52 protein-coding genes and 1 pseudogene (1 of these 53 cut by a window edge) are annotated in these 55,933 nt (G+C 74.6%); 32 read left to right on the forward strand and 21 right to left on the reverse strand.

The features are described 5' to 3' along the window. A pseudogene (locus LEP48_RS13870) lies at positions 1-95 on the forward strand (superoxide dismutase); the annotation flags it as partial. An 87-nt stretch (positions 96-182) separates the two neighbouring features. Here the strand turns inward: LEP48_RS13870 and LEP48_RS13875 are convergent. Beyond that, a complete protein-coding gene (locus LEP48_RS13875) occupies positions 183-1,133 on the reverse strand; it encodes an oxidoreductase (RefSeq protein ID WP_225566194.1) in 951 nt (316 codons plus the stop codon). A gap of 95 nt (positions 1,134-1,228) precedes the next feature. Here LEP48_RS13875 and LEP48_RS13880 point away from each other — a divergent pair, with 95 nt between their 5' ends. The 3 genes from LEP48_RS13880 (at position 1,229) to LEP48_RS13890 (ending at position 2,971) form a co-directional block, all read left to right on the forward strand. Further along, positions 1,229-1,885 (forward strand): DNA-binding response regulator, encoded by a 657-nt coding sequence (locus LEP48_RS13880; RefSeq protein ID WP_225566195.1) that lies wholly within the window; start codon positions 1,229-1,231, stop codon positions 1,883-1,885. A gap of 46 nt (positions 1,886-1,931) precedes the next feature. After that, positions 1,932-2,507 (forward strand): GNAT family N-acetyltransferase, encoded by a 576-nt coding sequence (locus LEP48_RS13885; protein ID WP_225566196.1) that lies wholly within the window; start codon positions 1,932-1,934, stop codon positions 2,505-2,507. Between the two features lie 77 nt (positions 2,508-2,584). Then, entirely contained in the window at positions 2,585-2,971 is a 387-nt protein-coding gene (locus LEP48_RS13890; RefSeq protein ID WP_225566197.1) for a RidA family protein, read from the forward strand. Positions 2,972-3,016: 45 nt separating this feature from the next. Here the strand turns inward: LEP48_RS13890 and LEP48_RS13895 are convergent, their stop codons facing one another. Further along, positions 3,017-3,388, reverse strand: a complete 372-nt coding sequence (locus tag LEP48_RS13895; RefSeq protein ID WP_225566198.1) for a nuclear transport factor 2 family protein — start codon at positions 3,386-3,388, stop codon at positions 3,017-3,019. Positions 3,389-3,476: 88 nt separating this feature from the next. Here LEP48_RS13895 and LEP48_RS13900 point away from each other — a divergent pair, with 88 nt between their 5' ends. After that, positions 3,477-4,271, forward strand: coding sequence for an SDR family oxidoreductase (locus LEP48_RS13900; protein ID WP_225566199.1), 795 nt, complete (start codon positions 3,477-3,479; stop codon positions 4,269-4,271). Between the two features lie 45 nt (positions 4,272-4,316). Here the strand turns inward: LEP48_RS13900 and LEP48_RS13905 are convergent, their stop codons facing one another. After that, positions 4,317-4,895, reverse strand: coding sequence for a GNAT family N-acetyltransferase (locus LEP48_RS13905; protein WP_225566200.1), 579 nt, complete (start codon positions 4,893-4,895; stop codon positions 4,317-4,319). Between the two features lie 93 nt (positions 4,896-4,988). On the opposite strand from LEP48_RS13905, the gene LEP48_RS13910 reads away from it, so the two are divergent. From LEP48_RS13910 to LEP48_RS13920, 3 genes are all read left to right on the forward strand, one after another. Continuing rightward, positions 4,989-6,152, forward strand: a complete 1,164-nt coding sequence (locus LEP48_RS13910) for a GNAT family N-acetyltransferase (RefSeq protein ID WP_225566201.1) — start codon at positions 4,989-4,991, stop codon at positions 6,150-6,152. A 116-nt stretch (positions 6,153-6,268) separates the two neighbouring features. Then, complete coding sequence (locus LEP48_RS13915; RefSeq protein WP_225566202.1) at positions 6,269-6,673, forward strand: DUF3817 domain-containing protein; 405 nt, start codon at positions 6,269-6,271, stop codon at positions 6,671-6,673. 117 nt (positions 6,674-6,790) lie between these two features. Continuing rightward, entirely contained in the window at positions 6,791-9,151 is a 2,361-nt protein-coding gene (locus LEP48_RS13920; protein WP_225566203.1) for a bifunctional metallophosphatase/5'-nucleotidase, read from the forward strand. A gap of 73 nt (positions 9,152-9,224) precedes the next feature. Here the strand turns inward: LEP48_RS13920 and LEP48_RS13925 are convergent, their stop codons facing one another. The 3 genes from LEP48_RS13925 to LEP48_RS13935 form a co-directional block, all read right to left on the reverse strand. Further along, on the reverse strand, positions 9,225-11,561 hold the full coding sequence (locus LEP48_RS13925) for a beta strand repeat-containing protein (RefSeq protein WP_225566204.1): 2,337 nt from the start codon (positions 11,559-11,561) through the stop codon (positions 9,225-9,227). 176 nt (positions 11,562-11,737) lie between these two features. Continuing rightward, positions 11,738-12,694: a hypothetical protein gene (locus tag LEP48_RS13930; protein WP_225566205.1), complete on the reverse strand. Its 957-nt coding sequence runs from the start codon at positions 12,692-12,694 to the stop codon at positions 11,738-11,740. A 1-nt stretch (position 12,695) separates the two neighbouring features. Next, positions 12,696-13,157, reverse strand: a complete 462-nt coding sequence (locus LEP48_RS13935) for an Lrp/AsnC family transcriptional regulator (protein ID WP_225566206.1) — start codon at positions 13,155-13,157, stop codon at positions 12,696-12,698. Between the two features lie 136 nt (positions 13,158-13,293). On the opposite strand from LEP48_RS13935, the gene ddaH reads away from it, so the two are divergent. From ddaH to LEP48_RS13950, 3 genes are all read left to right on the forward strand, one after another. Beyond that, complete coding sequence (gene ddaH / locus LEP48_RS13940) at positions 13,294-14,196, forward strand: dimethylargininase (RefSeq protein ID WP_225566207.1); 903 nt, start codon at positions 13,294-13,296, stop codon at positions 14,194-14,196. Continuing rightward, positions 14,193-15,398, forward strand: coding sequence for an ornithine cyclodeaminase (locus LEP48_RS13945; RefSeq protein WP_225566208.1), 1,206 nt, complete (start codon positions 14,193-14,195; stop codon positions 15,396-15,398). Before ddaH ends, LEP48_RS13945 begins: the two co-directional genes overlap by 4 nt. A 241-nt stretch (positions 15,399-15,639) precedes the next feature. Next, entirely contained in the window at positions 15,640-17,139 is a 1,500-nt protein-coding gene (locus LEP48_RS13950) for a zf-HC2 domain-containing protein (RefSeq protein ID WP_225566209.1), read from the forward strand. Here LEP48_RS13950 and glmS read toward each other — a convergent pair. The 5 genes from glmS to LEP48_RS13975 all read right to left on the reverse strand — a co-directional run bounded on the left by glmS (position 17,126) and on the right by LEP48_RS13975 (position 21,751). Beyond that, complete coding sequence (gene glmS / locus LEP48_RS13955) at positions 17,126-18,976, reverse strand: glutamine--fructose-6-phosphate transaminase (isomerizing) (protein WP_225566210.1); 1,851 nt, start codon at positions 18,974-18,976, stop codon at positions 17,126-17,128. The two genes, LEP48_RS13950 and glmS, sit on opposite strands and share 14 nt — an antisense overlap. Before the next feature lie 89 nt (positions 18,977-19,065). Beyond that, positions 19,066-19,326 carry a hypothetical protein gene (locus LEP48_RS13960; RefSeq protein WP_225566211.1) on the reverse strand — a complete coding sequence of 87 codons (261 nt, stop codon included), beginning with the start codon at positions 19,324-19,326 and terminating at the stop codon, positions 19,066-19,068. 84 nt (positions 19,327-19,410) lie between these two features. Further along, positions 19,411-20,673 carry a 23S rRNA (uracil(747)-C(5))-methyltransferase RlmC gene (rlmC, locus tag LEP48_RS13965; protein ID WP_225566212.1) on the reverse strand — a complete coding sequence of 421 codons (1,263 nt, stop codon included), beginning with the start codon at positions 20,671-20,673 and terminating at the stop codon, positions 19,411-19,413. Between the two features lie 25 nt (positions 20,674-20,698). Next, on the reverse strand, positions 20,699-21,139 hold the full coding sequence (locus tag LEP48_RS13970; RefSeq protein WP_225566213.1) for a VOC family protein: 441 nt from the start codon (positions 21,137-21,139) through the stop codon (positions 20,699-20,701). 9 nt (positions 21,140-21,148) lie between these two features. Beyond that, entirely contained in the window at positions 21,149-21,751 is a 603-nt protein-coding gene (locus LEP48_RS13975) for a DinB family protein (protein WP_225566214.1), read from the reverse strand. A 135-nt stretch (positions 21,752-21,886) separates the two neighbouring features. Here LEP48_RS13975 and LEP48_RS13980 point away from each other — a divergent pair, with 135 nt between their 5' ends. Then, positions 21,887-22,723, forward strand: a complete 837-nt coding sequence (locus LEP48_RS13980) for a CPBP family glutamic-type intramembrane protease (protein ID WP_225566312.1) — start codon at positions 21,887-21,889, stop codon at positions 22,721-22,723. A gap of 78 nt (positions 22,724-22,801) precedes the next feature. Here LEP48_RS13980 and LEP48_RS13985 read toward each other — a convergent pair whose 3' ends face one another. After that, positions 22,802-23,539, reverse strand: a complete 738-nt coding sequence (locus LEP48_RS13985) for a DUF305 domain-containing protein (protein WP_225566215.1) — start codon at positions 23,537-23,539, stop codon at positions 22,802-22,804. 120 nt (positions 23,540-23,659) lie between these two features. Here LEP48_RS13985 and LEP48_RS13990 point away from each other — a divergent pair, with 120 nt between their 5' ends. Next, complete coding sequence (locus LEP48_RS13990) at positions 23,660-25,171, forward strand: LVIVD repeat-containing protein (RefSeq protein ID WP_225566216.1); 1,512 nt, start codon at positions 23,660-23,662, stop codon at positions 25,169-25,171. A gap of 89 nt (positions 25,172-25,260) precedes the next feature. On the opposite strand, the gene LEP48_RS13995 is transcribed toward LEP48_RS13990, so the two are convergent. Together LEP48_RS13995 and LEP48_RS14000 are read right to left on the reverse strand one after the other, a co-directional pair. Continuing rightward, positions 25,261-26,262: a DMT family transporter gene (locus LEP48_RS13995; protein ID WP_225566217.1), complete on the reverse strand. Its 1,002-nt coding sequence runs from the start codon at positions 26,260-26,262 to the stop codon at positions 25,261-25,263. 96 nt (positions 26,263-26,358) lie between these two features. Next, positions 26,359-27,213, reverse strand: coding sequence for an MBL fold metallo-hydrolase (locus tag LEP48_RS14000; RefSeq protein ID WP_225566218.1), 855 nt, complete (start codon positions 27,211-27,213; stop codon positions 26,359-26,361). Between the two features lie 161 nt (positions 27,214-27,374). Here LEP48_RS14000 and LEP48_RS14005 point away from each other — a divergent pair, with 161 nt between their 5' ends. The 10 genes from LEP48_RS14005 to LEP48_RS14050 all read left to right on the forward strand — a co-directional run bounded on the left by LEP48_RS14005 (position 27,375) and on the right by LEP48_RS14050 (position 39,498). Beyond that, positions 27,375-28,796, forward strand: coding sequence for a sensor histidine kinase (locus tag LEP48_RS14005; RefSeq protein WP_225566219.1), 1,422 nt, complete (start codon positions 27,375-27,377; stop codon positions 28,794-28,796). 83 nt (positions 28,797-28,879) lie between these two features. Next, a complete protein-coding gene (locus LEP48_RS14010; protein ID WP_422723844.1) occupies positions 28,880-29,527 on the forward strand; it encodes a response regulator in 648 nt (215 codons plus the stop codon). A 100-nt stretch (positions 29,528-29,627) separates the two neighbouring features. After that, entirely contained in the window at positions 29,628-30,608 is a 981-nt protein-coding gene (locus LEP48_RS14015) for a hypothetical protein (protein ID WP_225566221.1), read from the forward strand. Between the two features lie 141 nt (positions 30,609-30,749). Continuing rightward, a complete protein-coding gene (locus LEP48_RS14020) occupies positions 30,750-31,646 on the forward strand; it encodes an ABC transporter ATP-binding protein (RefSeq protein ID WP_225566222.1) in 897 nt (298 codons plus the stop codon). Next, positions 31,643-32,911 carry an ABC transporter permease gene (locus LEP48_RS14025; RefSeq protein WP_225566223.1) on the forward strand — a complete coding sequence of 423 codons (1,269 nt, stop codon included), beginning with the start codon at positions 31,643-31,645 and terminating at the stop codon, positions 32,909-32,911. The genes LEP48_RS14020 and LEP48_RS14025 overlap by 4 nt, the downstream gene beginning before the upstream one ends. Before the next feature lie 120 nt (positions 32,912-33,031). Beyond that, positions 33,032-34,408, forward strand: a complete 1,377-nt coding sequence (locus LEP48_RS14030) for a cytochrome ubiquinol oxidase subunit I (RefSeq protein WP_225566224.1) — start codon at positions 33,032-33,034, stop codon at positions 34,406-34,408. Further along, positions 34,405-35,415: a cytochrome d ubiquinol oxidase subunit II gene (locus LEP48_RS14035; RefSeq protein WP_225566225.1), complete on the forward strand. Its 1,011-nt coding sequence runs from the start codon at positions 34,405-34,407 to the stop codon at positions 35,413-35,415. The genes LEP48_RS14030 and LEP48_RS14035 overlap by 4 nt, the downstream gene beginning before the upstream one ends. A gap of 178 nt (positions 35,416-35,593) precedes the next feature. Then, a complete protein-coding gene (locus LEP48_RS14040; RefSeq protein WP_225566226.1) occupies positions 35,594-35,809 on the forward strand; it encodes a hypothetical protein in 216 nt (71 codons plus the stop codon). A 173-nt stretch (positions 35,810-35,982) separates the two neighbouring features. Further along, entirely contained in the window at positions 35,983-37,686 is a 1,704-nt protein-coding gene (locus tag LEP48_RS14045) for a hypothetical protein (protein ID WP_225566227.1), read from the forward strand. A gap of 9 nt (positions 37,687-37,695) precedes the next feature. Further along, positions 37,696-39,498, forward strand: a complete 1,803-nt coding sequence (locus LEP48_RS14050) for an outer membrane protein assembly factor BamB family protein (RefSeq protein ID WP_225566228.1) — start codon at positions 37,696-37,698, stop codon at positions 39,496-39,498. A 13-nt stretch (positions 39,499-39,511) separates the two neighbouring features. Here the strand turns inward: LEP48_RS14050 and LEP48_RS14055 are convergent, their stop codons facing one another. After that, on the reverse strand, positions 39,512-40,183 hold the full coding sequence (locus LEP48_RS14055; RefSeq protein ID WP_225566229.1) for a PadR family transcriptional regulator: 672 nt from the start codon (positions 40,181-40,183) through the stop codon (positions 39,512-39,514). A gap of 155 nt (positions 40,184-40,338) precedes the next feature. Here LEP48_RS14055 and LEP48_RS14060 point away from each other — a divergent pair, with 155 nt between their 5' ends. Together LEP48_RS14060 and LEP48_RS14065 are read left to right on the forward strand one after the other, a co-directional pair. Continuing rightward, positions 40,339-41,262, forward strand: coding sequence for a DNA/RNA non-specific endonuclease (locus LEP48_RS14060; protein WP_225566230.1), 924 nt, complete (start codon positions 40,339-40,341; stop codon positions 41,260-41,262). 69 nt (positions 41,263-41,331) lie between these two features. Next, a complete protein-coding gene (locus tag LEP48_RS14065; protein ID WP_225566231.1) occupies positions 41,332-43,212 on the forward strand; it encodes a cation:proton antiporter in 1,881 nt (626 codons plus the stop codon). Between the two features lie 51 nt (positions 43,213-43,263). On the opposite strand, the gene LEP48_RS14070 is transcribed toward LEP48_RS14065, so the two are convergent. Both LEP48_RS14070 and LEP48_RS14075 read right to left on the reverse strand, forming a co-directional pair. Further along, a complete protein-coding gene (locus LEP48_RS14070; protein ID WP_225566232.1) occupies positions 43,264-44,052 on the reverse strand; it encodes an ABC transporter permease in 789 nt (262 codons plus the stop codon). After that, positions 44,049-44,975 carry an ABC transporter ATP-binding protein gene (locus LEP48_RS14075; RefSeq protein WP_225566233.1) on the reverse strand — a complete coding sequence of 309 codons (927 nt, stop codon included), beginning with the start codon at positions 44,973-44,975 and terminating at the stop codon, positions 44,049-44,051. The genes LEP48_RS14070 and LEP48_RS14075 overlap by 4 nt, the downstream gene beginning before the upstream one ends. Before the next feature lie 162 nt (positions 44,976-45,137). On the opposite strand from LEP48_RS14075, the gene LEP48_RS14080 reads away from it, so the two are divergent. Both LEP48_RS14080 and LEP48_RS14085 read left to right on the forward strand, forming a co-directional pair. Beyond that, positions 45,138-46,511 carry a sensor histidine kinase gene (locus LEP48_RS14080; protein ID WP_225566234.1) on the forward strand — a complete coding sequence of 458 codons (1,374 nt, stop codon included), beginning with the start codon at positions 45,138-45,140 and terminating at the stop codon, positions 46,509-46,511. Further along, positions 46,508-47,203 (forward strand): response regulator, encoded by a 696-nt coding sequence (locus tag LEP48_RS14085; protein ID WP_225566235.1) that lies wholly within the window; start codon positions 46,508-46,510, stop codon positions 47,201-47,203. The genes LEP48_RS14080 and LEP48_RS14085 overlap by 4 nt, the downstream gene beginning before the upstream one ends. 335 nt (positions 47,204-47,538) lie before the next feature. On the opposite strand, the gene LEP48_RS18540 is transcribed toward LEP48_RS14085, so the two are convergent. Together LEP48_RS18540 and LEP48_RS14090 are read right to left on the reverse strand one after the other, a co-directional pair. Continuing rightward, positions 47,539-47,667 carry a hypothetical protein gene (locus LEP48_RS18540; protein WP_255641448.1) on the reverse strand — a complete coding sequence of 43 codons (129 nt, stop codon included), beginning with the start codon at positions 47,665-47,667 and terminating at the stop codon, positions 47,539-47,541. Positions 47,668-47,674: 7 nt separating this feature from the next. Further along, the gene (locus LEP48_RS14090) at positions 47,675-48,463 is read right to left on the reverse strand and encodes a deoxyribonuclease IV (RefSeq protein ID WP_225566236.1); all 789 of its coding nucleotides are present in this window, start codon (positions 48,461-48,463) and stop codon (positions 47,675-47,677) included. A 68-nt stretch (positions 48,464-48,531) separates the two neighbouring features. Here LEP48_RS14090 and LEP48_RS14095 point away from each other — a divergent pair, with 68 nt between their 5' ends. Next, complete coding sequence (locus tag LEP48_RS14095; RefSeq protein WP_225566237.1) at positions 48,532-49,359, forward strand: hydroxymethylpyrimidine/phosphomethylpyrimidine kinase; 828 nt, start codon at positions 48,532-48,534, stop codon at positions 49,357-49,359. 19 nt (positions 49,360-49,378) lie between these two features. Here the strand turns inward: LEP48_RS14095 and LEP48_RS14100 are convergent, their stop codons facing one another. After that, positions 49,379-49,900, reverse strand: a complete 522-nt coding sequence (locus LEP48_RS14100; RefSeq protein WP_225566238.1) for a COG4315 family predicted lipoprotein — start codon at positions 49,898-49,900, stop codon at positions 49,379-49,381. A gap of 174 nt (positions 49,901-50,074) precedes the next feature. Between LEP48_RS14100 and LEP48_RS14105 the strand changes: the two genes are divergently transcribed. The 4 genes from LEP48_RS14105 to LEP48_RS14120 all read left to right on the forward strand — a co-directional run bounded on the left by LEP48_RS14105 (position 50,075) and on the right by LEP48_RS14120 (position 54,920). Then, a complete protein-coding gene (locus tag LEP48_RS14105; RefSeq protein WP_308010039.1) occupies positions 50,075-50,776 on the forward strand; it encodes a YceI family protein in 702 nt (233 codons plus the stop codon). Between the two features lie 43 nt (positions 50,777-50,819). Continuing rightward, on the forward strand, positions 50,820-51,323 hold the full coding sequence (locus LEP48_RS14110) for a sigma-70 family RNA polymerase sigma factor (RefSeq protein ID WP_225566239.1): 504 nt from the start codon (positions 50,820-50,822) through the stop codon (positions 51,321-51,323). Further along, complete coding sequence (locus LEP48_RS14115) at positions 51,320-52,102, forward strand: anti-sigma factor family protein (protein ID WP_225566240.1); 783 nt, start codon at positions 51,320-51,322, stop codon at positions 52,100-52,102. Before LEP48_RS14110 ends, LEP48_RS14115 begins: the two co-directional genes overlap by 4 nt. A gap of 148 nt (positions 52,103-52,250) precedes the next feature. Continuing rightward, positions 52,251-54,920 (forward strand): phosphoenolpyruvate carboxylase, encoded by a 2,670-nt coding sequence (locus LEP48_RS14120; protein WP_225566314.1) that lies wholly within the window; start codon positions 52,251-52,253, stop codon positions 54,918-54,920. A 170-nt stretch (positions 54,921-55,090) separates the two neighbouring features. Here the strand turns inward: LEP48_RS14120 and LEP48_RS14125 are convergent, their stop codons facing one another. Then, positions 55,091-55,933, reverse strand: partial view of a 5'-3' exonuclease gene (locus tag LEP48_RS14125; RefSeq protein WP_225566241.1) — the 3' portion only. 144 nt of this gene lie beyond the right edge of the window; the window shows 843 of its 987 coding nt (coding positions 145-987); its start codon lies off the right edge, out of view — the gene reads right to left on this strand; its stop codon occupies positions 55,091-55,093.

The following is a 55,933-nucleotide window of genomic DNA, read 5'->3' on the forward strand; positions in this document are numbered from 1 at the left end:
TCAAGGCGTTCTGGAACATCGCGAACTGGCAGGACGTCGCCGCCCGCCTCGAGCGCGCCCGCACCGCCACCGCCGGGCTCATCGTCCCCGCCTGACCCCGACACCCCGTACGACAGCCCGGCCCCGGCACGGCAGGAATGCCTGCCGTGCCGGGGCCGAGCTGCCTCGCCGGGGACGGCTGCTCAGATCCGGTCGAGGACGGCGATCTCGTCGTCGCTCAGCCGCAGCGCCCCCGCGGCGACGTTCTGCTCCAGGTGAGCGACGCTTCCGGTGCCGGGGATGGCGAGCACGTGCGGCCCGCGGTGCAGGGTCCACGCCAGCCGCACCTGGGACGGCGTCGCGCCGTGAGCCGCGGCGACGGCCGCGATCTCGTCCCGGCCCGCCACGTGCGGCTGCCCGCCGGGGACGGCACCGGCGAGCGCCGCGCCCATGGAGAAGAACGGGACGAACGCGATGCCGAGCTCGCCGCAGCGTTCCAGCAGCCCGTCGTCGCCCCGCTCCGTCAGTCCGTAGCGGTTCTGCACGCAGACGACGGGCGCGACCTCCAGCGCCTCGTCGAGCTGTTCGGGCAGCACGTTGGAGACTCCGAGGTGGCGGACCAGGCCCGCGTCGCGCAGCTCCGCGAGGGCGCCGACGTGCTCGGCGACCGACCCGGGCTCGGTCGACAGGCCGGTGCCCCAGCGCAGGTTGACGACGTCGAGGTGGTCGCGGCCGAGCTGCCGGAGGTTCTCCTCGACCTGGGCCCGCAGCTGGTCCGGGCGGGCATAGGGCTCGAACACGCCGTCGCGCGACTGCGAGGGGCCCACCTTGGTGGTGATCACCAGGTCGTCGGCGTAGGGCTGCAGGGCCGTGCTGATCAGCTCGTTCGCCGAGCGTGTGGGGAAGAAGTAGAAGGCGGCGGTGTCGATGTGGTTCACGCCCAGCTCGACGGCTCGGCGCAGGACGGCGATCGAGTCGGCGCGGTCGCGGGGCACGGGACTGCCCAGCGTGCCGATCACGCGCATCGCCCCGAAGCCGAGGCGGCGGACTGTCACGTCGCCGAGCTGCCAGGTGCCGGCGGCGCCGGCCGTCGCAGGGCCGTCGGCGGGTGCGGTGGTGGAGGTGAGGGACGGGCTCGTGGTGTCGGTGCTCATGCCGTCAGCCTCGCCCGGCGGAGGCGCGGGGTCGCGGTGCTGGCAGCTTGTTGCCGACGTTGGCAGGACCCTGCCACGCGGGGGAGGATCGAGGCATGCAGACCGGTGAGGCAGTGACGATCGTCCACGGCGACGAGGAGCTGCTCGCGCGCACCCGGCACCTGTTCGCGACGGCCACGGAGATCGCGTGCGCCGCGAACAGCCTTGGCATGTGGGCGGTGACGCACGTCGCCGACGACCTCGACGCCCTGGCGCGGGAGCGCCGGGGGCAGGTCCGGGTCCGCAAGGTGTTCCGCCCCGGCGTGCTGCTCGACCCGGTGGCGGCGCGGGGGGTGGCGCGCACGCGCGAGCACCACGGCGCGCAGATCCGCATCACCACCGACGAGCTCAACGAGACGATCCTGTTCGACCGGCGGGTAGCGATCCTCGCCGGGGACGTCCGGGCGGGACGCCGCAGCTACAGCGTCGTCACGCAGCCCGAGACCGTGCAGGGCGTCACGTCGCTGTTCGAGGCCGTGTGGCGCGCCGCCACCGACGTCGACGTGTACGACGCCCGGATCGCCGAGATCCGGCTGCTCGCGCCCCGGGTGCTGGACCTGCTCGGCCAGGGGGTGAAGGACGAGGCCGCCGCCCGGACCCTGGGGCTCGGCGTGCGCACCTACCGCCGTCGGGTGGCCGAGCTCATGGACGCCCTGGGGGCCGAGTCCCGCTTCCAGGCGGGGGTGCGGGCCCGCGAGCTCGGCCTGGTCTGACCGGCGCGCGACCCGGCCGGGCAGGCGCCCGTGCCAGGATCGCACCGTGCCCTCGCTGCAGCCCCTGACGATCACGCCCTTTGCCGCCGACGGGCAGCCGGTGCTCACGGCTCCCGCGGTCGGTGCTCTGCTGCGCCCGTGGCGGGCGGACGACGCGCCCGCCGTCCGCGCCGTCTACGACGACGAGCCCGTCCGGCGCTGGCACGTGCGCTCGCTCGGGTCGGACGACGAGGCGCGGGCGACGCTCGAGGGCTGGCGCGAGGGGTGGGGGCTCGGCAGCGGTGCGAGCTGGGCGGTCGTGGACGCGGTGTCGGACGTGCTGCTGGCGAGGGTGGCGGTCAAGGTCTTCGACCCGCAGGGGGTGGGCGAGATCGCGTACTGGACCGCACCCGCGGCACGCGGGCGGGGAGTTGCCCCGACGGCGCTCGACGTCGCGTCGGCGTGGGCGTTCGGGGCGGGGTTCCACCGGCTCGAGCTCCAGCACTCCACCGACAACGCGCCGTCGTGCCGGGTGGCCCTCAAGGCGGGCTACGCCGCGGAGGGTGTGCGGCGCGAGGCCGTGCTGCACGCCGACGGCTGGCACGACATGCACGTGCACGCCCGCCTCGCGTCCGCTCGCTGAGGCGCGGCGGCGCCGTGGCGACTGTCGGTGGGGCGCGCCATGCTCGTCCGTGACGACCCCGAGGAAGGGACACCGACATGACCGCTCCGATCCCCGTCGACCCGCCGCAGATCCCCACCAGCCCCGCCTTCGCCCAGGGGATGATTCTGCCCGCCGGGCGCACGCTCTACGTGGGCGGTCAGAACGGGGTCGACGAGCAGGGCACGCTGCTCGACGGCCTCGGCCCGCAGACCGAGCAGGCGCTGCGCAACGTGCTCGCCGTCCTCGCGGAGGCGGGGACCGACGCCGACCACGTCGCCAAGCTCACCATCTACCTGACGGCGGGGGTCGACCCGGACGCGGCGTACTCGGCGTCGGGCAAGGTGTGGACGCACCGCACGGCCGTGACGGTCGTCAGCGTGCCCATGTCGCGCCCGGGCGTGCTCGTGGAGATCGAAGCCGTCGCCACCGTGCCGGAGGGCTGACCGGGCGAGCTGTCACGTCGTCCGGCGGTGGGGCGCCGCCGCCGGTCAGTGGGTGGCCGTCGTCTGCTGGTACAGGGCCAGCCGTGGCTCGCCGTCGACGGTGCGGTACGTGCTCGCCATGAGCGCGACGAACGGCTCCTCGCCGTCGCGCACCGCCTCGGCGCGGTAGACCAGGGCTGCCGCGCCGTCGCCCACGTCGACGCGGCGGGCCTCGGAGATCTCGTACGAGTCCCAGGCGGGGGAGCCGTCGAGCGACGCGGCCACGGTCGGGCGGTCCATGGTCATCCCGTTGACGAGCACCATCAGCGCGTCCGGCGTCATGAGGTCGCCGTAGAACGTGCCGCCACGGCTCTCGCACAGCGCCGCCCAGCCCGCGTGCTCCAGGCCCAGCAACCGGTCCAGGGTGAGGGTGGTCATGCGGTCCAGCGTAGGCAGTCACGTCTGCCGTCGCAGTCTCGTCGGGAGGAGGACGGCGCACCGGGCGCCCGCGACGAAGGAGGTCGACATGGCACGGATCCTGGTCACCGGCGGCACGGGTCACCTCGGCCGGCTCGTGGTGCCGCGCCTGGTGCGGACCGGTCAGGAGGTCACCGTCCTCAGCCGCAGCCCGCACGCGGCGGGCGACGGCGTGCGCTACCTCGTCGGCGACTGGGACACGGGCGAAGGGCTGACGGCGGCGGTGCGGGACGCGGACGTCGTCGTCCACCTGGCCGGCGACCAGCTCCACAACGAGACGGTGGCCCACGCGCTGGTCCGCGCGGTGCGCGAGGCCGGCACCGACCCGCACCTGGTGAACATCTCGGTGGTGGGCGCGGAGAAGGTGCCGCTGCGCAGCGGGTTCGACCGCCGTGTGCTCGGCTACATGGCCAGCAAGGCGGCCGCCGAACGCGTGCTGGAGGGCTCCGGGCTGCGATGGACGAACCTGCGTGCGACGCAGTTCCACGAGCTGGTGCTCATCGCGGCCAGGGCGCTCGCGAAGCTGCCCGTGGTGCCCGTCCCGTCCGGCTGGCGGTCGCAGCCGGTCGCGGGCGACGAGGTCGCGGCGCGGCTCGTAGAGCTGGCGGTGGGCGACCCGCAGGGCCGGGTCCCGGACCTGGCCGGGCCCGAGGTGCACAGCTTCCGGTCGATGATCAGGGACTACCTCGACGCGGTCGGGTCGCGCCGCCCGACGATGCCGGTCCGCATCCCCGGCGGAGCGTCCCGCGCGTACGCGGCGGGCGCGAACCTCGCCCCGGACCGCGCCGTCGGGAAGCAGACGTGGGCGGAGTTCCTCGCGGCCCGGGAGCCCTCGCGGTCCTGACCGGCCCGGGGTCTCGACGGTTCCGGGCCTCCGCAGCCCGGGAGCTCAGCCCCCGGCGCGCGAGCCGGGCCGCCGCTCGGAGGCGAGCACGCCGTAGACGAGGGTGTCGGTCCACTCGCCCTTGGACCACCAGTCCTGGCGCAGATGGCCCTCGCGCGTCATGCCGACGCGCTCGCACAGCCGCGCGGAGGCCTCGTTGCGGGCGTCGAGCTGGGCCACGACCCGGTGCATGTCGTAGTAGTCGAAGGCGAGGCCGAGGACGGCGCGCACGGCCTCCGTGGCGAAGCCCTGCCCCGTGTGCTCGGGGTGGAACACCCAGCCGATCTCGCCGCGGGACACGGTGTCCCCCGTCGTCCACAGGACGACGTCGCCCACGACCTTGCCGTCGTGCTGCACGACGAGGGACAGCGCGGAGCCGGGCTCGTCGATCCCGTTGCGCAGGAGCCGCTTCGCCACCTGGGCCTGCGCGTCCTCGGGCGTCCACGGTTCCTCGAGCAGGTACCGGGCCACCTCGGCGTCGGCGTAGTAGGCGAGCAGCGCGTCGACGTCGTCCGGCCGGTAGGCGCGGAGCACGAGCCGGTCGGTCGTCACCGGCAGGGGCGTCTCGGTCGTTGCGGGTGTCACGGTCAGGCACCCTAGCCTCCCGCACCGCCCCGCACCCGGTGGACCGGTCAAATTCCCTCGCGCCGAGCCCCCTCGGTCGGCCATCCTGACGTGATGGTCACCACTCCCGCCGCGCCGGCGTGGCACCTCGTCGAGGCTCCCACGCCGGACTCGTCCGACCATCCGGACGCGTGGGTCGCCACGGCGATCTCCGACCTCGTGCGGCACGCGTCGCTCGCGGACGTGGGGCACGACGACTTCGCCCCTCGTGCCGTCGACGTCCTGGTCGGGATCGCGCACCAGGAGCACGCGCACCGACGGCACGTGCTCGCGGTCTCCGGCGACGAGCCGACGGCGGGGCACGCGATGCGCGTCGTGGGGCACGGCGTCCTCGTGCTCCCGCGGAGCGACAACCGGCACCTGGCGATCGCGCAGGTCACCGTGGCGCCGTCGCACCGCGGCCGCGGCATCGGCACCGCGCTGGCCGAGCGGCTGCGGGAGCTCGCGGTCGAGGACGGGCGGACGACGGTGCTGGGCGAGGTCGAGTTCGCGGCCGAGGCGGAGCCGGGCACACCGGGCGCGGTCGGGCCCGCCGAGGGCCCGGGGCTCGTGCCCGGCGACCTGCCGGGGCTGCGGTTCGCCCAGCGGGCGGGCCTGCGGCTCGAGCTCGTGGAACGGCGCTCCGTCCTCGAGCTGCCGTTGCCGGACGGCGTGATCGACCGGTTCGTGGCCGAGGCTGCCACCCACGCGGGCGACGACTACCGGCTGCACACGTGGCAGGGCACGGTCCCCGAGGAGTGGGTCGAGCAGCTCGCCGCGCTGGAGCAGAGCCTGAGCGAGGACGAGCCGAACGGCGGCCTCGCGCTGGAGGCCGAGCGGTGGGACGGCGCCCGGCTCCGGGTCGAGGAGGCGAAGCGGCGCGAGCGCGGGCAGGACGTCCTGGTCACCGCCGTCGAGCACGTGCCCACGGGCACGCTCGCGGGCATGACGTACCTGCAGTTCACGGACGACCGCCCGGAGCTCACGGAGCAGGAGAGCACCGTCGTCCTGGCCGGGCACCGCGGCCACCGCCTGGGCATGCTCATGAAGGCCGTGAACCTGCGCGAGCACGCGCGGGTGCGCCCGCAGGCCCGCCGGGTCTCGACGTGGAACAACGAGACCAACGGCCCGATGCTGGCGATCAACGTCGCCCTCGGGTTCCGCCCGGCGGGCGGGTCGGCGGAGCTGCAGGCGTCGCTCACGGAGCCAGCTCGGCCCGATCAGCGCGGCAGTTCGTGATCAGAGCGGCAGTTCGAACTGCCGCGCTGATCACGAACTGCCGCGCTGATCGCTTGCGGGTGCCGCGGCCGGCGTCGGGCACACTGGGGTACCGCCCGCACCACGAGAGGTCTGCCATGCCCGCGCCCGTCGCCCGTCCCCCGCTCTCCGGCCTCGGCCGCACGTTCGCCGTCGTCGCCGTGGTCGAGGCGTTCACGTGGGCGGGACTGCTCGCGGGGATGTTCCTCAAGTACGTCACCGAGACGACGGAAGCCGGCGTGTGGCTGTTCGGCCGCCTGCACGGCGCCGCGTTCGTCGCGTACGTCGTGGTGGCGCTGGTCGTGGCGGTGCGGCTGCGCTGGGGCTGGTTCCGCACGCTGGTGGCGCTCGCGGCCGCCGTCCCGCCGCTGACGACGCTGCTCGCCGAGCGGTGGCTGCGACGCACCGGGCACCTGAGCGCGCCGACGGCGGCCGCCTCGGCCGAGCACGACGGCGAGCACGACGGCACCGCCCGCGAGGACGTGCCCGAGCGCGTGGGCTGATACGCCGCTGGGGCGCCATCGAGGTTTCCCGGATCGTTACCCCCGCGGACACGCCAAGGTCGGTGGGCCCCGCTAGCGTGGCGGCGGTCGAACCATCGCATCCACAGGAGCGTGCACATGTCCATAGCTCGTCCCACCCTCAGGCGACGGACCGCGGGGGCGCTGAGCCTCAGCCTCGCGGTCGCCGGGGTCACCGCCGCCGGCGTCGCGCCGGCCCAGGCGGCGGACCCCGTCGACGTCCAGATCCTCGCCACGAACGACTTCCACGGCCGCATCTCGGCCAACGGCGCCGAGGCGGGCGCCGCGGTGCTCGCCGGCGCCGTCCAGCAGCTGCGCGCCGAGAACCCGAACACCGTCTTCGCGGCGGCCGGCGACCTCATCGGCGCCTCGACGTTCGACTCCTTCATCCAGCACGACAAGCCGACGATCGACGCCCTCAACGCCGCGGGTCTCGACGTGTCGGCCGTGGGCAACCACGAGCTCGACCAGGGCTACGACGACCTGATGAACCGCGTGCTGGCGCCGTACGACGCCGACACCAACCCCTACGGCGGCGCGCAGTGGCAGTACGTCGCGGCCAACCTCAAGCTCCGGGCCACCGGCGACGACGCGGTCCCGGCGTCGTGGATCAAGGACTTCGGCGACGTCCAGGTCGGTTTCGTCGGCGCCGTCACCGAGGAGCTGGGCGCGCTGGTCAGCCCGAGCGGCATCGCGGACCTCGAGGTGCGCAGCATCGTCGAGACGACGAACGCCGAGGCGGACGCCCTCAAGGCCGAGGGTGCCGACGTCGTCGTCCTGCTCGTGCACGACGGCGCCACCACCACCGAGTGCGCGACCATGCCGACGGCGGGCAACGCGTTCGCGTCGATCGTCAACGACGTGAGCCCCGAGGTGGACGCGATCGTCTCCGGCCACACGCACCTCGCCTACGACTGCGCGTTCCCCGTGGACGAGTGGGCGGGCCAGGCCGTCACGGAGCGGCCCGTGGTCTCGGCAGGGCAGTACGGCACCAACCTGAACCAGCTCGAGTACTCGGTGGACCCCGACTCGGGCGAGGTGCAGGGCGTGACGACGGGGATCCTCGCGCTCTCCGGCAACTACCCGGCCGCCCCGGAGGTCACCGAGATCGTCGCCGATGCCGTCGCCGAGGGTGACGTGCTGGGCGCCGAGCCGCTCGGGCAGATCGGCGGCGAGCTCGACCGCGCGCAGCGCTGGGGCGTCGACCCCGACACCGGCGAGGACGTGCTGGTCGAGAACCGCGGCGGCGAGTCCACGCTCGGCAACCTCGTGGCCGAGGTGCAGCGCTGGGCCACCGAGACCCCCGAGGCCGGCGGCGCCCAGATCGCGTTCATGAACCCGGGCGGGCTGCGCGCGGACCTCGTGGGCAGCGGCGACGGCGAGTTCCCGCGCACGGTCACCTACAAGCAGGCGGCCACGGTGCAGCCGTTCGCCAACACGCTGGTGAACATGCAGCTCACGGGGGCGCAGATCAAGTCCGTCCTGGAGCAGCAGTGGCAGCGCGACGCGACCGGCAAGGTGCCGAGCCGGCCGTTCCTGCGCCTCGGCGTCTCCGCGGGCTTCGAGTACACCTACGACCCGGCCCGTCCCGAGGGCGACCGGATCACGGGCATGTGGCTGGACGACGAGCCGATCGGCACGGACACCTCGTACTCGGTGACGGTCAACTCGTTCCTGTCCACCGGCGGCGACAACTTCCGCGCCTTCGCCGACGGCACGGGCGCCCGCGACACGGGCAAGATCGACCTGTCGGCCTTCGTGGACTACATGGCGACCTTCGCGGCGGACTCCGCCCTGCAGGTCGACCCCGCCCAGCACGCCGTCGGGGTGTCGTTCCCCGCCGACGCTCCGGACGCCTACGCCCCCGGGGACACCGTCACGTTCGACGTCTCGTCCTGGGCCATGACCGGCTCGGCCGACGTCACGGACGCCGAGCTGACCGTCTCCCTGGACGGTGCCGAGCTCGGCACCGCGGCGGTGGACAGCACCGTCGGCAGCGACGTCTTCGACGAGGTCGGCACGGCGTCCGTGCAGGTGACGCTTCCCGCGAGGGCCCCGGCGGGCACCACGGCGCTCACGCTCACGGGCGCCGCGACCGGCACCGAGATCACGGTGCCGATCGAGGTCACCGAGCCTGCCAAGGCGCAGCCGACGATCACCGTCGACGCACCGGCGACCGTCATCGCGTGGTTCCAGCGGCCGCGCCTCGACGTGACCGTCGAGTCCCCGGACGGCACGCCCACGGGCAAGGTCACCGCCGTGATCAAGCAGCGGCCGGTGGACTCCGACCGGCTCGACCGGCGGGGCGAGGCGAGGCTGCGCGTCGGCCCGTTCAGCCCGGGCACGGTGGAGGTCGAGGTCCGGTACTCCGGTGACGACGCCACCGAGGCGGCGACCGTCACGCAGCAGATCAAGGTCAAGTCCCTCTGGGACGTGATCTTCGGAGGCTTCCGCCACTGACACGACCCCGCTGAGATGCACGAACGGCCTGGCTCGAACCTCGAGCCAGGCCGTTCGTTTCGTGCGGGTCAGGTCAGGCGCGCCGCCGCACCAGGAGCACGACCGCCGCCACACCGGCCAGCAGGCCGAGGCTGAGCAGGATGCTGCTGGCCATCGACATCGTGCCGGCGGGGCTGTTCTCCACCTCGGTGCGCAGGGTGGTGGTGCCGTCGGCGAGCTCGACCGAGCCCTCGGAGAGGGTCGTCGCACCCTCGGACAGGTCGGAGCTGCCGGCAGCCAGGCGCGTCGCGCCCGACGACACCAGGACGGCGCCGTCCGCCAGCTCGGTGGCCCCGTCGGAGAGCTCGGTGGCCCCCTCGTCGAGCTCCACGGCGCCGTTGTCGAGCTTGCGGATGCCCTCCGCGGCGTCGTCGGCGCCGACCGCGATGCGGTCCAGGCCGTCGACCAGCTTGCCGGCGCCGGTGTTGGCGTCGCCCAGCTTCGAGCGGAGCGTGGCGCTGCCGTCCACCAGCTGGGGCAGCCCCGCGGCGAGCTCGGCGGCTCCCGCCGCAGCGTCCGAGTTGCCGGCCGCGACCGTCTCGGCCCCGACGGCGGCGGCGAAGGACCCGACGTACAGGTCCGCCGAGCCGTCCGCGAGGGTGTTCGCCCCGGTGGCGAGCGACCGGGTTCCGGCCGAGACCGTGCCGATGCCGGTGTGGAGGTCGGTGGCCCCGGCTGCGGCGTCGGTGGCTCCGACGGCGAGCTTCTTGGCCCCGGCGACGGTCTGGTCCGCCCCGGTGGCGACCTGGTGGGCACCGGCCTGGAGCTCGGTGCTCTTGGTCGCGAGGTCCGTGACGCCCGTGTTCAGGGCGGTCGACCCGGACACCAGCGCGTTCGCGCCCGCCCGGGCGGTCACGGCGCCGTCACGCAGCTTGCTGCCGCCGTCCAGGACGGCGGCGACTCCACCGCTGACCTGGGCCGTCCCGGTGCGCAAGTCGCTCGCGCCGGCCTTGAGGTCGGTCGCCCCGTCCGAGAGCCGGGCCGCTCCGGTGGCGGCGGTGGCGGTGCCGTCCTTCAACGCCGCCGCGCCCGCCTTGAGCGACGCGGAGCCGTCGACGAGGTCGTGCAGGCCAGCGTTGAGGTTGCCCGCGCCGGTGCGGCTCTGTGCCGCCCCGGAAGCGACGTCCGAGGCTCCGCTCGCGACGTCTGTCGCAGAACCGGCGAGCTGCTGCAGCTTGGCCTTCAGCTCGGGGTCCTCGGTCGCGGCCGCGAGTCCCGTGAGGGCGTCGCGAAGCTGGGCGGTCCCGCCGGCGACCTGGGCAGCGCCGCCGGCGACCTGGTCGAGCCCGCCGACAAGGGTGTCGCTGCCGTTCGCGGCATTGCTGATCCCACCGGAGAGCTCCGAGGCGCCTGCCGCGACATCGGCTGCTCCACCGGCCGCCTGCGCGGTGCCGGCACGCAGCTCGGCTGCGCCGTCGGCCAGGGTGCTCGCGCCCGCCGCGACCCGCTCGGCACCGGCAGCAGCGGCCTGCGCGCCCTGCGCGAGCTCGTTCCCCGACGAGACGAGGCTGTCGAGACCGTCGGCGAGGCTCCCGACGCCGGCGGAGAGGTCCGTGGCTCCGGTCTGGAGTGCGCCCGAGCCGGCAGCGAGCTTCTCGCCCCCGGCGACCAGGGCGTCGGTCCCGGCGGCCACGCTGGTGGCTCCGGCCGCGACCTTCACGTTCCCGTCCTCGAGCTGGGTGGCTCCGGCGGCGATCTGGAGGTTGCCGTCGACGAGCGTGCCGGCGCCATCGAGGAGCTGACGGTTGCCGTCGACGAGCTGGCCCGCGCCGTCGGCGAGGGTCTGGTTGCCGTCCGCGACGGCGAGGGCGCCGCCCGCGACCTGCGCGGTGCCGTCGGCGAGGTCCGCGGACCCGTCGGCGAGCCTGCTGGTGCCGTCGGCGAGCTGGCCCGCACCGTTGTCGGCGCGGACGATGCCGTCGGCGAGGTCGCCCGCACCGTCGTGCAGCCGTCGCGTGCCGTCCTCGAGCTCGATGATGCCGTCGAGCGCCTCGAGGGTGCCCGGCTGGAGCCTGTCGACCAGGCCGTCACGAAGCTCGGCGGAGCCCTCGACGAGGCGGGAGGTGCCCGCCACCAGGTCGCTGCCGCCGTCCGAGAGGCGAGAGGCGCCGTCGGACAGGTCGGACGCGCCGCCGGACAGCTCGGTCGCGCCGGACGCGAGCTGCGTGCTCCCGGCGGCGAGCTGGCCCGCGCCGTCGGAGACCTGGCCTGCGCCGGCGTCGAGCTGGACGGCGCCGTCGGCCACCTGGCTGTTGAGGGTCACGAGCACCACGAGCGCGACGAGCGCGGCGAGGGCCAGGGCGGTGATGGCCGCGATCGTCGAGATCGTCGGTCCGTGTGATCTACGGGGTACGGGAGATGTCGAGTTCATCGGAGCCTCACTCCAGCCCGCTTCAACGATGACCGCGGGCGTCCGGCACGGCGCAGGGCCGTGGACCGTCGTCGTCGACGGGTCAGAGGAGACACTACTGATGCACCCTCAATAAAGAAGGGTGAAGTGTGAGCCAGTTCATAACGATCTGGTGACGACCGGGGCGTCGTGGGGGGTCAGGCCCAGCCGCAGGCGTCGTGGATCGCGTCGTACGTCGCCGCGCGCTGACCGTCGTCCATCGGCACGTAGACCACCGGCTGCTCGACGCCGTCGACCGCCGCGACGACGGGCAGGAACGTGCCGCGCTTGTCCTCGCCGACGGCGTGCGGGTCGCACCGGGCGGGCAGGGCGTCGAGCGCGACACGACCGCCCGCTCCCGGCTCGACGAGCGCGCCCGTCCAGGCCGACGCGCCGCTGACGGGAGCCAGCAGGGTCGTCCCGGAGATCCGCACGATCCGCACGGTCGGGCCACCGGGGACCGGCTCGGCGTCGAGCAGGATCCGGAGCCCGGCCTCCTCGCCGTCGTCGCCCGCCACCGGCCGTGGCCTCACGTCGGACACCTGCAGCCGGACGCCGGTCGCGACCAGGCGCTCCGCGCACACCTGCGCGTGCACCGTCGCCAGCCGGTCGAACGGGTCGGTGACCGGCACCTCCACCTCGGTCCCGCCGCCGTCGCCGTCCACGCGGTCGTCGTCCACGCGGTCGTCGTCCACGCGGTCGTCGGCGGCCTCCACGGCGACCCGGACGGTGGCCGTGGCTGTCGCGGCGTCCGGTGCCGTGGCGCAGTCGACCTCGCCCAGCCGGATCCGCACGTCGCGGCTCGAGCCGGGCGCCAGAGGACGCGCCCTGGGCTCGCCGTCGGGGGCGCTCGGCCCGAACCCGGGCGCGCTGAGCGACCCGCCGAGCAGGGTCAGCGAGGCGTCCGAGCCGTTGACGACCTTCAGAGCGGCGGTGCGGTCCGCGTACTGCGTGCGGTCCTGCCGCAGCTCGACCCGCAGCCCGCCGGCGACGTCGTCGGGCAGGGCGGGTTCAGCGTCGGGCGTGCAGGAGCCGAGCGCCAGCACGCCGAGCGCGAGCGCGCCGGCCGCCGCGGCGTCCGTGCCGGCTCTCGGCCACCTCCTCCGCGGGTGCACGTCAGCCCTCCGCCCCGGGGGAGCCCGGCCGTGCCGGCCGGTCGATGACGCGGGTCATCACCAGCGAGGTGCGGGTCTTGTCCACCCGCCCGCTGGCGCGGATCGCCTCCACGGTGCGCTCGACGTCGGCCATGCCCCCCGCCATGATCTGCACCATCGCGTCCGCCTCGCCGGTCACGGTGTCCACGCGGACGATCTCGGGGATGGCGGCGAGGTCGCGCCGCAGCGTGGCGGGTGAGACGTTGCCGCGGCAGAACAGCTCGACGTACGCCTCGACGCCCCAGCCGAGCTCCTCCGGCGCGACGCGCACGGTGAACCCGGCGATCTCCCCGCGCGCGAGCATGAGGTCCACCCGGCGCTTGACCGCGGGCGCGGAGAGCCCGACCGCGGCGCCGATCTCGGCGTACGTCGCCCGCCCGTCGCGCAGCAGGTGCCCGACGATCCTGCGATTGACCCCGTCCATCCGCGCTCCCGTCCCCGTGGATCCGACGCCTCGCGTCGAATTGTTCAGCCGTCACGTTCGATCCGCCACGTCTGGCGTCGATACGCGCAACGAATCGCCCGTGGCGCGCAACGAGGCGACTCGTAGCCTCCCGAGTATGACGGCGATCACACCCCCGCGGGCCACCCCCGCCCCCGAGCTGACCACCGACCGTGCCGCGACGCTGCGGCACTACCTCATGTGCCCCCCGACGCACTTCGAGGTCGTCTACGCCATCAACCCGTGGATGGACGTCGACGTCCCCGTCGACCGCGGTCGCGCCATCGTGCAGTGGCAGGCGCTCAAGGCGGCGTACGAGGCGCACGGCCACCGGGTCGACGTCGTCACCGCCGTCCCCGACCTGCCGGACATGGTCTACGCCGCCAACGGCGGCGTCGTCGTGGGCGGTCGCGCGCTGGCCGCCCGGTTCGTCTTCCCCGAGCGCGAGGCCGAGGGGGCGGCCTACGAGGCATGGTTCCGCGAGAGCGGGGCGCGGTACGGCATCACCAGCATCGGCCAGGCCGCGGAGTACGACGAGGGCGAGGGCGACCTGCTGCTCGCCGGCGACGTCATGCTGGCCGGCACCGGCTTCCGCACCACCCGCGCCGCCCACGCCGAGGTCGCGGAGCGTCTGGGCGTGGACGTGGTGACGCTCGAGCTCGTCGACCCGCGGTTCTACCACCTCGACACCGCGCTCACCGTGCTCGACGGCGGCGGGCCCGGCGTCGCACCGACCGTCGCCTACCTGCCCGAGGCGTTCAGCGCCGAGTCGCAGCGCGTGCTGCGCGAGCGCTACCCGGACGCGATCCTCGCCACCCTGGACGACGCCCTCGTGCTCGGCCTCAACGCCGTCTCCGACGGCCGGAACGTCTTCCTCACCGACCGCGCGACCAGCTTGCACGCGCGGCTGCGCGAGCGCGGGTTCGTCCCCGTCCCCATCGACCTGTCGGAGCTGCTCAAGGGCGGCGGCTCGGTGAAGTGCTGCACGCTCGAGCTGCGCGGGACGGAGGCCGTCGCATGACCACCGTCGGGTTCCTCGACGTGGCTGCCACCGCCCGCTGGATCGCCCAGCGCGGACCGGAGGCCGTGATCGGCCGCCTGATCGACGCCCTCGCCGACGATCTCGCGCGCTGGGAGGAGCTCGACAAGCGGCCGCGGATCGCGACCCACTCGCGCGACGGCGTCATCGAGCTCATGCCGACGGCGGACGACGCCACCTACGGCTTCAAGTTCGTCAACGGGCACCCGAGCAACCCGGCGCGCGGCTTCCAGACGGTCACCGCGTTCGGCGTCCTCGCCGACGTGCACAACGGCTACCCGACGTTCCTCGCCGAGATGACCCTGCTCACCGCGCTGCGCACGGCGGCCACGTCGGCCCTGGCGGCCCGTCACCTCGCCCGGCAGGACTCCCGGACCCTGGCGCTGATCGGCTGCGGGTCGCAGTCGGAGTTCCAGGCGCTCGGCATGCGCGCGGCGCTCGGCGTCACCCACCTGCGGGCCTGGGACACCGACCCGGCGGCGCGCGCCAAGCTCGCCCGCAACGCCCGGGCGCTCGGCTTCGAGGTGCACGAGGCGACCAGCGGCGACGACGCCGTCACCGGCGCGGACATCATCACGACGTGCACCGCGGACAAGGCGAACGCCACCGTGCTCACCCTCGAGATGGTCACCGAGCTCGCCCACCCGGGCGTGCACGTCAACGCCATCGGCGGCGACTGCCCGGGCAAGACCGAGCTCGACCCGCGCATCCTGCACGCGGCCGACGTCGTCGTCGAGTACGAGCCGCAGACGCGGATCGAGGGCGAGATCCAGCAGACCCCCGACCTGGCCGTGACCGAGCTCTGGGAGATCGTCACCGGACGGCGCCCCGGGCGCCGGGAGACGGTGCGCGCGCCGCAGGGCGCGGGGGAGTCGTTCGAGCGCGGCGTGGGCGAGCGGTCCCCGCTCGACGCCACCACGGGACGCACCCAGGTCACCGTGTTCGACTCCGTCGGGTTCGCCGTCGAGGACTGGACGGTGCTGCGGCTCGTGCGCGACGACGTGCCCGCGGAGCTGCTGGCGCACCTCGACCTCATCGCGGAGCCCGCCGACCCGAAGGACCTGTTCTCCCTCGTCCGCGACGCGGGGGGCGCCGACGCCGACGCAGTCCGGCACTCGCTGGACCGGCTGATGGGGCTGGAGGGGCGGACCCGCCCGCACGCCCGCGAGAGCGCCATCGCGTAGGGCGCGACGCGGGCACCCGAGGGTGACGCGGCCATCGGGCGGAGGCGGCGGTCGCACCGGCGTCGGCGCCCGGTGGCCGCTGACCTGTGCGCGGGCACCGCGCGGGCCGGCAAACCTGTGCGCGCGGACTCGTCGTGGGAACGTGCCGTGTGGACTTGCCCACAGGGGCCCCCTCGCTGCGATCATGGCCCGGTGCACCGCGGCCCGGTAGGCATCCGGCGTGGTCAGGACGGGGGGACGCGTGACGACGACGGACAGGGCGGGTTCGGACGGCGCACCGACGGGCGCCTTCGGGACCGGGCGCGCCACCGGCGTCGACGCCGCGCTCCGGTCCATGCGGGCCATGGCGGCGGACGGCGGGGACCTCGTCCCGGGAGCGCCGGGGACCGCGGACCCCGAGGTGCTGCGCACGGCGTTGGCCACGCTGCCGTACGGGGACCAGCGGCTGCTGTGGGACAGGTACGTCCTGGACCGCGGGCTCGACACGATCGCCCTCTCGCTCGGGTCGCACTCCCGGTCGGTCGGGCGGCACCTGCGGGCCGCGGAGCAGCGGCTCGCCAGGGCGCTCGCCGCCGCGCACGCCCGGACGTGCCCGCCGGGCTGCGTCGACACCCGGACGGCCCTGCACGACTACGCGCGGCGGCGGCTCTCCCCGCACCGGCGCAGCGTGCTCGAGGAGCACCTGTTCGGGTGCGAGGGGTGCATGCGGGCGTTCATCGACGTGCGGGAGGCGACCTGGGCGGTGCGCGACGCCGGGCCGCTGGTCCTCGCCGAGGCGGTCGGCGCCGGTGCGGCGCCGATGGTCGTGGGCGCGATGCCGGCCGCGGTGACGGGCGCTGCCGGGTTCGCCGGCCTCGGGCCCGCGGGCGCCGTCGTCGCCGGGGGCTGGGAGTGGCTGGCCGGGCAGGCGCGTCGGCTCACGCAGGTAGTGCAGGCCGCGCCGGCCGCGGTCGTCGCCGGGGTGACGACCGTCGTGGCCGCCGTCGTCGTGGCGGGCGTGCTGCTCGGTGGCGGGGATCCGACCGGCGCCGTGGCGGCCCGCGGGCCGGGGAGCGCCCCCGTCGTCGCGCCGCCGTCCGGCCCGAGCGCGGAGCCCGCGGTGCCCAGCGCGTCGCCGAGCGCGTCGCCGAGCGCGTCGCCGAGCGCGTCCGCGAGCGTGCCACCACCTGCCGAGGACGAGCCCGCCGGACGTCGCAGCGCGGCGCCGTCGCCGTCGCCTGCGCCGTCGCCTGCGCCGACGGCGGCACCGCCCGCGGACGACGCCGCCCCGGTCGAGCGACCGGCACCGGCGCCGACCCGGACGGAAGCCCCGGTCGTCTCACCGTCGGCCCCCGTCACCCCGTCGCCGAAGCCTTCGCCGGTGGCGCCGAAGCCGTCGGCCACGCCGTCGCCGAAGCCCACGCCATCGACCCCCGCCCCGACGCCCGACACCGTGGAACACACGGTCACGCTGACCGTCCCGGCGTCACGGCTGCCGCGCCTCTACCGGGTGGACGTCGAGGGCCAGGGCGCGGTGATCACCCGCGTCACGACGCCCGACCGCTGGGTCTCGGTCGTGGACCGTCGCCACGGCCGGCACCGCTGGTCCGTCTGCAGCGGGGGTCACCGCCCAGGCACGGTCGACGCGACGGTGACGGCACCGTCCGGCGTCGAACCGCGGGTGCGGCTCCAGGAGCTGGGCCGCGGGTGCGACAGGCCGCACGGCGCGCCCGACCGGCGCCCCGAGGTCACTCGACCGTGACCGACTTGGCCAGGTTGCGCGGCCGGTCCACGTCCTCGCCCAGCGCGACGGCGGCGTGGTAGCCGAGCAGCTGGGTGGGGATGGTCAGCAGGATCGGGTCGAGCTCCACCTCGTTGCGCGGCACCTCGATGCGCCGGGTGGCGGCGTCGCCCAGCTCCACGCCGGGGTGCGTGATCGCGACGACGGCGCCGCCGCGGGCGCGGATCTCCTGGGCGGCGGTGACGTTGCGCTCCACCAGGTCGTCGTCGGGGATGACCGCGACGGTGGGCAGCTCGGGGCTGATGAGCGCGAGCGGGCCGTGCTTGAGCTCGCTCGTCGGGTACGCCTCGGCGTGACGGTAGGTGATCTCCTTGAACTTCTGCGCGCCCTCGCGGGCCACGGGGTAGCCGCGGACGCGGCCGATGAAGAACAGGCTCGGCGCCGGGGCCAGCTCCTTCGCGGCGAGCGCGAGCTCCTCCTCGCCCGCGAGGATCTGGGCGATCTGGCCGGGGACGGCGCGCAGCCCGGCGATGATGCGCTTGCCGTCCGCGTGGGACAGGTCGCGCACGCGGCCGAGCGCCAGGGCGAGCAGCGCGAAGCCGATCGACATGTGCGTGAGCGCCTTGGTCGAGGCCACCGCCACCTCGGGGCCGGCGTGGAGGTAGACGCCGCCGTCGACCTCGCGGGCGATGGAGGACCCGACGGCGTTGACGAGCCCGACCACGGTGCCGCCCTTGCGCTGCACCTCGCGGACGGCGAACAGCGTGTCCGCGGTCTCGCCCGACTGGCTCACCACGACGTACAGGGTGCTCGGCTCGATGATCGGGTTGCGGTAGCGGAACTCGCTCGCGGGCTCGGCGTCCGCGGGGATGCGGGCGAGGTCCTCGATCATCGACGCCCCGAGCTGGCCCACGTAGTACGCGGAGCCGCAGCCGAGGATCTTCACGCGGGTGAACCGGCGCAGCTCGCGCGGGTCCAGGTTGAGGCCGCCCAGCTTGGCGGTGCCGAAGCGGTCGTCCAGCCGCCCGGTGAGCATGCGCTCGACCGACTCGGGCTGCTCGTGGATCTCCTTGTGCATGAAGTGCGCGTGCCCGCCCAGCTCCAGCTCCTCGACGGTGAGGTCGATGGTGACGGCGGAGCGCGCGGTGTGTTCCTCGTCGGCGGTGAAGGTACGGAACCCGTCGGGGGTCACGGACGCGAAGTCGCCGTCGTCGAGCAGCACCACCTGGCTGGTGTGGCGCACGATCGCCGAGGCGTCGGACGCGACGAACATCTCGCCGTCGCCCACGCCGAGCAGCAGCGGCGAGCCGTTGCGGGCCACGACGATGCGGTCCGGGTTCGCGGTGTCGAGGACGGCGAGGGCGTACGTGCCGTCGATCTGCGCCACCGCGGCACGCACGGCGTCCTCGAAGCCGAGCCCGGCACCGTCCTGGCCGGCCAGCTCGCGGGCCACGAGGTGCGCGACCACCTCGGTGTCCGTGTCGGAGGTGAGCTCCACGCCGTCGACGGCCAGGCGGCTGCGCAGGGTGGCGAAGTTGTCGATGATCCCGTTGTGCACCACGTGCACGCGGCCGTCGAACGACGTGTGCGGGTGCGCGTTGGCCTCGCTCGGCTCGCCGTGCGTGGCCCAGCGCGTGTGGCCGATGCCGATCGTCCCGGCGAGGCGGGCCGGGAGCGCCGCCTCGAGGTCGCGGACGCGCCCCTTGGCCCGCACGACGCGCGACGGGTGCGCCGTCGACCGCGGGTTGAGCACGGCGATGCCCGCCGAGTCGTAGCCGCGGTACTCGAGGCGCGTCAGGCCCTCGACGAGGACGGGGGCGGCCTGCTGGGGGCCGACGTAGCCGACGATTCCGCACATGGTTCTGCTCCTAGCCGTCGTTGCTGCCTGGCCACGGTCGTCTGGCCGTGGGTGCTGCCCTGCTGTGGTTGCTGCCTGGCCGTGGATGCCTAGCCGTAGATGACGCGCCGGACCTGGCGCTCGGTGAGCTCGGGAGCGGCCACGAGGCGCTCGCCGAGCTCGGCGACGATCTGCGCGTAGATCTCCTCGTTGCGGCGCCCGTAGGTGCGCAACGTGGCGTGCCGGCGCCGGACGTAGTCCTCCACCGGTTCGCGGTACCAGGCGAGGACGTCCTCGGCCACGCGGGTGGCCTCCGCCGGGGAGAGCCCGGTCGTGGTGGCCACCTGGGCCACGAGGTCGGCGTCGATCACCACGTCATCATGCGCCGCCTGACGGCGAGACGCCAGAATCTGCCCGGATTCGGGCAAGCCATGGTTGTTGGCGGCCGGCGGGTCTCAGTCGCGCTCAAGGAGCACGAGCACCTCGTAGTGACCCGTCTGCGGAAACATGTCGAGGAGCCGGGCCCGCCGCGGGCGCAGCGACGGCATGCGTGCGAGATCCTCGGCGAGCGTCACCGCGTTGCAGCTCGAGTACAGGACATGCCGGGTGCCCGAGGCCTCCAGCCACCGCGACAGGTCGGCACCGATCCCGCGCCGCGGCGGGTTGACGATCACGAGGTCCGGCACGTCGGGGCGCGCGGCGGGTGCGCCGTCGCCGCCCCCGAGCGCGAACGAGGTCGCGTCGCCGTCGTCGAACCGCACGTCGCGCACCGCCCTCGCCCACCATGCCGCGTCGTGCCCGCCGACGACGGCGTCCGTGGGCAGTGCGGCGAGCTCGGCACGCGTCGTGGCCGCGCTCGCGATGGCCTCGGCCGAGATCTCGATGCCCGTGACGCGCCGTCCCGGAGCGGCGCAGTGGAGCGCGAACCCACCGACGCCGCAGTACAGGTCCCACAGGGACGTGGGCGCGACCTCGTCCACCCAGGCGCGGGCCTGCGCGTACAGCGCGGCGGCGACGTCGGTGTTCGTCTGGAAGAAGCTCTGCGGGCGCAGGTGCAGCGTGATCCCGTCGAGCCGCATCGGCAGGGTCTCGCGCCCGGTGAGCACGATCTCGAGCTCCCCCTCGAGCACGGCCGCGTGCGCCGGCTGGACGTTCACGCTCACGACCGCCACCTGCGGCAGCGCCTGCTGCAACCACGGCAGGTGCTTGCGCAGGCGCGCCACGGCCTCCTGGGAGCGCAGCACGAGACGCACCAGGAGCTCGCCGTCGGGCGAGAGGGTGACGAGCACGTGCTTGAGCTCGCCGCGCCACGCGGACTCGCGCGGGGTCTCGCGACGGCGGCCGCCGCGCGGCGGGGAGGTGACGTCATAGGGCGTCAGGCCCGCGCGCGTGACCAGCTCCGCCAGCACGGGGAACGCCGCCTCCAGCGCGGGCGGGTACAGCCCGCAGTCGGTGAGGTCGATGCCCTGACCGGCGAACGGGCCCGACGACGAGCCGAGGATGCCGAGCACCGGGGCGTCGGCCGTGCCGGACACGACCATCTTCGCCTTGTTGCGGAAGCCGGACTCGGCGCTGGTCACCGGGGGCAGCCACGCGATCCGGTCGTCCGCGAGCAGGCGGGCGACGTGCTCCTGCTTCTCGCGTACCTGGGTGGGGTACGGGGTGGCCAGCAGGGTGCACGAGTGGCAGCGGCCGGCGTCGAAGTGGGGGCACTGCACCCGACCATTCTCGCGCAGCCGCGCCTCAGGCGACGAAGATGCAGAACGGGTGGCCCGCGGGGTCGGCGAACACGCGCAGCGGCTCGTCCGGGTCGTCGGACCGGTCCAGCAGGAGCTCGGCGCCGAGCTCGAGGGCCCGCGCGTGCTGCCGGTCGAGCTCGGCGACGTCGTCCACCGTGGTGTCGAGGTGGAGCTGCTGCGGCACGTCACCGTCCGGCCAGGTCGACGGCGGCAGGCTCTCCACCTGCTGGAACGCGAGCTGGACGCCACCGGGGTTGCGCAGCACCAGCCAGTCGGAGTCCTCGGGGTCCGGGGCGTGCGGCGGCGGCTCGTCGCCGGGCCGGTACTCCAGCCCGAACAGCCTGCGGTAGAACTCCGCGAGCCCCCGCGCGTCCGTGGCGTCGAGCACCACCTGGCGCAGCATCGGGAACGGGCCGCGGTCGACGGCCGGGACGTCGTCGGTCATGGACTCTCCTCAGAAACGGTCGGCGATCGCGGTCAGCCTCGCCGTGTACGCGGGCCAGTCGAGACCTCCCGGCATGTTGTCGTTGCCGGGGAGCAGGCCGACCTTCCCGTCGATGGTCTCCCGCAGGATGTCCGCGTGCCCGGCGTGCTGCTTCAGGTCGGCGAGCACGTGCACGAGGATCGTGTGCAGCGTGACGTCCGCGCCGCCGTCGCCCCACCACGGCACCCGGCCCGGCGCATCCAGGGGCAGGGCGTCGATGGTCTCGTCGGCGAACGCCCACACCCGCCGGTAGAGGTCGAGGATCTGCTCGGCGGGCTCGTCGGCGGTGGCGAAGAAGTCGGCCTGGAGCAGGTCGGGCGGCACGTCGCCGGTGGGGGCCGCGATCCACGGCACCTCCTGCGGCGTGGGCCAGTCGCGGCCGAACGTGACACCGAAGTAGTCGATCTCGACGCCCGCGACGTGCTTGACGATGCCGAGCAGGTTGGTGCCCGTCGGCGTGCGGGGCAGCCGGAGGTCGCGCTCGGAGAGCCCGTCCAGCTTCCAGAGGAGGCCCTCGCGGGTGCCCTGGAGGTAGCGCTTCAAGGTGGCCTTCGGGTCGTGTGCCGTCGTCATGCCGGCCACCCTCCACCGGGCCACCGACACGGGGGACACCGACACGGGGGACACCGACCGGCCACGGCGGGGACGCGGGCGGGCCCGTCTGCTAATACTGCACGCGTGAGCCACACGACCCCGCAGCCGCCGCCCGTGTCCCCCGCAGCCTCGGCGCGGGTCGCGGTGCGCGTGGCCCGGCCGGTCGCCGCGGCGCTCGTCTCGGCGTCGGCGGTGCTGCTGTTCGCCGTGCACGTGCGCCCGCTGGCCTACGTGCCGCTCGTCGCCGGCGTCGCGCTCGGCCTGGCCGTGGACCGGCGGCTCGGGCGGGACCTCGGCCTGATCGCCGTCGCGCTCGGCATCATCTCCACGATCTCGCTGGAGGCCGACCTGTCGAACGCGGGCATGGCCCGGTTCGCCGTCGTGCTCTCGCTCGCGGTGCTGGTCCCGTGGGCCGCGTCGCGCTACGTGTTCCGCGACGACGACGGCGCGGGCGCCGTCCGCTTCCCCGTGCGGGCCGGGCGGTGGTCCCGGGGGCAGTGGCTGTACCTGGTGATCGTCGTGGTGGTGGGCTATCTCGTGCTGCCCTGGTACTTCCTCGGGTCGGGCGCGTACCTCAACTGGCCTCCGCTCGACGGCGCGAACGACATCGCGCGCCTGTTCGTCGGCGTCAACGCCGTGGGGATCTGGGACGAGCTGTTCTTCGTGTGCACGGTGTTCGCCCTGCTGCGCCGCCACTTCGGCGTCACGACGGCGAACCTGCTCCAGGCCGCGATCTTCGTGTCGTTCCTGTGGGAGCTGGGCTACCGCGAGTGGGGACCGCTGCTCACCGTCCCGTTCGCGCTGGTGCAGGGATGGATCTTCGCGCGCTACAAGAGCCTGCCGTACGTCGTGACGGTGCACCTGCTGTTCGACGCCGTGGTGTTCGCCGTCCTGGTGCACGGGCACCACCCGGACCTCTTCGACGTCTTCCTCACCGCCCCCTCCGGCTGAGCCCCGCCCCCGCCGAGATAGAGAGCTCACCCCGCCGAGATAGAGAGCTCACCCCGCCGAGATAGAGAGCTCACGTCGTCAGAGCGTGGCGAGGATGTCCTTCAGGCGGCCGATCTCGGCCTCCTGGCTCGCGCCGATATCGGTGGCGAGCTCGCCGACACGCTCGTTCTCGCCCTCGTCGAGGACGGTCACGGACATCTCGACGGCGCCCAGGTGGTGCTGGACCATGCCCTCGAGGTAGAGCCTGTCGAACTCCGCCCCGTCGGCGGCGGCGAGCGCCGTCATCTGGGCCTGGCTGAGCATGCCCGGCATGGTGCCCCCGGCATGGTCGTGCCCGCCGTCGGGCACGCGAGGACCGGACCCGTCGCCCTGGCCCTCAAGCTCGTCCGTGTCGACGGGCACGGGCAGGTCACGCTCCTGGAGCCACGCGACCAGCCCGTGCACCTCGGCGCCCTGCACGTCGTTGATCCGGTCGGCGATGGCGAGCACCTGGTCGTCCTGCGCGCGGTCGGGGGCGAGCACGGACATGTCCAGGGCCTGCAGGTGGTGCTCGATCATCTGGGTCATGTAGTCGACGTCCGCCTGGTTGTACCCCGACTCGGCGACGGCGTCGGGGGCGTCCTGCGGCGCGACCGTCGCCGAACCCTCGCCCGGGCGGCCGGGCTGCACCACGGTGCTCGACGGTGGGACGGCGTCGTCGGGCGGGTCGGCGGTGCACGCGGCGGAGACCGCGACGGCACCGGCGGCGAGCGCCGCCGCCCACGGGCGCGTGCGCCGTCGCCGGGGTGCGGTACCTGCGTGGGCTGTAAATTCCATGAAAATCTTCTCCGCGTCCACTGGTGAGGTACGTCACTTTTCGACAGAGTGGGTGGACCCTACCAAGGAGGTGTGACGCCTGTGCGTCGAACGACAGCACTGCAACGCCGACGAGCGCTGATGGCAGGAGCACTCGCCGGGACCCTGGCCGTCGGCACCGTCGCCGTGGCCGCCCCGGTCTTCGCGGAGCCGGACGACGGGAGCGCCGTGCTCCCCGCCCAGAGCCTCGTGACCCTGGACGACTCGGCGACACCGTCGTCGCTGACCGAGCCCGGGTCGATGGACGACCTCAACATGGAGCTGCTGGCCAACATCCCGAAGAACGGTGCGTTCGCCGACCTCGGTGCCTACAGCTCCGACCTCGCCTTCCAGGGCGACTACGCCTTCGCGGGCAACTACAACGGCTTCACCGTCTACGACATCAGCGACCCCGACGAGCCGGAGCAGGTCGTCCAGGTCGTGTGTCCGGGCTCGCAGAACGACATCTCGGTCTACAAGGACGTCCTGGTGCTCTCGACGGACTCGTCGCGCAGCGACGACTCGTGCGAGAGCAGCGCGCAGTCGGCCAGCGTCGCCGAGTCCTGGGAAGGGCTCAAGATCTTCGACATCTCGAACCCGCGGGAGCCGGAGTACGTGTCGGCCGTCGAGACCGCCTGCGGCTCGCACACGCACTCGCTCGCGCCGTCGAAGAACGGCCGGACGGTGTACGCGTACGTGTCGTCGTACAGCCCCCGGGCCACCTACCCGGACTGCCAGCCGCCGCACGACCTGATCTCGATCGTCAAGATCCCGGTCCGGTCGCCCGAGCGGGCCGAGGTCGTGGCGACGCCGGTGCTCTTCCCGGAGGGCGGCTACACCAACACCTCCGGCTGCCACGACATCACGACGTACGTGAAGCTCGACCTCGCCGCCGGCGCCTGCATGGGCGACGGCATCCTCATGGACATCTCGGACCGTGAGGCGCCCGTCGTGATCGACACGGTGCGCGACACCGAGAACTTCGCGTTCTGGCACTCGGCCACGTTCAACAACGCCGGCACCAAGGTCGTCTTCACCGACGAGCTCGGCGGCGGTGGCGCGGCCACCTGCAACGAGACCGTCGGCGCCGAGCGCGGGGCCAACGGGATCTACGACATCGAGCGTCCGGGCCGGCACCACGGCAAGGCCGACGAGGCAGCCACGGCCCAGCACGGCAAGGGCAAGCCGGGCAAGGGGCACCCGAAGGTCCAGGAGGCCGAGCTGGTCTTCCAGAGCTACTACAAGATCCCGCGCACCAACACGAACACCGAGAACTGCGTGGCCCACAACGGCTCGCTGATCCCGGTGAAGGGCCGCGACGTCATGGTCCAGGCCTGGTACCAGGGCGGGATCTCGGTGTACGACTTCACGGACTCCGCGAACCCGCGGGAGATCGCCTGGTTCGACCGGGGTCCGCTGTCCGAGTCGGAGCTGCTGCTCGGCGGCTCGTGGTCGGCGTACTTCTACAACGGGTACGTCTACTCGAACGACATCCAGCAGGGTTTCGACGTGCTGGCGATCGAGCGGGGCGCCGGCCTCGGCAAGCTGCCGAAGCACACGTACTCCGAGCTCAACCCGCAGCAGCAGGTGAGCTTCCGCGGGGGTGGCCGCTGACCACGCCCGGCCCGCTGTGAGCGCGCGATCGGCCCACCTTCCTGTGCGGAGGTGGGCCGATCGCACGCTCACAGCGATGGGCGGCGCCGTCAGCGGCGGCGCAGGGCCCCCTCGAGGAGCGGGACGGCGACGGCGACGAGCGTGAGCGCCGCGCCGACGTACGTCGCGAGGCCGGGGGGCGCCACGCCGGGGGAGACGGCGTCGAGCACGAGCGCCCCCACCACCTGGCCGGCGATCATGCCGAGGCCGAGCAGCAGCACCCCGATGTGCTGCACGACAGCCGCCTGGAGGGCGATGAAGACGATCCCCAGCAGGCCACCGGAGTAGAGCAGCAGCTCGGGGGGCAGGCTCCCCGCGGGCGGGCCGTCCACCACGACCGACACCGCGAGCACGACCAGCAGCGCCGCCGTCCCCACGAGGAAGCTGACGAACGTCGCGGCGAGCACCCCGCCGTCGCGGCCCGGCGCCTCGCCCGCCGCCGGTACCGCCGGGCGCACCGCGACCCGCACCCTCCCGTTGAGCGCCTGCTGGAACGACTGCAGCGCACCCGCCACCAGCGGGAACAGCGCCAGCCCGAGCGCTGCCGACGACGCCCCGGCGCCGGAGACCACGACCACCGCCGCCAGGGTCAGCACAGGTCCCAGCACCCGACCGAGCGTCACCAGCCGCACGCCGCCGGGGGCGAGGCCGATCCGGTCGATGAGGAGCGACGTCACCGACTGCCCGGCCACGATCGCGATCGTGAAGACGGCGACCCCGAGGCTGTCGACCGTGAGCCCTTGCGACATCACGTAGAACGCGCCGCCGAGCCCGCCGAGGCACTCCCACCAGCGGAGCCCGCCGTTCGCGGCGCCGACGCGCAGCCCGGCGCCCACCTGCCGGACGGCGGCACGCCCCGCGGGGGCGAACGGCAGGACGAGGGTGAGCAGCACCAGCCCGGAGCCGAACGAGAGGGCGGCGGCGCCGAAGGCCGTGCCCGTCTCGACGGCGAGGGTGCCGTTGACGCGGCTCTGCAGCGCGGCCGCGAAACCGGCCACCACGGCCAGGGAGACGCCGAGGGCTAGTCGGCGTCCTGGCGCGTCCGTCGTCACAAGTGGACGATCCTAGCCGCGCCGACGGGGTCTCTCGGGCGTCCGTACGTTCCTCGCCTGACGGCTCACCCGAGACTTACCCGCGGCGGTCGGTCGTCACGTGAGGTGGTCGAAGTCGCCGCGCACCCACGCGGCGTGCCGCTCCGCGGAACGCAGGACGACCTCCCGCGCATCGGCGGGGATCACGTCCTGGAAGTTGTTGTAGAGCCGCTCGAACGGCCGCCGCGCCACGTGCTCGGCCACGCGCTTGACGACCGCCCCCGACAGCGGGATGCGGTTCGGGTAGCTGCGCATGAAGCTCACCGACGTGCGGTCCGGGTTGGCGAAGATCGTGTCGCCGGAGAGCAGCACCCCGCGCCCGTCGGCGCCGTCCGCCCAGTGCACGACCGCCGAGCCGGGGAAGTGCCCGCCGGGCTGGCTGAGCACCACGCCCGGCAGCACCTCGAGCTCGCCGTCCGGGCCGGGTGCCCACGTCTCGATCACGTCGTCCGGGCGCGCGACCCAGCCGGCGTCGGCCTCGCTCACCAGCACGGGCACCGGACGCCCCGTGGCGGCGGACAGGCGACGGCTCCACTCCACCTGCACGCCGAACATGTGCGGGTGGCTCGCGGCGACCACGACCCGCCCACCCGGACCGGCGGCGGCCACGACCGCGGCGACACCGCCGTCGTCGACGAAGCCCAACGGGTCCCACAGGAGCGCCCCCTCGGCCGTGCTCACGACCTTCGACTGCTGGCCGATGCCCACGGGCGGGGCGGCCCCCAGCGCGAGCAGGCCGGGCTCGAGCTCGGAGACCTCGACGGTCAGCCCCGCGGCGGCGAGCTCGTCGAGCGTGGTCCAGGCCTGTCCCGTGGCGGGAACCCATTGGCGCTCGTCGGCGCAGATCGCGCAGACGTCCGGGCGGTCGGCGTGCTCGACGGCGCAGGTGCGGCAGATCCAGGTGGTGGTCACGAGGCCACCGTGCCAGGACCCGCCGACACCTGCGCGTCGTCCACCGTGTCCGCCGTGTCCGCCGCCGTACGGGGGAGGCAGACGGCGCAAGAGGACGGCGGCGCGCGGATCTCCGTCGCCCGGGGGAGGACCGCGCCGCGGGCGCTCACTAGGCTGGCCGGATGTCGCACGACCGGCCCGGACCCACCTCGCGCGCCCTGGAGTGGTTCGGGGTCGACGCCGACTGGGAGCGTGTGCCCGCCGACCCGCGCCGCACCTACCGCGACGACCTCTGGCTGGGCGCGGCGTTCGTCGTCCTGACGCTCGTCGGCACCGAGCTGGGCCGCAGCATCGGCTACTTCGAGGACGTCGCGACGCCCGCCTGGGCGCTGTACCTGCTCTCCGTCCTCGGCGCCGCGCCGCTCGCCCTGCGCCGCCGGTTCCCGCTCGTCGTGCTCGCCGTGGAGTACCTGCACTTCCTGCTGGTGGGCATCGCGGTGCCGATGCTGACCATGCTCGCCCCGCTGCAGGTGGCGTACTTCGTCGCGCTGTTCACCGCCGTGGCGTGGGCCCGAGACCGGCGCGCGATGCTGCTCGTCGTCGGCGCGGTGCTGCTCGTGATGTTCGGCTGGATCGTGTGGCAGTTCGCCGTCGGCGCGGGCGTCGAGGGGATCGTCGAGCAGATGGGGCTCGGCGACTCCCGGCCCGGGCTGTTCAGCCCCGTCATCGCGATGGTGGCCTACACCTGGCTCATGAACCTGGCCTACTTCTGCGGGGCCATCGCCGCCGGTCAGCTCCGGTGGCACGCGGCACGGACCCGCGAGCGCCTCACGGAGCAGGCCGCGACCATCGAGCGGCAGGCCGCCGCGCTCCAGCAGCAGGCCGTCGTCCGCGAGCGGCTCCGCATCGCCCGCGAGCTGCACGACGTCGTCGCGCACCACGTGTCCGTCATCGGCATCCAGGCGGCGGCCGCGCGGCGTCTCCTCGCCGCGGACCCGGCCGCCGCCGCCGCACCCCTGGCGACCATCGAGGGGCAGTCCCGCGAGGCGGTCACGCAGATGCGGGGCCTGCTCGGCACCCTGCGCGGCGTGGACGAGGACGGCGGGGGGCGCGCCGGTGGGGCGCGTGCCGGCGGGGCGCGTGCCGGTGGGGCGCGAGCCCCGGAGCCGGGGCTCGCGGACGTGCCCGCCCTGGCCGAGGCCGCAGACGGCCTCGAGGTCGAGGTCCGCATCGTCGAGGAGCCGGCCGGCGCCGCGGCCGACGTGCCGGCGTCCGTCGGGCTCAGCCTGTACCGCACGGCGCAGGAGGCCCTGAGCAACGTGCGCAAGCACTCCACGGCGCGGCGCGCGAGCGTCGTCGTCCGGGTGGACCGGCGGCCCGCGCAGACGGGACGGCCCGGGGCGGAGCGGTTCCGGCACGGGTACGCCGAGGTGGAGGTGCTCGACGACGGGCGCCCCCGCCCGGGCGGCGCGGGAACCGGCATGGGCCTGCTCGGGGTGCGCGAGCGGGTCGGGACGCACGGCGGCGTCGCCGAGGTCGGGCCGCGCGTCACGGGCGGCTACCGTGTGCGCGTGCGTCTGCCCCTGCCTGAGGACCCGTCGTGACGGGCCCCGACGCCGCGTCTGCGGACGCCCCGATCCGCGTCCTGCTGGTCGACGACCAGCGGCTCGTCCGCTCCGGGTTCGCCATGATCTGCTCCGTCGAGCCGGACATCGAGGTGGTGGGCGAGGCCGCCGACGGCGCCCAGGCCGTGGAGCAGGTCCGCGCGCTGCGGCCCGACGTCGTCCTCATGGACGTGCAGATGCCGGTGATGGACGGCATCGAGGCCACCCGGCGGATCGTCGACGAGGACCTCGCGAAGGTCCTGGTGCTCACCACGTTCGACGACGACGCCTACGTGCGCGACGCGCTCACCGTGGGGGCGTCCGGGTTCCTGCTCAAGAATTCCGACGCCGACCGGCTGGTCGAGGCCGTGCGCACCGTGGCTGCCGGGCACGCGCTCCTGGCGCCCGAGGTGACGCGGCGCGTCATCGAGCGGATGGTCGCGGGGGAGGCGTCGTCGGCCGACGGCCCGCCGTCCGCGCCGTCGGCACCTTCCGCGCCTTCCGCGCCGTCGGGACCTTCCGCGCCGGGCGACCCGCGCCTCGACCAGCTCACGCCCCGTGAGCGCGAGGTGTTCGAGCTGGTGGGCCGCGGGCTGTCGAACGCCGAGATCGCGGGCGAGCTGTTCCTCGGCGAGGCCACGGTCAAGACCCACGTGTCGAACGTGCTGGCCAAGCTGCAGCTGCGTGACCGCGTGCAGGCTGTCGTCCGGTACTTCGAGACCCTGACGTGACGATTTCTTCGCTTCCCCGGCGCGGAAGCGAAGAATCCACGACGTCGGCGCTGTGGAAAACCCCCCGGGCGACCCGGCCGGGTCCGCAAGGCTGCTCGACATGCCACGCCGCATCGTCGTCCCGGGGTCCCTGCTCGGCCTCGCCGGCACGCAGGAGGGACTGGTGTCCTCCCGCCAGTGCCACGCCCACGGGCTCACCGACCAGCAGACGGCCGCACTGGTGCGCAGTGGCCGCTGGGAACGGGTGAGGTTCGGCGTCCTCGACACCGGTCACCGCGGCCCTTCGGTGCTCGACCCCTTCGACCGAGCCCGCCGGCGCGAGGCGGTCCTCGGCGTTCTCGCGCTGCCGGGCTCGATCGCGGCCGGCGTGGCGGCCCTGGTCCTGCAGGAGGTGCAGGGTGCGCCGCAGGTGGTGATCCCGGAGGTGGTGCTCCCCGACGGGTCGCCCCGGTCGACGGCGCGGGGCGTCCGGGTGCGCCGCACGCCGGCGCGATCCTGGATGCTCGTGCGGGGCCTGCCCTGCCTGCGGGTCGAGACGGCGCTCGCCCAGGCCGTCCCCGATCTGGGTCGGTACCACGCGGTGGCGCTCATGGACTCGGCGCGTCACCTGCGGAAGATCAGCGAGGCGGGGTTCCGCCGAGCCCGGTCGGCCTCCCGCGGCCGGCGTGGTGCTGCGCGGAGCAACGCCTGGTGGGAGGAGTCGGACCGTCGCGCCGAGTCCCCCGCGGAGACCTGGGCCAGGCTGTCCTGCGTCGATGCCGGCTGCCCCCCGGACGCGCTGCAGCTCGTGGTGCGCGACCGCCGCGACCGGTTCGTGGCGCGTGTCGACCTCGCGTGGGTCCTGCCCGACGGGGGAGTGCTCCTGGTGGAGATCGACGGCCGGGAGGTGCACTCACGGCTCGAGGCCCTGCTCGACGACCGCCACCGGCAGAACGCGCTGACGGGCCGGCGGACGGTCATGCTCCGGTTCAGCGGGGCGGACGCCTGGCGGGGGCGGGTGGCCGCCCAGGTCCGCAGCCTCCTCGACGCGCAGGGCTGGGTGCCGCACCCGACCGACGAGCCCTACCGGCTCACGTCATGAACTCTTCGTTTCCCGAGCCGGGAACCGAAGAATTCGTGACGTCGGCCGGTGTGCGCGGGCGGAGTTCCGTCGTCGGGGGGAGGGCAGATCTCCCCCGCATGACGGATCCGCCGCGGGCCGCGGGTCCGTAGGTTCGTCATCATGATCAGCAACGACTCCCTCGAGGTACGCGGCCTCACGCGGACCTTCGGCGAACTGACCGCCGTCGACGACGTCTCGTTCACCGTGCCACCGGGCCTGCTCACCGGGTTCGTGGGCGGCAACGGCGCCGGCAAGACCACCACGATGCGCATGATCATGGGAGTCCTCGGCCCCACCGCGGGCGAGGTCCGGTTCGGCGGGGCCCCCTTGACGCTCGCCGACCGGCGCACGTTCGGGTACATGCCCGAGGAGCGCGGCCTGTACCCGAAGCAGCCGGTGCTGGACCAGCTCGTGTACCTCGCGCGGCTGCGCGGCATCTCCGCCCAGGTCGCCCGCGCCGAGGTGCTCGACCACCTGGACCGGCTCGGCCTCGCGGGCCGCGCCAAGGAGCACGTCGAGAAGCTGTCGCTCGGCAACCAGCAGCGGGTGCAGATCATCGCCGCGCTCATGGGCTCGCCGCGCATGCTGGTGCTCGACGAGCCGTTCAGCGGCCTGGACCCGACCGCCGTCGACGGCATGGTGGACCTGCTGGCCGAGCACACGGCCCGCGGCGTGCCGGTGCTGTTCAGCTCGCACCAGCTCGACCTGGTGGAGCGGCTGTGCGAGCGGCTCGTCATCCTCAAGTCCGGCCGCGTCATGGCCGACGGCGCCCCCGCCGAGCTGCAGGCCGGCGGCACGGAGCGGCACCGGCTCGTCGTCGGCGGCGACGCCGGCTGGGTCCGCGGCGTCCCCGGCGTGCACGCCGTCGACGTCGACGGCAACGTCGCGCTGCTGGAGCTCGTCGACGACGCGGCCGTCCAGCGGCTGCTCGCCTCCGCCCTCGAGCGCGGCACCGTCCAGGAGCTCACCCCCGTCCGGCCCACGCTGGCCCAGATCTACCGCGAGGTGACGGCATGACCGCCCCGACCCACACCGACCCCCACGCCGGCCTCGACCGGGCCGGCCGGCAGCCCGGCGGCCCAGGCAGCGCCGCCCCGCCGAACCGCGCGGCCTGGATCCTCGTGATGAACCGCGAGATCGTGGTGCGCGCCCTCAACAAGACGTTCCTCATCGGGCTCGTCGTGTCCGTCGCCATCATCGCCGCGCTCGCCGCGTTCATGGCCTGGCAGGGCAGCAAGACGGAGTCGTTCGCCGTCGTGGTCACCGGTGGGGACACCACCGCGACCGCCGCCGTCGAGGCGGGCGAGGCGATCGCCGTCGCGCAGGACACGAACGCCGAGCTCACCGTGCTGGACGTGGCCGACGCCGACGCCGCGCGCACCGCCCTGACGGACGGCGACGCCGAGGCCTGGCTGCACCCGGCCGACGACCCCGCCGACGGCTGGGTCCTCACCGGGCAGAGCGACCCCGACAGCACGCTGACCCGGCTGCTCACCGCGGGTCTGCAGCAGGAGGTCCTGGAGTCCAACGCGGCCGCGGCCGGCACCTCGGTCGCCGAGCTCACCGCCGGCAGCGCGCTGACCACCGACCGTGTGGACGGCAGCGCCGTCGACTCCCAGACGCTCTTCTTCGCGTCGTTCGCCCTGGCGCTGCTGTTCTTCATCGGCGCGCTCGGCTCGGGCCAGATGATCGCGGGCAGCGTCGTCGAGGAGAAGCAGTCGCGGCTCGTGGAGATCATGGCCACGGCCGTGCCGCTGCGGCACCTGCTGGCGGGCAAGATCCTCGGCAGCTCGATCGTCGCGCTGGCGCAGAACGTCGTGTTCGCCGTGGTCGGGCTGGTCGCGCTGTCCTTCACGCCGACGGCGGCGATCCTGCCGTCCCTGTCGTCGTCCCTCGTGTGGTTCGTGCTGTTCTTCGCCGTCGGGTTCATGGGCATGGCCGCGCTGTACGCCGTGGCGGGCGCGCTCGCGTCCCGCACCGAGGACCTGCAGCACACCACCACCCCCATGACGATGGCGATCATGGGCATCTACTTCCTGACGTTCTCCGCCAGCGGCACGTTCGCCACGGTGCTGTCGTACGTGCCCGTCGCCAACATCGTCTCGATGCCGGTGCGGGTGCTGTCGGGCGACGCCCTCTGGTGGGAGCCGGTCGTCTCGCTGCTCGTCCTGGTGGCGTTCACGCTCGTGGCCGTGCTGGTCTCGGAGCGGGCGTACCGCGGGGCGCTGCTGCAGACCGGCGGCCGCATCGGCTGGAAGCGGGCGTTCGCGGCCGCTTCGTGAGGTACCTCCACCCGGGGGGTAGGGATGCCCCCCGGGTGGGCGTCAGGGATCCCCCCGAACTTGCCCTGAACGTGCCCTCAGCCGCAGAATTCCGCGCTTCGCGCCGCTAGCGTCGCAGCCATGACGACCGTCGACGCCGCCCGGCTGCAGTTCGCGCTGCTCGCCGGCACCCACTTCCTCTTCGTCCTCGTGACGCTGGGGCTCGGGCCTGTCGTCGCCGTGTTCCAGTCGCGGTGGGCGCTGGCCCGGACGCCGGAGCGACGCGCGCTGTTCGAGCGGGCCACCCGGTTCTGGGGTCAGCTCTACCTCGTCAACTACGCCCTCGGGGTGGCGGCAGGGATCGTCATGGAGCTCCAGCTCGGCCTGAACTTCCCGGGCCTGCTCGAGGTCGCAGGAGGCGTCTTCGGGGCACCGCTCGTCATCGAGACGATGGCGGCGTTCTTCCTCGAGTCCACGTTCCTGGGGCTGTGGGTGTTCGGCTGGCACGTGCTGCCGCGATGGGCGCACACGGCGGCGATCTGGGCGGTGGTGGCCACGGGGTACCTGTCCGCGTTCACGGTGATGGTGGCGAACGGGTTCCTGCGCCACCCGGTGGGCTTCGAGATGGTGCCGGTCCCGGGAGGCGCCGGCCCGGCCGGCGGGGAGATCGCCCGCCTCACCGACGCCGCGGCCCTGATCACCAACCCGGCCGCGGTCCTGTCGAGCCTCCACGTCGTGGGGGCGTGCCTGATGGCGGGCGCGTACGTGCTGGTCGGCGTCAGCGCGTGGCACCTGCGCCGGGTGCCGTCGCGGCTGCCCGCCGTCGAGGCCGCGGGCCTGCCGGGGACGACGATGTCGCCCGAGAACGAGCTCTGGCGCCGGTCCCTGCGCACCGGCGTCGTCACGGGCACGTTCGGGGCGTTCCTGGCGACCGGCTCCGGCTTCGCCCAGTTCACGTACTTCGACGCCGGCGAGTCGGTGACCCACGCGCCCTGGCTGATCGGCCCCGCGTACCTGCTCATGCAGGCCGTGGCCCTGCTGACGTTCCTGGTCGGCGTGGCGCTCATGCTCCTCTTCGCCCGCGACGGGCTGTTCCGGATGTGGCGCCCGGTGCGCCGCGGCCTGTACGGGACGCTCGTCGTGCTGCTGCCGGTGCCGTTCGTCACCTCGCTGCTGGGCTGGGTCGCGCGCGAGACCGGCCGCCAGCCCTGGGCGATCACCGGCGTGCTGCGCACCGAGGACGCCGTGACGGACGCTCCCGCCGGCCAGGTGATCGCGTCGCTCGTGGTGCTGATGGGCGTCATGACGGTGCTCGCCGTCGCGGACTGGGTCGTCATGGGCCGCCTCGCGCGCCGCGGCCCCGAGCGGCTCGCGCTCGGCAGCCCCCCGGCCGACGCGCTGCGGATGGACGTCCCGCACGCAGACCTGCACGCCGACCCGCACGAGGGGCCGTCCGGCTCCGCCGCGCTCCTGACCGCCGACCGCGACGCGGTCCTCACCTTCGGAGGTACCCGATGAACGCCCTCGGCTGGGGACTGCTGCTCGCGATGCTGCTCGCGGGCTGGGCGCTGCTCGACGGCGCCGTGCAGGGCGCGGGTCAGGTGGCGCGCGGCATCGGCGGGCGGGACGACGGCCGCCGTCGGCTCGTGCTCGCCACCGTCGCGCCGTTCCTGCTGCTCGGGGAGGTGTGGCTGGTCGCCGCCGCCGGCGTGCTGGTGGGCGCGTTCGCCCATGTCGAGGGGGTGCTGTGGCGGGCGGCCTACCCGGTCGTCGTCGCGCTCCTCGTCGCTTGGGTGGTGCGCGACGCCGCCCTCTGGCTCCGGAGCCGCCTGGGCTCGCCGCGCTGGCGCCGTGGCTGGGACGCCGTCGGGCAGGGTGCGAGCTTCGCGTTCCCGGCGACGTTCGGCGCGCTCGCCGGCGTCGCCTGGACGCAGCTCTCGGCCGTCTCGCCGGACGTCGCCGCCGACGCCCCGGTGGCTGTCGGCGCGGGGCCCGGCCTCGCCCGGGTGCTGGAGCTCGGCCTGCCCGTGGTGCTCGCCGGGCTCGTGGCGCTGGCCGCCCGGGTGCACGGTGCTCTCGTGGTCGCGCGGCGCGCGCCGGAGGGGGTGGCGGTCGTGGCCCGACGGCGCGCCCGGACCGCGCTCGTCCCGGCCGCTGCGCTCGCCACCCTCGCGGCGCTGGGCGCGCTGGGGGTCGCCGCCCTGGGGACGACGTCGGCCCTGGTCGGCGCCGTCGTGCTGCTCGGTGCCGCGGGGGCGGCGCTCGCGGCCCGCTTCGACCTGGACCGGGGCGCGTACCGGCGTCCGGTGGTGGCGTGGTCCGGGCCGGTCCTCGCGCTCGCACCCGTGGTCGCGACGGCCGCCGTCGTCGGGCCGCACGTGGTGGCCTCCGCTGCCCCGGCGAGCGTGCTGCACGGTCTCACGTGGCCGGTGCTGGGCGCGTTCGCCGCGGTGGTGGTGGCCCAGGCGGTCTCGTGGAAGGTGCTCGTGCGACCGCTGGGGCCGCGCACCACCGTCTTCCTCTGACCCCCGCCCGAGCGAGTTGTCAGGCCCTGGTGCACCGAAACGTGCACGTGGTCCTGACAGCTCGCGGGCGCTCGGGAGGGAACTCGTGGCCAGAACGTCACGGCAGGGCAACGTGGGTGAAATCCTGGTCGCGCACGATGGGCCGTGCGGCCACCCGGGCCGCGGAGGAGGCCGGACCATGACCATCACGCCCGCGACGATCGCCATGCCGCGACCCCTGACGCGCCCCGTGCCGCGCCCCGTGCCCCGCACCGTCGACGAGGCGGCCGCCGCCGCCCGCCGCCCGACCCGTGGCGACCTGGTCACCGTCGATCCCGCGGACCGGCGGCGCCGTGCGCAGCTCGCGCTGCTCGAGCTCGTCGTGACGCGGTCCGCCGGACGCCGCCGCGGCTAGCCTCCCGGGGCGACGGGGTCGGACGACGCCCCCGGGCCTCCGTCGGGCCTCCGTCGGGCCTCCGTCGGGCCTCCGTCGGGCCTCCGTCGGGCCTCCGTCGGGCCTCCGCAGCGCGAGGGCCTCGCCTCGGATCACGGAGCCGGGGACCGCGGCGCCCGGATAGTCTCCGGGCCATGTCTCGCCGCCGCGCCTCGATGGCCACCTTCGACCTCGAGCCGGACGACCTGGCGGCCGACGACCCGGGGCGCCACGGCGAGGTGTTCGGCGGCGAGGTGCCCGACGACGGGCCAACCTGGGGCCGGAAGACCGCCGACCGGCTGCGCGCCGTCCCGCCGCGCACGTGGTGGTCGGTGTCCGGCATCGTGGCGGGCACGCTCGCGCTCGTCGGCGGAGGCCTGCTCGCAGCGCACCTCGTCACCTCCCACGGACGTGAGGAGCGGCTGGCCGCGGCCCCGGGCGGTGTCCTGGACGTGGCCGCCGCGATGGACCAGGACGCCGCCTGGGAGGTGGACGCCGACACGGGCGTGCTCGCCGTCCTGGCGGGCGGGAGCGTCGTCGTGCGGGACGGGGCGGACGTGCTCGGCGTCGACGCGGCGACGGGCGAAGAGCGGTGGCGGCACACGCTCGGCGACCTGGCGGAGTGCGGCCCGACGCCGTGGAGCCCGGCGGAGTGGGCGACGCCCGTCGACGAGCTCGTGTGCCTGAGCGGCACGGACGAGGACCGCACGGTCACGGTGTTCGACGCGGGCGGTGCGGTGCTGGGCCACCGAGGCCTCGGCGACGTCGCGGGCGCCGCGGTGCAGGCCGCGGCGGACGGCATGATCGTGGTGGTCGAGCCGGACGGCCCGGTGCCCGCGCCGCGCCGGTTCGACAGCGAGCAGGAGGCCTTCGACGTCGTCGAGTCGGGCGCGTTCACCGGCCCGGGAGCGGTGCTGAGGTTCGAGGACGCGCTGACGGGCGACGTCCGCAGCTCCGTCGCGGCGTACTTCGACCCGTCGGCGAGCAGCCTCTGCCTGACGTGGACGGACGGCACGGTCGAGCTCGACTTCAACAGCTTCAGCCTCGTGTCCTCGCCGGGTGTCGTGGGCTTCGAGCGGTGCGGCGTGGACGTGACCTGGACGCCGCCGGTGGGCGCGCTCGCCACGTCTCCGCGGTTCGGGCCGGCGGGAGACGTCACGACGGTCAGCTCGGTGGACGGCGGCCTCGCCGTCATCGACGCCGACGAGGTGCGCACGACGCTCGTCGACGTCGACGCCCACGCCGCCGACACCGAGAAGACGGCGCCGAGGGTCGCGCTCGACGGCCTGCTGCTCGACCCGTGGGCGACGGACGGCGCCATCGGCCCGCGAGTCGTCGCGGCCGAGTCGGGCATCGTCGCGCTCGACCCGGACGACCTCGCGGGCGATCCTCGGTGGGAGCGCGCCTGGGACTGGGCGCACCGTGCCGAACCGCTCAGGGTGCGCGTGCACGACGTCGAGGTGCTGGTGCGGACGGCCGACGTCGTGCTGCTGCGGCAGTACGGCGAGCTCGTCGGGCTGGACGTGACCACGGGGCGCGAGCTCTGGCGCAGCCGCGAGCTGGTGGAGGACGGCGGCCTGTGGGTCGCGGGCGCGGTCACCGACGGCGCGGAGGCCCTGCTGCTGACCCAGGGGTCGGACCCCGCGTCGTACGAGCTCGTGCGTCTCGACGTGGCGAACGGGGAGGTGCTGGCCCGGGCCCGGCGTGACGGGAGCCTTGACGGCTCGGTGGGCACGGTGGGCGGGCGGATGCTGCTGCGGACGTCGCCGGGCGACGCCGGCGGCGGGACGGACGTCGAGGACGGCGGCACCCTCGTCACCCGGTCTCCCGGGTCGCTGCGGGGGTCTCCCCTGGCATAGTTTCAAGGGGTGGGCCGACGACGCGGCGCCGACGAGGGCGCGTTCACGTTCGACCTCGAGCCCGAGGGGGACGAGGAGGACGCCACCGCGCCGGAGCCCCGTGCTCCCCGCCGCACGAGGTGGCGGCGTGCGCGGCCCCAGGACCCGTCGCCGTCCGCCCCCCTGCTCATCGATCTCAGCGTGGTCGACGACGTCCCGCCGGACCCGCAGGACGCCGCCCCGGCCGGAGCCGCGGGAGGCCGGGACGCCGGGGACCGTGTGCCGGGCGAGGGCGGGCTGCCCGTCGCCGTGCGCCGTGCGCGGGGGCTCCTGCACGGGCGCCGGCTGCTGGCGGGGGTCGTGGTCGCGACGCTCGCGCTGACGGCGGTCGTCGTGGACACCATCGGCGACCGGGGGCGCGTCGCCGCGCTGCGGTCCTCGCCGGGCGGGGTGCTCGAGCTCTCCGAGCGCCCGCACGAGCTGTGGCGGGTCGAGGTGGCGGGCGATGTCCCTGGGGGCCTCGTCGGCGTCGCCGAGGGGGCCGTGGTCGTGCAGGTCCACGACGAGCTGCTGGGCGTCGACGCCGCCTCGGGGGAGCACCGCTGGCAGGCGGACCTGCCGGAGGGCGTCAGCTCGTGCGGGCCCGGTCTGGATCCGTGGACCGGCCGGTTCCACGTCAAGCCGGTCAGCGCGGTCGTGTGCGTCTCGACGCCGCCGGGCTCGGACCCGGGGCGGAGCGACCGCGCCACGGTGACCGTCGTCGACGCCGCCTCAGGGGAGGTCGTGGCCCAGCGGCCGGCGGAGGTGCCCGAGGCGATGCTGTTCGCGGGCCCGGACGGCGGCCTCGTCGTCGCGCAGTGGGTGGGGGACGCCCCGCGGTTCGGGGACAGGGACCTGGAGCGGCTGACGGTGGACGAGCTGCTGAGCGGCGCGGGCGAGGGGCTCGTCACGGACGGCTACGACCTGCAGGTGCGGCTCGAGGACGCCGCGACGGGAAAGCAGCGCTGGCAGCGCACGGTCCGTTTCGACTCCGGGCAGGACGTGTCGTCGTGCGTGGCGTGGAACGACGACGGCACCCAGTCGGCGATCGAGCTGCGCGGCACGGTGCAGACCGTGGTGCTGGACCGGGTGCTGTGGGTGGGAGGGTGCGGCATCGACGCCTGGTTCACGCCGTCGGGCGTGCGCCTGGACCGCGGCGGCGACCCCAGCGCGTCCGAGGGGTTCTCCGTGCTCCCGCTGCCGTCGGGCGGGTACGTGGCGCAGCAGGAGCCCGACTTCGGCTTCCCCGACCGGCCGGGGCGGCTGCTGCGGGACGACGGGAGCGAGGTGCGGTCGCTCGACGGGACGTACCTGATGCCGCAGAGCACGGACGGTGGCGGCGGCTCCGTGCGGCTGCTGCGCCGGTCGGACCGGCTCGTAGCCACGGGGGAGGACGGCGAGCAGCTCTGGTCGGCCGGCGTGGCGGCGGCCGCCGTGTCGGTGCAGACGTCGCGGGTCGCGGTGGTGCTCGACGACACGCGCGGTGTGATCGGCCTGGACCTGGGCACCGGCGACGAGCTGTGGGCGCGTGAGGAGCTCTTCGACGACGTCGACCCGGTCGCGCTGGCGTACGGGCCGTACCTCGCGGACGGGATGTTCACCGACGGGCGGCTCGCGGCGTTCGTCGTGCGGGACTACGTCCAGGGGGACGTGCTGCACTGGATCGCGGTGGACGTCACCTCGGGCGAGGAGCTGTGGAGGTTCGACGTCGAGGGCGAGGACTGGGGCTTTCACGTGGCGGTCGACGGCCACCTGGTGAGGTGGTCGCCGACCGCGATCGTGGGGCTCGGGTGAGCCCTGCCCGTCGTCACTCGTCGGTGTGGGTGTCGGTGCCTGCGTCGGAGTCGCCCGCTGGCGCCTCCCCGGCGAGGAGCAGGTAGACCTCGCGACGGGCGCGGTCGACGAGCGCGGCAGCGGCCGCCGCCTGCTCGGCCGACCCGGCGCGAGCCACCTGCTCGACGGCGCCGCCGAGCGCGCGCATCGCGGCGTGCAGCTCGTGCCCCCCGCGGCGCGGGTCCGCCGTGAACGTCTCCCACGGGGTGCCGAGCTCCGCCCGGTGCTCGGCGACGTGGGCGCGCCCGGCGTCGGTGAGCGTCGCAAGGCGGCGACCGCCGTCCTCGGCGACGGCGACGAGACCCTCGTCCTGGAGCTGGGAGATGGCGGGGTACACGGCCCCCGGGCTGGGGCGCCAGCCGCCGTCGGTGCGGTCCGCGAGCTCGGTGATCACCTGGTAGCCGTGCATCGGCTGCTCCGTGAGCAGCAGGAGGATCGCGGCGCGGATCTCGCCGCGGCCCGCGCGCCGGCCGCGGCCGCCGCCACGGGTTCCGGGACCGAAACCGGGACCGAAGCCGCGCCCGCGTCCGTCGGGACGGCCGCGACGCGGTGCGTCGCCGCCCTCGGGGAAGTCGCCCCGGCGGCGTCGTGCGCCGCGCGGGTCGACGTTGTCGTACGGGAAGTCATGGGTGTGTCGGGGGTGCATAGGGATGCTCCTGGGTCTTCGAGTGGATGTGGAGTCGGCCCGCCCGAGGCGTACCGACATATCGAAGATAGATCAAAGATATATCGTTGGCAACCTTTAGTTGTCACGACGCCGGTCGACATGCCGCTGAGCAGCACAGATGGTTGGCTTCACCCGTGACCGGCTACGACCCCGCGTTCCTCGGGCCCGAGGACGCCGTCCTGGTGCCGCTGCCCGTACCCCGCCCGCCGGGCGGCGGGCACGCCCGCGTGCTGCGGCGGCTCGACCACCCCCACTTCACCGTGCTCCTGGACCCGCTCCGGCGCCTTGCCGCCGCGACCGCCGTGACCATCGACGGCGCCCGCCTGCGCCCGCTGCGCCGTACAGGCCAGTGGCGGTACGACGCGCAGGCGCCCGCCGAGGAGCAGGCCGGGCCGGAGCTGTACCACCGCAACGTCCTCGACCGGGGGCACCTCGTGCGCCGCCGCGACCCCATGTGGGGCACCGACGCCGAGGCCAGGCGTGCCGGCGAGGCCACCTTCGTCTACTCCAACGCCGCCCCGCAGGTGGGCCGGTTCAACCAGTCCCAGGAGTTGTGGAACGGTCTCGAGGACCACGTGCTCACGTACGCGCAGGCCCACGAGCGCCGCGTCGTCGTGCACACCGGCACCGTCCTGGCCGACGACGACCCCGTCTACCGCGGCGTCGGCATCCCGCGACGCTTCTGGAAGGTCGCGGCCTGGGCCCAGCCGGGCTGGCACGTGCCGGACGCCTCGCCCGACGCGGGCGCCTCGCCCGACGCGGACGACGCGGCCGTCCAGATGGTCCGCACCCTGCGGTGCGCGGCCTTCGTGCTGGACCAGACGCCGCAGCTCAGCGAGGCGGAGCTCGCGGCCGCGCAGGCCCGGGCGCTCGCGGTGGGCGACGTGCCGCCGCTCGGCCCGTTCCGCACGTACCAGGTGCCGGTCGCGGACGTCGCGCGGCTGACCGGGCTCGACCTCGGCCCGCTGCCCGCCGCGGACGTCCTGCTCGCCGGCACGCGGCCGTCCGTCGCGGGCGGGTGGCGGGAGCTGGCCGGCCCGGGAGACGTCGTCGTCTGACCGGAGGGACCGGGGTCTGCCCAGGTGAGGTCCCGGAACCGGGTCCCGGCGGCCGTAAAATCTCGGCCCATGGAAGTTCTCCTCGTCGCGGTGCTGTCGGCCGTCACCGTCATCGCCGTCACCGCCCTGTCCCCGAAGGCGGGGGTGGCGGCGCCGCTGGTGCTCCTGCTGATCGGCGTGGGGGTGAGCTTCCTGCCGTTCGTGCCCGCGATCGAGATCGACCCCGAGGTGATCCTCGCCGGTGTCCTGCCCGCGTTGCTCTACGCCTCCGCTGCGGCGTTCCCCTCGATGGACTTCCGCCGTGACTTCACGGCGATCGGCGGGATGTCCGTGCTGCTGGTGATCATCTCCGCCGTGGTGATGGGCCTCGTCTTCTCGCTCGTCGTCCCGGGCCTCGACCTGGCGGCGGGGATCGCCCTCGGCGCGATCGTCAGCCCCACGGACGCCGTGGCCACGTCGATCATCAAGAAGCTGGGCGCGCCGCGCCGCGTGGTCGTGATGCTCGACGGCGAAGGGCTGATCAACGACGCCACGTCGCTCGTGCTGCTGCGGTCCGCGGTCGCGGCGACGGCGGCGAGCGTCTCGCTGTGGGACGTGCTCGGGGACTTTCTCAAGGCGGTCCTGCTCGCCGTGATCATCGGCGCGGTCGTCGGCCGGCTGGGACTGTGGGCACGCGCCCGCGTCAAGCAGGAGACCCTGTCGACGGCGATCTCGTTCGTCGTGCCGTTCGCGGCGTACCTCCCCGCGGAGGAGGTGCACGCGTCCGGCATCGTCGCGGCGGTCACGGCAGGGCTCGTGACGAGCGTGCTGTCGGCGCGCCACCTGCGGCCGCAGGACCGGGTCGCCGAGCGGGCGAACTGGCACACGATCGAGGTGCTTCTCGAGGGCGGGGTCTTCCTCGCCATCGGTCTCGAGGTCTTCGACCTGGTGGCGGACCTGAACGCCTCCGGCGGCTCCCTGTGGTTCGCGGTGGGCATGGCGGCGCTCGGCGCGGCGGGCACGCTCGTGCTGCGCGGGGCGTTCGTGCTGCCCCTGCTGCGCTACCTGGCGCACCGGCAGGAACGGGGCCAGCGGGTGCGCGGCACCCTCGCCTCCGTGAACGACCGGCTCGACGCCAAGCTGGCCCTGCACGAGCAGGGTGGCGGGCCGATCAGCGAGCGTCCCGTCTCCGACGTCCTCGACCAGACCTGGCCGGACGGGGTCGACGACCGCCGTCGTGAGCGCGAGCGGCAGCGGGCCCTGCGGCGCGCGCGGGCCCTGAAGCGGCGGCTCGGCCCGGACGGGTCGGACGACCACGAGAGCATCACGGTGCGCATCGGCGGGTTCCAGCGCCGCATCACGCGCAAGATCGCCGACATCGACTATCTCGCGGCGGCGCCCCTCGGGCCCAAGGAGGGCGTGGTGCTCGTCTGGGCGGGGATGCGCGGCGTCGTGACGCTCGCGGCCGCGCAGACGCTGCCGCACGACTTCCCGCAGCGCTCCCTGATCGTCCTCGTCGCGTTCGGTGTCGCCGCCGGTTCGTTGGTGCTCCAGGGCGGGACCCTGCCGTGGGTGGTGCGTCGCCTCGGCCTGGCCGGCGTGACGTCGTCGCGCCACGAGGAGGGCACCTCGGGGCTGCGGGACATCGTCGACCAGGCGGCGTCCGAGATGCTCACGAGCCCGGAGCTGTGCCGGCCCGACGGCGCGCCGTACGCCGGGTCAGTCGTGGAGCGCGTCCGCGCCATGGTCGTGCGGGAGCAGCACGACCACGACGAGGAGGAGGCGGTCCCCGAGGACATCGCGAAGCAGTTCTTCCAGCTCCGGCTCGCGGTCATCGCCGCGCAGCGCGAGGTGCTCCTCGATGCGCGGGCCGTGGGCGCCTACGACTCCGACCTGCTCTCACGGAAGCTGGAGCTGCTCGACGCGGACCAGATCGCCATCGAGGGGCGGGCGCACTCGCTCGAGGGCTGAGCCGTCCGGCCGGGCCCGGCGAGACGCGAGTCTCGAGGGGCCCGGCCGGGATCAGGCCGACGTGATCTCGCTGCGTGCGACGCGCCACAGCCCGCCGGTGAGGGGCGCGACCACCCAGAGGAGGGTGGCGGTGGTGAGCTGGGCCCACCCCTCGGCGTCGATCGTGCCGCCGAACAGGAGCGGCTCGCCTGCGGTGCCGAGGTCGATCCACGGCAGGACGGTGGCCATGGCCGGCACGAGCCCGCCCACGATGCCGAACAGGGTCGGCAGGAGGAGCAGGGTCACGATGGCGACCGGGGTGCTGCGCAGCAGGAGGCCGAACCCGACGCCCTGGATCATGAACAGCACGACGGACAGCGCCAGGTAGGCGACGTCCTGCACGCTGACGTCCCAGGCCGGGGTCGCGTCCCGGAACGTGACCACGAGCAGGTGCGCGAGCGCGGCGAGGCCGATCGACAGGACGAGCAGGGCCAGGCCGGAGCCGATCGCGCTGACCACCTTGGCGAACCCGACGCGCGTGCGGCGCGGCTCCAGCGTGAACGTCACGAGAGCGGTGCGCTGCGACCACTCGGACGTCGCCGCCAGCACGCCGACGATGGGCAGCAGCAGCGCCATGGGGGTCGTCGTCCCGACGACGAAGGCGCTGAACGAGTGGTCGCCCCCGTTGACGGCCATCATGATCGCGAGCACGGCCGCGGTGACGATCGCGATGACGATCAGCAGCCAGCGGCCCGCGCGGGTGTCGAGCTGCTTGCGCCACTCGACGTGGGTGAGGGTCGCGAAGGTGAGGGGCTTCACCGTCGTGGTCTGGGCGGGAGCGGCCAGCGTCGCGGCGGTCATGCGGGCACCTTCTCGGAGCGGTTCGCGGGGGTGGAGGTCTCGCGGGCGTGGTCGGCGGTGAGCTCGAGGAAGAGGTCCTCGAGGCCACGGGACTCGGCGGGTCGCAGCTCCGCGAGGACGACGCCTGCCGACGCGGCGGCGTGCCCCACGTCGAGGGGTTCCGCCTCGACGGCGAGACCGCCCGTGCCGAGGACCTCGACCCCCACCCCGGCCTGCCGGAGCGCCGCGGCGAGGGCGACGTCGTCGGTGGAGCGGGCGTACGTGCCGGCCTGGCGCAGCAGGTCGTCGATGCGGCCCTGCGCCACGATGCGCCCGTGCCCGATGACGACGAGCCGTTCGGCCACCTGCTCGATCTCGAGCAGCAGGTGGCTGGAGAGCAGGACGGTGCCGCCACGGGCGGCGAAGTCGTGCAGCAGGTCCCGCATCCAGCGGATCCCGGCCGGGTCGAGTCCGTTGGCGGGCTCGTCGAGGATCAGCACCTCGGGGTCGGCGAGCAGGGCCGCGGCGAGGCCGAGGCGCTGACGCATGCCGAGCGAGTACTGCCCGACGCGGCGGGCCGCCTCCCTGGAGGTGAGGCCCACGACGTCGAGGGTCTGGTCGATGCGGCGGCGGTCGACGCCCGTCATGAGCGCGGCGAGGGTGAGGACCTCGCGTCCCGTGCGGCCGGAGTGCTGCGCGCCGGCGTCGAGCAGGACCCCGACGCGACGTCCCGGGTTCGCGAGCGCGCCGTAGGGCACGCCGAGCACGCGGGCGCTGCCCGACGTCGCCGGGGTCAGCCCGCAGATCATGCGCATCGTCGTGGACTTGCCGGCGCCGTTGGGGCCGAGGAATCCGGTGACGTGCCCGGGCTCGACCGTGAACGACACGTCGTCCACGGCTGCGACGGGGCCGTACCTCTTGGTCAGGTGCTCCACGGTGATCATGCGTCCAGCCTGGTCCAGGACCAGGTGGCCCCGCGTCGGCCGGAAGCATGGGACCGGTGGTCCTCCGGGTGCGGCCGGGTCCTCCTTTCGGATGACCCGCGGACGGCGGCCGTGACCGGTGGGCGGATGCCGTCGCAGAGGCGTTTCCCTAGGCTCGACGGCGTGCCCGACCTCCCCCGCGCTCCCGCGCTCCCGCCGCCGTCACCTCCTGCGGCGCCCGCAGGGGCCACGGTGCCCGTGTCCACGGTGACCGTCACGCCCACCGTGCCACCGCCGGCGGCCCGGTCCCGTGCGGCGCGGCTGTGGGGCGAGACGTGGCGGATCCTTGTCGCGGGGCTGGTCGGCTTCGTCGGGTTCGGGTTCGTGGCCTGGGAGGCGGACACCGAGCAGCGGTGGGTGGCGTCCGACGGACTGTGGGCGCTGGACTTCTTCGCGGGTGTGCTCGGGCTGGCGCTCCTGCCCTTGCGCCGACGGGCTCCGCTGACGATCGCGGTCGTGCTGAGTGCCATGACTCCGGTGTCGGTCCTCGTCTCCGGTGCCCAGATGATCGCGTTCGTGTCGTTGGCCACGCATCGCCGCTGGTGGCGGATCGGGATCGCGCTGTGCGTGGCGATGGCGGGGAGCTGGGCCTACGCCGCGCTGCACCCCGTCGTCGGGGCGGCGACGTACGAGTGGGTCGTCAACCTGGCACTCAGCCTGCTCGCCTTCGCGGCGCTCGTGTGGATCGGCGCCTACATCGGGCTCCGGCGCGAGCACCTGGCCTCGCTGCGGGAGCGCGCCGAGACGGCGGAGCGCGAGCAGGCGAGCCGCGTGGCGCACGCCCGGTCCGCGGAGCGGGAGCGGATCGCCCGGGAGATGCACGACGTCCTCGCCCACCGCATGTCGCTCGTCGCGATGCACGCGGGGGCGCTGGCGTACCGCACGGACCTGCCGCAGGAGAAGGTCGCCGAGACCGCCGCCGTGGTGCAGGCGAGCGCGCACGCCGCCCTCGTCGAGCTGCGCGGTGTGCTGGGCGTGCTGCGGGACACGGACGGGGCCGGGGTCGCGACCGGCGGGGGCGACGCGGCGGGTCCGGCCGCTGATGCGGGCGACAGGAAGGGCTCGGCCGGGCCGGCGCCGCGTCCCGAGCCGCCGCAGCCCACGCTCGCCGACCTCGACGACCTGCTCGAGGAGGCGCGCGGGAACGGCACCGAGGTGCGGCTGGAGCGACGGTCGGACGGGTTCGGAGGGCTGGGCGACGTCGTGGGCCGGCACGCGTTCCGCATCGTGCAGGAGGGCCTGACGAACGCGCGCAAGCACGCCCCCTGGGCTCCCGTGACCGTCGTCCTCGAGGGGGAGCCGGGCGAGGGGCTGTCGCTGGTCGTGCGCAACCCGGTGCGGACGGTGGGAGCCGACCCAGACGTGCCCGAGCCTCCGTCGTCACACCTCGGGCTGCTGGGCCTGACCGAGCGGGCGGCGCTCACCGGCGGACGGCTGGAGCACGGGCTCGTCGGCGGGGAGTTCGTGCTGCGGGCCTGGCTACCGTGGGCGCCATGAACGCCAGCGAGACCTCGACGGGCACGACGGGCACGACGGGCACGACGCGCATCGTCGTCGTCGACGACGACCCCATGGTGCGCGCCGGGCTCGGCCTCATCCTCGGTGGGGGAGCGGACCTGGAGATCGTCGCGGAGGCGGGCGACGGGCTGGCGGCGATCGACGTCGTCCTGCGCGAGCAGCCCGACGTGGTGCTCATGGACATCCGCATGCCTCGGCTGGACGGGATCGAGGCGACGCGGCGCCTGGTCGCGCGCGGGACGTCGCGGATCATCGTGCTCACGACCTTCGACACCGACGACATGATCCTGGAGGCGCTGCGTGCCGGGGCCGCCGGCTTCCTGCTCAAGGACACGCCGCCGGCCCGCCTCGTGGCCGCGGTCCGCGCGGCGGCGGCCGGTGAGCCGACGCTCTCGCCCCGCGTGGCGGAGCACCTCATCGCCGCGGTCACGCAAGGGTCGGCGCCCGACCGCCGCCGCACCGCCGCCGCGCTCGTCGGGACGCTCACGGACCGGGAGCGCGAGGTGGCGCTCGCCGTCGCGCGCGGGTCGTCGAACGCGGAGATCGCCAGCGAGCTGTTCATGAGCGTCCCTACCGTGAAGACGCACGTGTCGCGCATCCTCACCAAGCTCGACGCCGCCAACCGGGTGCAGGCCGCCATCGTCGTGCACGATGCCGGCCTCACGGGCTGACCCCGCGCCTCGCCGGCTCCCGCGGTGCGGGAAGTTCCCGCATGGGCGGAGCGGCTCCGGGGGCGTGTTGTCGTTTCGGGGCTTGTCGGGTGGGCGGGATCGGTGACGTCTGAGCGGTGGTGAGTCCGGTGGTGCGGGAAGTTCCCGCATGGGCGGAGCGGCTCCGGCCCTACGGGAGAATGCCGCAGGAGCGGAGGGGCGACGGCTGGCCCGCCGCAGTTCCCGCGAGTCCGACAGGCCCGAAACGACAACATCTCCCGGGCGGCGACGCTGGGGCAACGAGTTCCGGACGGGCCGCTGGAGCGACGCGGCGCTGGAGCTGTGCCGCTCCTGAGCTACAAGGGGATGATGCCGCGGGCGTTGGGCGACTCGACGAGGAGGTCGACGATGCGGCAGCCGTAGAGCTGGGCGATGTCCCCGATCTGGTCCAGGCTCCACGCGGCCTGACCGGTGGCGGCCGTCATCCACAGGTCAGCCGAGCCGCTCCCGCAGCCAGGCGATGTCCGGGCCCATGTCGCCGTGCGTCTCGCACACGACGGGCGCCCCCGCGGCGGCAACCACGCCCACGAGCTGCTCGGGCGGGATCTGTCCGGCGCCGAAGTGCGCGTGCCGGTCGGCACCCGACCCGGCGGAGTCGCGCGAGTCGTTCGCGTGCACCAGGTCGATGCGCCCCGTGATCGCGCGGATGTCCTCGACCGCCGTCGTGAGGTCGATGCCGCCGGCCCACGCGTGGCAGGTGTCCAGCGTGAAGCCCACGTTCTCGGCGCCGTTCGCCTGCATCACGGCCGCCCAGAGCTGTTCGACGCGCTCGAGGCGACGCGCCATGGAGAAGTCGCCCCCGGCGGTGTTCTCGATGAGCACCGGCACGTCGGTCTCCAGCGAGTCGATCGCCTTGCGCCAGTTGTCGAAGCCGACGGCGGGCTCGTCCTTCGCGGTCACGTGGCCGCCGTGCACCACGACGCCGCGGGCGCCGATGGCCGCGGCACCGGTCATGATCTGCTGCAAGAGCTTGCGGCTGGGGATGCGGACGCGGTTGTTCGTCGACGCGACGTTGATGACGTACGGAGCGTGGACGTAGACCGCCAGCCCGGCGGCCGCCGTCTCCTCCCGGAACGCCTCGGCGCCGCCGGGGTGCTCCAGCGGCGGCACCTTCCACGCCTGCGGGTCGGACAGGAAGACCTGCACCACCTCCGCACCGATCTGCGCCGCCTGCGCGACGGCGTCGGACAGGTCGACGTGGGCCCCGATCTTCACGCTCATGGGCCCACCCTAGGTCGCGGGACCCACACGGCACCTGGAACCGTCTGACGGTCGTAGGCTGGTCGACCATGAGCACCACGCCGCCGCTCGCGTACGTCATCGCCGGGTCCGAGGCCACCGGAGGGGCCGGCATCCAGGCCGACCTCAAGACCTTCCAGCAGCTGGGGGTCTACGGGGTCGGGACGCTGACCTGCATCGTCTCCTTCGACCCGAAGCACGGGTGGGGACACCGGTTCGTGCCCGTCGACCCGCAGGTGATCGCGGACCAGGTCGAGGCCGCCACCGCCACGCACGCGCTCGACGTCGTGAAGATCGGCATGCTCGGCACCCCGGCCACGATCGACGTCGTCGCCCGCTCCCTCGAGGCCCAGCCGTGGCGGCACGTCGTCCTCGACCCCGTCCTCATCTGCAAGGGCCAGGAGCCCGGCGCCGCCCTCGACACCGACACCGCCCTGCGCGAGCGCGTGCTGCCCCTCGCGACGGTCGTCACCCCCAACCTCTTCGAGGCGAAGACCCTCGCCGGCATGGACGACATCACGTCCGTCGACGAGCTCGCCGAGGCGGCCCGGCGCATCCACGCCCTCCTCGACACCGGCCAGGGCCCGCGCTACGTCGTCGCCAAGGGCGGTGTCGAGCTCGCCGGCCCGGACGCCGTCGACGTCCTGTTCGACGGCGACGAGGTCACCGTCTTCGCCGCGCCCAAGGTCGGCGAGGAGCGGGTCTCGGGAGCCGGGTGCACGTTCGCCGCCGCGATCACCGCGCAGCTCGCCCAGGGCTCCGGCGTGCCCGCCGCCGTCCAGGTCGCCAAGGACATGGTCACCCGCGGCATCGAGGCCCGCGTCGAGGCCCGCACCCCGTTCGACACCGTCTGGCAGGGCGCCTACACCGCGTCCTGAGCCGGACGCCCCCCACCCGTCAGTAGCCCCCGCCGCCGTCGGCGGGTGCCTCGGTGATCTCGGTCCCGTCCGGCGCCACCACCCACCAGACGTCCTGGACGGCCTGGCCGGTGACGTCGCCGGGCGCCTCGTCCGCGGCGTACAGGTACAGCGGGCGCCCGTCGAGCGTCACCTGCAGCTCGCCGTCGTTCCCGGTGATCGTCCCGACCTCGGCGTCGACGCCCTCGACCTGCGGCTCCTCGCTGCCGGCGTGCACCGGCGGCCAGGCGGCGAGGCAGTCGTCAGTGCACGCGCTCTCGCCCGAGCCGGGCTCGTCGGCGGAGAAGTAGTAGACGGTCAGGCCCTCGCCGTCGACGACGATCTCGCCCAGCTCGCTGTCTGCGGTGGCCAGGTCGACGTCGGCCATGGCCTCCCCGCCCGCGCCCGTCGCCTCGTCGCCGGGCGCGGTGCCGCCCGGCTCGTCCCCGCCGCACGCGGCGAGAGTCCCGGCGAGCGTGATCGCCGCGGCCAGGACCGTCAGTCGTGAACCCGTGGTGCGCATGATGCCTCCGTCGGCTCGGTGCTCGGTGCTCGGTGCTCGGTGCTCGGTGCTCGGTGCGTGCCCCCCACGAGGTACGACGAGACACCGCCGCGCGAGGTTCACGTCGATCCGGCGGCCTCCCCGTTGAACCGATCGGGGTGCCCGCTCGTCGTGCGGGGTAGAGCCGCGCCGGACGTGCGCGGCCCGACGGAGGGCGACGACGTGCGCGGACGGACCAAGGTGATGATCGGAGCGGGCGCGGCGCTCGTCCTGCTCGGCGGCGCCGCAGTGATCGTGGGACCTGGCCTGTACGCCGACTGGGCCAACGACGCGGCGGCCCAGGCTCCCGCGCTCGAGGCGTCGGCCGCACCGCTCGGCGACACCGCGGCGCTCGACGGCGAGTGGGCGGTCGCTCCGGGGTCGGTCGCCGGGTACCGCGTGCACGAGGTGCTGCGTGGCGAGGAGGTCACCGTCACCGGGCGCACGGAGGACGTGACCGGCGGTGTGACGGTCGAGGGCGGCCGCATCACCGCCGCCGAGGTCACGGTCGACGTCGAGAGCATCGCGACCGACGAACCGCCCCGCGACGCGTACTTCCGTGGCAACGTGATGGAGGTGGGCACGTACCCGACCGCCACGTTCGCGGTCACCGAGCCGGTGCCGCTGACCGAGGGCGCCACCGACGTCGACCTGCCCGGCGAGCTCACGGTGCACGGGGTCACCCATGACGTGGTCGTCCCCGCCCGGGTCGCCGCCGACGGCGACGGGGTGCAGGTGGTCGGCAGCGTCCCCGTGACGTTCGCCGACTACGACGTCTCGGCGCCGTCGCTCGGGTTCGTCCGGGTCGACGAGGAGGGGGCGGTCGAGTTCTCGCTGCTGCTGGAGCGCGCGCCGTGAGGTGCGCCCCGCCCCGCGCGCGGGCGACGCCTCGCCCGGTCCGATGAGGACGGACGAGGAGCTGCTCGAGGCGATCCACGGCGCGCACGCCGCCGCGCTGCACCGCTACGTCGCGCGGCTCGTGCCGCAGGACACCGACGCGCAGGACGTGGTCCAGGAGGCCCTGCTGCGCCTGTGGCGGCACCCGGACGTGCTGGAGCGGCCGGAGGAGTCCGTGCGTGCCTGGCTGTTCACGGTGGCACGCCACCTCGTCGTCGACCAGCTCCGCAGCGCACGGCACACCCGGGAGCGGGCCACCGGGCAGCTCCCCGACACCGGGGAGCCCGACCGGACGCAGGCCGTCCTGGACGCCTGGCTCGTCGCCGACGCGCTCGCCGGGCTGTCCGCCGAGCACCGCGCCGTCGTCGTGGGCGCCTACTACCGCGGGCGTTCCGTCGCGGAGCTCGCGGACGAGCTCGACGTCCCGGCCGGGACGGTCAAGTCCCGCATGCACTACGCCCTGCGCGCCCTGCGGCTGGCGCTGCAGGAGAAAGGAGTCACGCCATGACGCCGACGGGCCCCCACGGCGACCCGCGCCGCGACCCCTACCGCGAGTGGGACGCCGCCTACGTCCTCGGTGCGCTCGGTCCCGCCGAGCGGCGGGACTTCGAGGAGCATCTCGCCGGGTGCGACGCGTGCCGCGCGGCGGTCGCGGAGCTCGCGGGGATGCCCGGGCTGCTCGGCTCCGTCCCTGCGGAGGACGTGCCGGCCGCGCTCGGCACCGCCGCCCGCGCCCCGGACGCGGCCGACGGGCGGGCGACGGTCGTGCCGCTCAGCGGGCTGGTCCACGCCGCGCGGCGCACCCGGCGCCGACGTCGGACGCTGACGGCCGTCGCGGCGTCCGCGCTGCTCGTCGGCGGCGTGGGGGCGGGCCTGGCGCTGGGCGGGTCGCCCGACGGCGGCTCCGCGCCGGGCGTGGCACCCTCGACCACCGTCCCGGCCGCGGGGGCGGCGACGCTCGAGCTGGAGCCGGTGGGCACGTCCGGCGTGCGCGCGACGCTCACCGCGACGCCGAGGGCGTGGGGCACGCACCTGGAGTGGTCGTGCACCTACCCGGAGACGTCGTCCGCCGGCCCGTCGGGCCGGTACGACCCGGCCGCGCCCGTCGGGTACGAGCTCGTGCTCGTCGACGGCGCCGGGGAACGCACCGTCGCGGCGACGTGGACGGGGACGTGGCCGTCGTCAGAGGAGCTGGACGCGGCGTCCGCCAAGCTCCTGTCCGACCTCGTGAGCGTGGAGATCGCCGTCGAGGGGAGCGACGAACCCCTCGCGTCCGCCGAGCTGTGACCGGCGTCGGGCCGAGGGTGGGATGCGTCACGGGGTCAGCTGGCGGACGCCATGAACGGTTCAAGCCGAGTTCGGCTTACCCTCGTGAACCGTGAGCGAGAACCTGGGATCCACCGGCTCGATCGAACGCGTGGTCGCGCGCCACGAGATGCCCGACCAGCTGCGTGACGACATCCGCCTCCTCGGCGGGCTGCTCGGCACGGTGCTGCGCGAGGCCGGCGGGCAAGACCTGCTGGACGACGTCGAACGGCTGCGCGAGCTGACCATCCGCGCCTACGGGGCCGACGACGGCGGCACGACGCTGACCGAGGCGGCGCGCGTCGTCGCGGGCTTCCCGCTGGAGCGGGCGGAGCAGGTCGCGCGGGCCTTCACGTGCTACTTCCACCTGGCCAACCTCGCCGAGGAGTACCACCGCGTCCGCGTGCTGCGCGAGCGGGAGGCGTCCACGACGCCGGGCGCCGTCGACGACTCGCTGCCGCAGGCGTTCACCCAGCTCGCCGAGGAGGTCGGCCGCGACGAGGCGCTGCGCCGACTGGGCGAGCTCGAGTTCCGCCCCGTCCTGACGGCGCACCCCACCGAGGCGCGCCGCCGCGCGGTCTCCGGCGCGGTCCGCCGCATCTCCACGTTGCTGTCCGAGCGCGACATCATGAGCCCCGGCGGCACGTCGCTCGCCGAGAACGACCGTCGCCTCGTCGCCGAGATCGACACCATGTGGCGTACGTCGCCGATCCGCGAGCGCAAGCCGTCGGTCATCGACGAGGTCAAGACGGCGATGGGCGTCTTCGACGCCACGCTGTTCGGCACCTTCCCCGAGGTGTACCGGCGCCTGGACGACTGGCTGCTCGACGGCGAGGCGGGCCGCACCGCGCCCGTCGCCCGCCCGTTCGTCTTCCTCGGGTCCTGGATCGGCGGCGACCGCGACGGCAACCCGAACGTCACGTCGGAGGTGACCCGGCAGGCGTCCACGCTCGCCGCGGAGCACGCGCTCAGCGCGCTGGAGGCCGCCGCCCGCGAGACCGGCCGCAAGCTCACGCTCGACGACGCGGGGACCCCGGCGTCGTCCGACCTCAAGGCGCTGTGGCAGCGGATGCGCCAGCTCTCCGACGAGCTGGTGACCCAGGCCGCCGCCGACTCGCCGAACGAGCCGCACCGCGCGGCGGTGCTCGCCGTCGCCGGCCGGGTGGCGGCCACGCGCCGCCGGGACGCCGACCTCGCCTACCGCGAGCCGGAGGAGCTGGTCGCGGACCTGGAGACCGTGCAGGCGTCGCTCGTCGAGGCCGGCGCGCCGCGCGCCGCGTACGGGGACCTGCAGAAGCTCGTGTGGCAGGTGCAGACCTTCGGGTTCCACCTCGCCGAGCTCGAGGTGCGCCAGCACTCGCAGGTGCACGCCGCCGCGCTCGCCGAGATCGAGGAGAAGGGGGTCCACGGCGAGCTGTCCGAACGCACCCGCGAGGTCCTCGACACCTACCGCGCGCTCGGCGCCGTGCAGAAGCGCTTCGGCATCCGCGCCGCGCGGCGTTACATCGTGTCGTTCACGCAGGCGCCCGAGCACCTGGCCGCCGTCTACCGGCTGGCCGAGCTCGCGTTCGAGGGGACGGACGACGCCCCTGTCGTCGACGCGGTCCCGCTGTTCGAGACCTTCGACGACCTGGAGAACTCGGTCGACATCCTCGAGGCCATGCTCGAGATGCCGCAGGTGCAGCGCCGCCTCGCGGCGAACGGGCGGCGTGTCGAGGTCATGCTCGGCTACTCCGACTCCTCCAAGGACGTGGGCCCGGTCGCCGCGACCCTCGCGCTGCACAAGGCGCAGTCCCGCATCGCCGAGTGGGCGCAGCGGCACGACCTCACGCTGACCCAGTTCCACGGCCGCGGTGGTTCCCTCGGCCGCGGCGGCGGCCCGGCCAACCGCGCGGTGCTCGCGCAGCCGCCGCACTCCGTGGACGGGCGCTTCAAGCTCACCGAGCAGGGCGAGGTCATCCTCGCCCGCTACGGCGACCCGACGATCGCCGCCCGGCACATCGAGCAGGTCGCCGCGGCGACGCTGCTCGCCTCCGCGCCGACGGTCGAGAGGCGCAACGCCGAGGCCGCCGAGCGCTTCGCGCCGCTCGCCGCCGCCCTCGACGAGTCGTCGCGCGCCCGGTTCCACGGGCTGGTGAGGTCCGAGGGCTTCCCGCAGTGGTTCGCGCAGGTGACGCCGCTGGAGGAGGTCGGCCTGCTGCCGATCGGCTCCCGCCCGGCCAAGCGTGGCCTGTCGGTGAACTCGCTCGACGACCTCCGCGCCATCCCCTGGGTGTTCTCCTGGTCGCAGGCCCGCATCAACCTCGCCGGCTGGTACGGCCTGGGCACGGCGCTGCGCACGCGCGGCACCGAGCCCGGCGGGCTCGAGGAGCTGCAGGCCGCCTACCGTGACTGGCCGCTGTTCACGACGCTGCTCGACACCGTCGAGATGGGCCTCGCCAAGACGCAGGAGGACATCGCCGGCCAGTATCTGGCGCTCGGCGACCGCGACGACCTCGCGCGGCTGGTGCTCGACGAGCTGCGGCTCACGCGCGAGTGGGTGCTGCGCGTCACCGGCAACGAGTGGCCCCTGGCCAACCGCCGCGTCCTCGGGCGTGCCGTCCAGCTCCGCTCCCCGTACGTGGACGCGCTGTCGCTGCTCCAGGTGCGGGCGCTGCGCGCGCTGCGCAGCAAGGGCGCGAGCGAGGGCCTCACCGTCGCCGACGGCGAGTGGGTGGACGGCGGCTCGAAGGACCGTTGGCAGCACCTGCTGCTGCTCACCGTCAACGGCGTCAGCGCCGGCCTGCAGAACACGGGCTGACCCGTCCCGGTGCTGTGAGCGGGCGTCTGGCCCCCTTCCCGACCAGGAAGGGGGCCAGACGCCCGCCCTACCCGGGGTGCCCCGGGCCGGGGGGGGGGGGGGGGCGGGGCCCCCCCCCCCCCCCCGGGGGGGGGCCCCCCCGCCCGCTCACAGCACCCAGGGCGGCCGGGTCAGGGGCGGGCGGCGAGCGACGCCAGGACGCGGCTCACGCTGGAGCGCAGGCCCCACCGTTCGACCAGCGCGTCGAGCGCGGCCGGGTCGGCAGGCTCGCGAGGCAGTGCGTCGTCGGCGTCCGCGACCGGTGCGTCGTGCGCCACCTGCACCACGGCGCGGGCGGCGTCGAGATAGTCGGCCGCCTCGACGAGCTTGCGGGCCTGCGTCGCGGTGATCCCCGCGGCGCCGGACGACGCCGCCGCCCGGATCGCGTCGAGGTCGCCGAACGTCGCCAGGAGCTTGGCCGCCGTCTTCTCCCCGATGCCGGCGACGCCGGGCAGCCCGTCGGACGGGTCCCCACGCAGGATCGCCAGGTCGGCGTAGGCGGCGCCGCTCGCCACCGCGTACCGCTCCGCGAGGCGCGCCTGGTCGACGACGTCGGGGTCCCGGACCCCGCGCGCCGGGTACAGCACGCGCACCCCCGCGGCGTCGTCGACGAGCTGGAACAGGTCGCGGTCGCCGGTGACGATGTCGACGCTCGCGGGCATCACCACGCCCGCGCCGCCGAGCGGGCTCGCCGGGACGGAGGCGGCCGCGCGGGCCACCTCGCGAGTAGTGAGGGTGCCGATGACGTCGTCCGCCTCGAAGCCGGGGGCGCCGACGCGCGCGATACCCAGGGCTGCGAGCACGTCGACGATGACGGGCACCTGCGGGGTCAGGGCCTCCGGCACCTCCTCGACGTCCGGTTCGCCCGCGGGAGTCACGGCGGCGACACGGTGCTCCTTGTAGCTGCCGATCGCGTCCACCCGGAACGCGGGCCGCCAGTCGTCGTCCCAGCACGCGACGAGCCGGTCCGGCCG

The organism is Isoptericola luteus, from assembly GCF_020297055.1.
Lineage (GTDB): Bacteria > Actinomycetota > Actinomycetes > Actinomycetales > Cellulomonadaceae > Isoptericola > Isoptericola luteus.

Coding starts and splice junctions, on each gene's coding strand:
- LEP48_RS14065 (WP_225566231.1), top strand. CDS start 41,332: ATGGAAGTTCTCCTCGTCGCGGTGCTGTCGGCCGTCACCGTCATCGCC.
- LEP48_RS13990 (WP_225566216.1), top strand. CDS start 23,660: ATGGCAGGAGCACTCGCCGGGACCCTGGCCGTCGGCACCGTCGCCGTG.
- LEP48_RS13875 (WP_225566194.1), bottom strand. CDS start 1,133: ATGAGCACCGACACCACGAGCCCGTCCCTCACCTCCACCACCGCACCC.
- LEP48_RS13910 (WP_225566201.1), top strand. CDS start 4,989: ATGGTCACCACTCCCGCCGCGCCGGCGTGGCACCTCGTCGAGGCTCCC.
- LEP48_RS18540 (WP_255641448.1), bottom strand. CDS start 47,667: ATGACGGCCGCCACCGGTCAGGCCGCGTGGAGCCTGGACCAGATCGGG.
- ddaH (WP_225566207.1), top strand. CDS start 13,294: ATGACGGCGATCACACCCCCGCGGGCCACCCCCGCCCCCGAGCTGACC.
- glmS (WP_225566210.1), bottom strand. CDS start 18,976: ATGTGCGGAATCGTCGGCTACGTCGGCCCCCAGCAGGCCGCCCCCGTC.
- LEP48_RS14010 (WP_422723844.1), top strand. CDS start 28,880: ATGATCTGCTCCGTCGAGCCGGACATCGAGGTGGTGGGCGAGGCCGCC.
- LEP48_RS13935 (WP_225566206.1), bottom strand. CDS start 13,157: ATGGACGGGGTCAATCGCAGGATCGTCGGGCACCTGCTGCGCGACGGG.
- LEP48_RS13915 (WP_225566202.1), top strand. CDS start 6,269: ATGCCCGCGCCCGTCGCCCGTCCCCCGCTCTCCGGCCTCGGCCGCACG.
- LEP48_RS13895 (WP_225566198.1), bottom strand. CDS start 3,388: ATGACCACCCTCACCCTGGACCGGTTGCTGGGCCTGGAGCACGCGGGC.
- LEP48_RS14085 (WP_225566235.1), top strand. CDS start 46,508: ATGAACGCCAGCGAGACCTCGACGGGCACGACGGGCACGACGGGCACG.
- LEP48_RS13920 (WP_225566203.1), top strand. CDS start 6,791: ATGTCCATAGCTCGTCCCACCCTCAGGCGACGGACCGCGGGGGCGCTG.
- LEP48_RS14045 (WP_225566227.1), top strand. CDS start 35,983: ATGTCTCGCCGCCGCGCCTCGATGGCCACCTTCGACCTCGAGCCGGAC.
- LEP48_RS14100 (WP_225566238.1), bottom strand. CDS start 49,900: ATGCGCACCACGGGTTCACGACTGACGGTCCTGGCCGCGGCGATCACG.
- LEP48_RS14120 (WP_225566314.1), top strand. CDS start 52,251: ATGCCCGACCAGCTGCGTGACGACATCCGCCTCCTCGGCGGGCTGCTC.
- LEP48_RS14095 (WP_225566237.1), top strand. CDS start 48,532: ATGAGCACCACGCCGCCGCTCGCGTACGTCATCGCCGGGTCCGAGGCC.
- LEP48_RS14070 (WP_225566232.1), bottom strand. CDS start 44,052: ATGACCGCCGCGACGCTGGCCGCTCCCGCCCAGACCACGACGGTGAAG.
- LEP48_RS14020 (WP_225566222.1), top strand. CDS start 30,750: ATGATCAGCAACGACTCCCTCGAGGTACGCGGCCTCACGCGGACCTTC.
- LEP48_RS13890 (WP_225566197.1), top strand. CDS start 2,585: ATGACCGCTCCGATCCCCGTCGACCCGCCGCAGATCCCCACCAGCCCC.
- LEP48_RS13925 (WP_225566204.1), bottom strand. CDS start 11,561: ATGAACTCGACATCTCCCGTACCCCGTAGATCACACGGACCGACGATC.
- LEP48_RS14040 (WP_225566226.1), top strand. CDS start 35,594: ATGACCATCACGCCCGCGACGATCGCCATGCCGCGACCCCTGACGCGC.
- LEP48_RS14035 (WP_225566225.1), top strand. CDS start 34,405: ATGAACGCCCTCGGCTGGGGACTGCTGCTCGCGATGCTGCTCGCGGGC.
- LEP48_RS13900 (WP_225566199.1), top strand. CDS start 3,477: ATGGCACGGATCCTGGTCACCGGCGGCACGGGTCACCTCGGCCGGCTC.
- LEP48_RS14110 (WP_225566239.1), top strand. CDS start 50,820: ATGAGGACGGACGAGGAGCTGCTCGAGGCGATCCACGGCGCGCACGCC.
- LEP48_RS13985 (WP_225566215.1), bottom strand. CDS start 23,539: ATGGAATTTACAGCCCACGCAGGTACCGCACCCCGGCGACGGCGCACG.
- LEP48_RS14075 (WP_225566233.1), bottom strand. CDS start 44,975: ATGATCACCGTGGAGCACCTGACCAAGAGGTACGGCCCCGTCGCAGCC.
- LEP48_RS14030 (WP_225566224.1), top strand. CDS start 33,032: ATGACGACCGTCGACGCCGCCCGGCTGCAGTTCGCGCTGCTCGCCGGC.
- LEP48_RS14005 (WP_225566219.1), top strand. CDS start 27,375: ATGTCGCACGACCGGCCCGGACCCACCTCGCGCGCCCTGGAGTGGTTC.
- LEP48_RS14025 (WP_225566223.1), top strand. CDS start 31,643: ATGACCGCCCCGACCCACACCGACCCCCACGCCGGCCTCGACCGGGCC.
- LEP48_RS14015 (WP_225566221.1), top strand. CDS start 29,628: ATGCCACGCCGCATCGTCGTCCCGGGGTCCCTGCTCGGCCTCGCCGGC.
- LEP48_RS13970 (WP_225566213.1), bottom strand. CDS start 21,139: ATGACCGACGACGTCCCGGCCGTCGACCGCGGCCCGTTCCCGATGCTG.
- LEP48_RS14090 (WP_225566236.1), bottom strand. CDS start 48,463: ATGAGCGTGAAGATCGGGGCCCACGTCGACCTGTCCGACGCCGTCGCG.
- LEP48_RS13945 (WP_225566208.1), top strand. CDS start 14,193: ATGACCACCGTCGGGTTCCTCGACGTGGCTGCCACCGCCCGCTGGATC.
- LEP48_RS13880 (WP_225566195.1), top strand. CDS start 1,229: ATGCAGACCGGTGAGGCAGTGACGATCGTCCACGGCGACGAGGAGCTG.
- LEP48_RS14115 (WP_225566240.1), top strand. CDS start 51,320: ATGACGCCGACGGGCCCCCACGGCGACCCGCGCCGCGACCCCTACCGC.
- LEP48_RS13975 (WP_225566214.1), bottom strand. CDS start 21,751: ATGACGACGGCACACGACCCGAAGGCCACCTTGAAGCGCTACCTCCAG.
- LEP48_RS14055 (WP_225566229.1), bottom strand. CDS start 40,183: ATGCACCCCCGACACACCCATGACTTCCCGTACGACAACGTCGACCCG.